Raw genomic sequence first — 53,965 nt, forward strand, 5'->3', positions numbered from 1 at the left:
AGCTCGTCGAGATGGAGATCCGCGAGCTCCTCTCGAAGTACGACTTCCCCGGCGACGACATTCCGATCACCAAGGGCTCGGCCAAGGCCGCTCTCGACAACGTCACGCCGGAAATCGGCCATGACGCGGTGATCGCGCTGATGAAGACGGTCGACGACTACATCCCGCAGCCGGAGCGCCCGATCGACCAGCCGTTCCTGATGCCGGTCGAAGACGTGTTCTCGATCTCGGGCCGCGGCACGGTGGTGACCGGCCGCGTCGAGCGCGGCATCGTCAAGGTCGGCGAGGAAATCGAGATCGTCGGCCTGAAGGACACCGTGAAGACGACGGTGACGGGCGTCGAGATGTTCCGCAAGCTGCTCGACCAGGGCCAGGCGGGCGACAACATCGGCGCGCTGCTGCGCGGCACGAAGCGTGAGGACGTCGAGCGCGGCCAGGTGCTGTGCAAGCCGGGCTCGGTGAAGCCGCACACGAAGTTCAAGGCCGAGGCCTACATCCTGACGAAGGAAGAGGGTGGCCGTCACACGCCGTTCTTCACCAACTACCGCCCGCAGTTCTACTTCCGCACGACGGACGTGACCGGCGTGGTGACGCTGCCCGAGGGCACGGAGATGGTGATGCCGGGCGACAACATCTCGATGGAGGTGACGCTGATCGCCCCGATCGCGATGGAAGAGAAGCTGCGCTTCGCCATCCGCGAAGGCGGTCGTACCGTCGGCGCCGGCGTCGTCGCCTCGATCATCGCGTAACGCGTTTTCGTGAGGGGCGAGGGCCCTTCGGGCCTTCGCCTTTTCACGTCACGGAGAACAAAGACCATGAACGGTCAGAACATTCGGATCCGCCTCAAGGCGTTCGATCACCGTGTCCTCGATGCTTCGACGCGCGAGATCGTGTCGACTGCAAAGCGGACGGGCGCCCAGGTTCGCGGGCCGATCCCGCTGCCCACGCTCATCGAGAAGTTCACGGTCAACCGCTCGCCGCACATCGACAAGAAGTCGCGCGAGCAGTTCGAGATGCGGACCCACAAGCGGGTTCTCGATATCGTCGATCCGACCCCCCAGACGGTCGACGCCCTCATGAAGCTCGATCTCGCCGCCGGCGTCGACGTCGAAATCAAGCTCTGATCCGATTAAACGGGTCCTCTGTTTCCGGTATCCCCGGATGGACATGACCCCAAGGGAAGGTATGCACCGATGCGTTCCGGTGTGATTGCACAGAAAGTCGGGATGACCCGCATCTTCACCGATGCCGGGGAGCACATTCCGGTCACCGTGCTGAAGCTCGACAACTGCCAGGTCGTCGCGCATCGCACGATCGAGAAGAACGGCTATGTCGCCGTGCAGCTCGGGTCGGGCTTGGCCAAGGTCAAGAACGTCTCGAAGGCGCAGCGCGGCCACTTTGCCGTCGCCAAGGTCGAGCCGAAGCAGAAGATCGTCGAGTTCCGCGTCAGCAATGACGCGCTGATCCCGGTCGGCGCCGAGCTGACCGCCGACCACTTCGTCGTCGGCCAGTTCGTCGACGTCTCCGGCACCACCACCGGCAAGGGCTTCGCCGGCGGCATGAAGCGCTGGAACTTCGGCGGCCTGCGCGCCACGCACGGCGTCTCGGTCTCGCATCGTTCGATCGGTTCGACCGGTGGTCGCCAGGATCCGGGCAAGACCTTCAAGAACAAGAAGATGCCGGGCCATCTCGGCGCCGAGCGTGTCACCACGCAGAACCTGCGCGTCGTCCAGACGGATGCCGAGCGCGGCCTGATCCTCGTCGAGGGCGCCGTTCCCGGCGTCGCCGGCGGCTGGATCCATGTCCGTGACGCCGTCAAGCGCGCCCTGCCGAAGGATGCGCCGCTGCCGGGCAAGTTCAAGGTTTCCGGCGAGGCCAAGGCGGAAGAGGCTCCTGCGGCCCAGGCTGAGGAGAACGCGTGATGAAACTCGATATCACCACTCTTGAGGGCAAGGCGGCCGGTTCGGTCGAGCTCTCCGACGCCGTGTTCGGCCTCGAGCCGCGCGCCGACCTGCTCGCCCGCATGGTGCGCTACCAGCTCGCCAAGCGCCGCGCTGGCACGCACAAGTCAAAGGGCCGCTCGGAAGTCGATCGCACCCGCAAGAAGATCTACAAGCAGAAGGGCACCGGCGGCGCTCGCCACGGCGCGGCTTCGGCTCCGCAGTTCCGCGGCGGCGGCAAGGCTTTCGGTCCGGTCGTGCGCGACCATGGCCACGAGCTGCCGAAGAAGGTCCGCGCGCTGGCCCTGCGCCATGCGCTCTCGGCCAAGGCGAAGGATGCCGGCATCATCGTCATCGACGATGCCACGCTCTCCGAGCCGAAGACCAAGGTGCTGCTCGGCCATTTCGGCAAGCTCGACCTGTCGAGCGCGCTGATCATCGGCGGCGCCGAAATCGATACGAACTTCGGCCTGGCCGCTCGCTCGATCCCGAATGTCGACGTGCTGCCGGTCCAGGGCATCAACGTCTATGACATCCTGCGTCGCGACAAGCTCGTCCTGACGCGCGCGGCTGTCGATGCGCTGGAGGCGCGCTTCAAATGAGCCAGTCCGGCAAGAACCTCGACCCGCGCCACTACGATGTGATCGTGGCGCCGGTCATCACCGAGAAGGCGACCATGCTCTCGGAGCACAACAAGGTCGTGTTCAAGGTCGCCAAGACCGCGACGAAGCCGCAGATCAAGGCCGCTGTCGAGAAGCTGTTCGACGTCAAGGTGAAGAGCGTCAACACGATCGTCACCGAAGGCAAGCTCAAGGTCTTCCGGGGCCGGCTCGGCCAGCGCTCGGACGTCAAGAAAGCGGTCGTGACCCTCGAAGAGGGCCACTCGATCGACGTGACCACGGGCCTGTGAGGGAAGCATCATGGCTTTGAAGAACTTCAAGCCGATCACGCCGAGCCTTCGCCAGCTCGTGATCGTCGACCGCAGCGAGCTCTACAAGGGCAAGCCGGTCAAGAAGCTGACCGAGGGCAAGTCGTCCTCGGGCGGCCGCAACAACCTCGGCCGCATCACCGTCCGCTTCCGCGGCGGTGGCCACAAGCGCACGCTGCGCCTGCTCGACTTCAAGCGTCGTGGCAAGGCCGGCATCCCGGCGACCGTGGACCGGATCGAGTACGATCCGAACCGTACGGCGTTCATCGCCCTGATCACCTATCAGGACGGCGAGCAGGCCTACATCCTGGCGCCGCAGCGCCTGGCTGTCGGCGACACGGTCGTCGCGGGTGACAATGTCGACGTGAAGCCCGGCAACGCGGCCCCGATGGGCTCGCTGCCGATCGGCACGATCGTCCACAATGTCGAGCTGAAGATCGGCAAGGGCGGCGCTCTGGCGCGGTCTGCGGGTAACTACGCCCAGATCGTCGGTCGCGACCAGGGCTATGTCATCGTCCGCCTGAACTCGGGCGAGCAGCGCCTGATCTCGGGTCTGTGCTACGCCACGGTCGGCGCGGTTTCGAACCCGGATCACATGAACCGCAACGACGGCAAGGCGGGTCGCTCGCGCTGGCTCGGCCGCCGTCCGCATAACCGCGGCGTCTCGATGAACCCGGTCGACCATCCGCATGGCGGTGGTGAAGGCCGCACCTCCGGTGGCCGTCATCCGGTCACGCCGTGGGGTCTGCCGACCAAGGGTAAGAAGACCCGCTCGAACAAGCGGACCGATACGTTCATCGTGTCGAGCCGTCACGCCCGCAAGAAGAAGAACTGAGGTCCGTCATGGCGCGTTCGCTTTGGAAAGGTCCGTTTGTCGACGGATACCTCCTGAAGAAGGCCGAGGTCGCCAGGACCTCGGCTCGTAGTGAAGTCATCAAGATCTGGAGCCGCCGCTCCACGATCCTGCCGCAGTTCGTCGGTCTGACGTTCGGCGTCTACAACGGCCAGAAGCATGTGCCGGTGTCCGTGTCCGAGGAGATGGTGGGCCACAAGTTCGGCGAGTTCTCGCCGACGCGCACCTTCCACGGCCATGCCGCCGACAAGAAGGCGAAGAGGAAGTAAGCCATGGGTAAAGCATCCGCCCCCCGTGCGCTGCCCGAGAACGAAGCGCTTGCGGTCGCCCGCAACCTGCGCGTCTCGCCGCAGAAGCTGAACCTCGTCGCTCAGCTCATCCGTGGCAAGAAGGTCGCGACGGCGCTCGCCGATCTCGAGTTCTCGCGCAAGCGCATCGCGAACGACGTTCGCAAGTGCCTGCAGAGCGCGATCGCCAACGCCGAGAACAACCATGATCTCGACGTCGACGATCTCGTCGTCGCCCAGGCGTTCGTCGGCAAGGCGCTCGTCATGAAGCGTTTCCATGCCCGCGCCCGCGGCCGTGGCGCCCGTATCATGAAGCCGTTCTCGAACATCACGATCGTGGTGCGCGAGCAGGCTGCTGCGCAGGCCTGAGGAGAGAACGATGGGTCAGAAAATCAATCCGATCGGCCTTCGCCTCGGCATCAACCGTACCTGGGACTCGCGTTGGTTCGCCAACAAGGGCGAGTACGGCAAGCTGCTGCATGAAGACATGGCCATCCGCGCCGCGCTCATGAAGCTGCTGAAGCAGGCTGCCGTCTCGAAGATCATCATCGAGCGTCCGCACAAGAAGTGCCGCGTCACCATCCACTCGGCGCGTCCGGGCGTGGTGATCGGCAAGAAGGGTGCCGACATCGAGAAGCTCCGCAAGGAGGTCTCGAAGCTCACCAAGGCCGACGTGACGATCAACATCGTCGAGGTGCGCAAGCCCGAGATCGACGCGACGCTCGTCGCCGACTCGATCGCCCAGCAGCTCGAGCGTCGTGTCGCCTTCCGTCGTGCCATGAAGCGCGCCGTGCAGTCGGCGATGCGTCTGGGCGCCGAGGGCATCCGCATCAACTGCTCGGGCCGTCTCGGCGGCGCCGAGATCGCCCGCCTCGAATGGTACCGTGAGGGCCGCGTGCCGCTGCATACGCTGCGCGCCGATGTCGATTACGGCGTCGCCACCGCCTTCACGACCTACGGGACGTGCGGCATCAAGGTCTGGATCTTCAAGGGCGAGATCCTGGAACATGACCCGATGGCCCAGGACAAGCGCCTTTCCGACGAGGGCAGCCGTTCCGGCGGCCGTGACCGCGATCACCGCGATCGCGATCGTCGCGAGCAGGCTGCGTAAGGCTGATCGAGAAGAGCCATGCTGCAACCAAAACGCACCAAGTTCCGCAAGCAGTTCAAGGGACGCATCTCCGGCGTCGCCAAGGGCGGCACGGACCTCAACTTCGGCCAGTTCGGCCTGAAGGCCCAGGAGCCCGAGCGCGTCACCGCCCGGCAGATCGAGGCGGCCCGCCGCGCGATCACCCGCGCCATGAAGCGCGTCGGCCGTGTCTGGATCCGCATCTTCCCGGACGTGCCGGTTTCCAAGAAGCCGACCGAAGTCCGCATGGGTAAGGGCAAGGGTTCGCCCGAATTCTGGGCGGCCAAGGTCAAGCCGGGCCGGATCATGTTCGAGCTCGACGGCGTGTCCGAGGAGATCGCCCGCGAGGCGCTCCGTCTCGGCGCCGCCAAGCTGCCGATCAAGACCCGCTTCATCCAGCGCATCGCCGAGTAAGGGAGGCTGACATGAAAATCACCAAGCGTCTGTCCGACCTCACGGTCATGAGCACGGACCAGCTCCAGGATGAGCTGCTCAAGCTGAAGAAGGAGCAGTTCAACCTGCGCTTCCAGAAGGCGACCGGGCAGCTCGAGAACACCGCGCGTGTCACCGAACTGCGCAAGGACATCGCCCGCATCAAGACGCTGCAGCGGTCGAAGACCGTCGCAGCGAGCGCGTGAGGAGAGAATCATGCCTAAGCGCGTACTGCAGGGCGTCGTCGTCAGCGACAAGCAGAACAAAACTGTTGTGGTGAAGGTCGAGCGGCGCTATACGCACCCGCTCCTCAAGAAGACGGTTCGCCGCACCAAGAACTATCACGCCCACAACGAGGCGGGTTCGTTCAAGATCGGCGACACGGTGTGGATCGAGGAGTCCAAGCCGATTTCCAAGCTGAAAAGCTGGGTTGTGCTCGAAGGCGCCCCCAAGGCGTGAGTCGAGCCGGCTTCGCCCGGCCCCGAATCAGGGGCAGGGCGGGGCAGGAAAGAAGCCGGACATGTTTTTCCGCAAAGGTGGAAACCACTTTTGCGGACCGTGTTTGTTTTGAGGCCAGGGGGCGATCGACCCCCGTCAGTCGTAGTCCCCGCCAGCGCTGATGCTGGCCGGGAAACCGCGCTGATACACAGATTGGAAGGATCAAGGCCATGATCCAGGTGCAGACGAATCTCGACGTCGCCGACAATTCGGGCGCCCGTCGCGTGATGTGCATCAAGGTTCTCGGCGGGTCGAAGCGGCGCTATGCCCGCATCGGCGACATCATCGTCGTCTCGATCAAGGAAGCCATTCCGCGCGGTCGCGTGAAGAAGGGCGACGTCATGAAGGCGGTCGTCGTTCGCACTGCCAAGGACGTCAAGCGCCAGGACGGTTCGGTGATCCGCTTCGACCGCAATGCGGCCGTGCTGATCAACAACCAGAAGGAGCCCGTCGGCACGCGTATCTTCGGACCGGTTCCGCGCGAGCTGCGCGCCAAGAACCACATGAAGATCATCTCGCTGGCGCCGGAGGTGCTGTGATGGCTGCGAAGATCAAGAAGGGCGACAAGGTCGTCGTGCTCGCTGGTCGTGACAAGGGCAAGACCGGCGAAGTGCTGCAGGTCATGCCGAAGGATGCTCGCGCCGTCGTGCGTGGCGTCAATCTCGTCAAGCGCCACACCAAGCAGTCGCAGACGTCCGAGGGCGGCATCATTTCGAAAGAGGCCACCATCGACCTGTCGAACATCGCTGTCGCCGATCCGAAGGACGGCAAGGCGACCCGCGTTGGTTTCAAGGTGCTCGAAGACGGCCGCAAGGTCCGTTTCGCCAAGCGTTCGGGGGATCTGATCGATGGCTGAGGCTCAGCAGGCGGCTCTCTCGCCGCGCATGAAGAAGCATTACGAGGACGTCGTCCGTCCCGCGATGATCGCCGAATTCGGCTACAAGAACGTCATGGAAGTGCCGACCATCGAGAAGGTCGTCATCAACATGGGCGTTGGTGAAGCCACGGCCGACCGCAAGAAGGTCGACAACGCTGCGGGCGATCTCGCCCTCATCGCCGGCCAGAAGCCGGTCATCACCAAGTCCCGCCTCGCCATCGCCGGCTTCAAGCTGCGCGAGAACATGGCGGTTGGCTGCAAGGTCACGCTGCGCAAGACCAAGATGTTCGAGTTCGTCGACCGGCTCGTCACCATCGCCTTGCCGCGCGTGCGCGACTTCCGGGGCCTGAACCCGAAGTCGTTCGACGGGCGCGGCAATTTCGCGCTCGGGATCAAGGAGCACATCGTGTTCCCCGAGATCAACTACGACAAGGTCGACCAGGTCTGGGGCATGGACGTGATCGTCTGCACGACTGCGAAGTCGGATGACGAGGCACGCGCTCTGCTCAAGCACTTCAACTTCCCGTTCCGGCAGTGAACTGACCGTTCAAACGCGGAAACCAGGAGAGATCGATGGCTAAGAAAAGCTCCGTCGAGAACAACGAGCGTCGCAGGAAGCTGGTGAAGAAATTCGCCGGCCGCCGGGCTCGTCTTCTCGCGATCGCCAATGACGACAACCAGCCGATGGACGAGCGCTTCCTCGCCCGCCTGAAGCTTGCCGAACTGCCGCGCAACTCGGCGAAGAACCGCATCCGCAATCGCTGCGAGGTGACGGGCCGTCCGCGCGCCTTCTATCGCAAAGTCAAGATGTCGCGTGTCGCGCTGCGTGAACTCGGCAACAAGGGGCTGGTTCCTGGCCTCGTGAAGTCGAGCTGGTGAGGAGGACAGGACAATGACAATCATTGATCCGCTCGGCGATCTGCTGACCCGCATCCGCAATGCGCAGATGCGTCGCAAGACCCGCGTGTCCACCCCCGGCTCGAAGCTGCGGGCCCGCGTTCTGGACGTGCTCCAGACCGAAGGCTACATCCGCGGCTACTCGACGACCGAGTTCGGCAACGGCCGGACCGAGTTCGACATCGAGCTGAAGTATCACGAGGGCCAGCCGGTCATCCGGTCGATCTCGCGTGTCTCGAAGCCCGGCCGCCGCGTCTATTCGTCGGTCGAGACCATGCCGCGCGTGGCCGACGGCCTCGGCGTGACGATCGTCTCGACGCCGAAGGGTGTGATGGCCGATCATGTGGCCCGCGAGCAGAACGTGGGCGGCGAAGTGCTCTGCCGGGTCTTCTGACCCGACAGGCGCCGCTCATCTTCAGGAGAGATCCAATGTCTCGTATCGGAAAGAAGCCGGTTTCGGTTCCCGCGGGCGTCACCGCCTCGGTCACCGGCCAGCTCGTCAAGGTCAAGGGCTCGAAGGGCGAGCTCTCCTTCGAGGTTCCCGAGGACGTCTCGGTTGCCATGGAGAACGGCTCGATCGCGGTTCAGCCGCGCTCGCAGTCGAAGCGCGCCCGCGCGCTCTGGGGCACCTCGCGTGCCCGCATCAACAACCTCGTGATCGGCACCACCGCCGGCTTCGAGAAGCGCCTCGAGATCAACGGCGTCGGCTACAAGGCCGCTGTCGCTGGCAAGGTGCTGAAGCTGTCGCTCGGCTACAGCCACGACATCGACTATGAAATCCCGGCCGGTGTCGCGATCACGACGCCGAAGCCGACCGAGATCGTCGTCGTCGGTATCGACAAGCAGGTCGTCGGCCAGACCGCCGCGGAAATCCGCGACTATCGCGGCCCCGAGCCCTATAAGGGCAAGGGCGTCAAGTACGCCGGCGAGTTCATCTTCCGCAAGGAAGGCAAGAAGAAGTAAGGACGCCAGCCATGAGCAAGCAGAACGATGTGACTGCGCGCCGCAAGGCCCGCGTCCGCCGCGCGATCAAGGCGGTCGCCAATGGCCGCCCGCGCCTCTCGGTGCACCGCACCGGCAAGCAGATCTACGCCCAGGTCATCGACGACGTGAAGGGGGTCACCCTCGCTTCCGCCTCGTCGATGGACAAGGACGTGCGTGCCCAGATCAAGTCCGGCGCCAATGTCGAGGCGGCTGGCCAGATCGGCAAGCTCGTCGCCGAGCGTGCGGTCAAGGCCGGCGTGACGGACGTGGTCTTCGACCGCGGTCCCTATATGTACCATGGCCGTGTCAAGGCCCTGGCCGAGGCGGCCCGCGAGGGCGGCCTCAGCTTCTGAGGATACCGGGTTTCGCCGGGACGGCGCTCGCGCGTCGTCCCGGCGGCACTCGTTTTCAGGCTTCCCGCGGCAATGAGGCTCGCGGGGATTTGCTCGAGCGAGCGGCGAGGCTTCGAGCTTTGACCGCGCAAGTAAGAGGTAGAGATGGCTAGAGAGCCGCGTGAGCGTCGGGATAGCGAAGATTCCGAATTCGTGGATAAGCTCGTCCACATCAACCGCGTCGCCAAGGTGGTGAAGGGTGGTCGTCGCTTCGGCTTCGCCGCACTCGTCGTCGTCGGTGACCAGAAGGGCCGCGTCGGCTTCGGCCACGGCAAGGCCCGTGAAGTTCCCGAGGCGATCCGCAAGGCGACGGAAGCCGCCAAGCGCGGTCTCGTCCGCATCCCGCTGCGCGAGGGCCGTACCCTCCATCACGACGTGCAGGGCCGCCACGGCGCCGGCAAGGTCGTGTTGCGCGCGGCTCCGGCCGGTACCGGCATCATCGCCGGCGGCCCGATGCGCGCCGTCTTCGAGGCGGTCGGCATGCAGGACGTCGTGTCGAAGTCGCTCGGCTCCTCCAACCCGTACAACCTCGTGCGCGCCACCTTCGACGCGCTGAAGAACGAGGACAGCCCGCGCTCGGTCGCGGCCCGTCGCTCGCTCAAGGTTTCGGCCCTGCAGACCCGTCGCCGCGATGCCGGCACGGATGCGGCCGCGGAAGCGTGAGGAGGGTTCGATGGCAAAGGCTGAGAAGACTCTCATCGTCGAGCAGATCGGTTCCCCGATCCGCCGCGACGCCACCCAGCGCCAGACCCTGATCGGTCTCGGCCTGAACAAGATCCGCCGCCGCTCGACCCTCCAGGACACCCCCGCGGTGCGTGGCATGGTCGAGAAGGTCAAGCACCTCGTGCGCGTCGTCGACGCGAATTGAGGAGGGCGACACATGAAACTCAACGAGATTCGTGACAACGAAGGCGCGGCCAAGTCGCGCATCCGCGTCGGCCGCGGCATCGGCTCCGGCAAGGGCAAGACCGGCGGGCGTGGCGTCAAGGGCCAGAAGGCTCGCGCCGGCGTGGCGGTCAAGGGCTTCGAAGGCGGCCAGATGCCGCTGTATCGTCGCCTGCCGAAGCGCGGCTTCACCAACCTCTTCGCCAAGGATCTGAACGAGGTGAACCTCGGTCGCATCCAGCAGGCTGTCGAGGCGGGCAAGCTCGACGCCAAGGGCGCGGTGACCATCGAGGCGCTCGTCGCCGCGGGCGTCATCACCCGCCAGGCCAAGGACGGCGTCAAGATCCTGGGCGTCGGCGAGCTCAAGACCAAGCTCGCTTTCGAGGTTGCCGGCGCGTCCAAGTCGGCCGTCGCCGCGATCGAGAAGGCCGGCGGTTCGATCAAGATTCTGGCCGCCGCTTCACAGGCGTGATCCGAACGACTACATGACGTTTGCGAACGGCGGCCGGGCCATGCGCCTTGGCCGCCGTTCGACTGTTTGACGCACAGTGCGCCCCTGGAAAACGCTCCGCGATTTCAGCCGACGGCGTGCTTCAATATCGACTGAGACCCAGGGATCCGGCGCATGGCATCGGCGGCTGAACAGCTAGCGGCAAACCTCAACTTCGGGGCGCTCGCCAAGGCGGACGAACTCAAGAAGCGAATCTGGTTCACGCTGGGCGCGCTGATCGTCTACCGGCTCGGCACCTATGTCCCGCTGCCCGGCATGAACCCGGATGCGGTGGCCGACCTCTTCCGGCAGCAGACCCAGTCCGGCGTGCTCGGGCTGTTCAACATGTTTTCGGGCGGCGCCGTCGGCCGGCTCGCGATCTTCGCGCTGGCGATCATGCCGTACATCTCGGCCTCGATCATCGTCCAGCTGCTCTCCAGCGTCATCCCGACCTTCGAGGCGCTGAAGAAGGAAGGCGAGCAGGGCCGCAAGATCCTCAACCAGTATACGCGCTATCTCACGCTGGTGCTGGCCGTGTTCCAGGCCTATGCGATCGGCGTGGGTCTTCAAGGTTCGGGTAACCTTGTGCTCGAACCGGGACCGTTCTTCCTGCTCTCGACCACGATCACCCTGGTCGGCGGCACGATGTTCCTGCTCTGGCTCGGCGAGCAGATTACCAGCCGCGGCATCGGCAACGGCACGTCGATGATCATCTTCTCGGGCATCATCGCCGAATTCCCGGCGCAGCTCGCCCAGACCCTCGAACTCGGCCGCCAGGGCGCGATCTCGACCGGGCTGCTGCTCGGCATCCTGGTGATGGCGATCTGCGTCATCGCCTTCTGCGTCTTCATGGAGCGCGCCCAGCGGCGCCTGCTGATCAATTATCCGAAGCGCCAGGTCGGCAACCGCATGTATGAGGGCCAGACCTCGTTCCTGCCGCTGAAGCTCAACACCTCGGGCGTCATCCCGCCGATCTTCGCCTCGTCGCTGCTGCTGCTGCCGACGACGATCGCCAGCTTCTCGCAGGCGCAGGGCGGCACCGGCTTCGTCTCGACGATCTCGACCTATCTCGCCCATGGCCGGCCGCTGTTCATGGTGCTCTATGTCGCGCTGATCATCTTCTTCTGCTTCTTCTACACCGCGATCGTGTTCAATCCGGTCGAGACGGCGGACAATCTCAAGAAGCATGGCGGCTTCATGCCGGGCATTCGGCCGGGCGAGCGCACCGCCGAGCATATCGACCGAGTGCTGACGCGCATCACGGTTCTGGGTGCGGGCTATCTGACCATTGTCTGCCTTATCCCCGAGTTCATGATCACCTATGCTCAGATCCCGATCATCCTTTTGGGCGGCACCTCGCTGCTCATCGTGGTGACGACGACGATGGATACCGTGGCGCAGATTCACGGACATCTGCTGGCCCATCAGTATGAGGGGCTGGTCAAGAAGGCCAAGTTGCGAGGAGCGAGGCGCTAAATGCGGTTGATTTTCCTGGGGCCGCCGGGGGCGGGCAAGGGCACTCAGGCGGCGCGCATCGTCGCGAAGCATGGCATTCCGCAACTCTCGACCGGCGACATGTTGCGCGCCGCGGTGGCTGCGGGAACGCCTGTCGGCCAGAAGGCCAAGGCGGTGATGGATGCCGGCGGCCTCGTTTCGGACGAGATCGTGATTGGCATCGTCGCCGACCGCATCGAGGAGCCGGATGCGAAGACGGGCTTCATCCTCGACGGCTTTCCGCGCACGCTGGCGCAGGCCGAGGCGCTCGACGAGATGCTCGCGGGCAAGGGGCTGAAGCTCGACGCCGTGCTCGAGCTCAAGGTCGACCAGACGAAGCTGGTCGATCGGATCGTCCGCCGCGCCGAGGAGGCGAGGGCGGCCGGGCAGCCGGTGCGCAAGGATGACGATCCGGAGGTCTTCAAGACCCGGCTCGAAGCCTATAACCGCGATACTGCGGTGGTCGCTCCCTATTACGAGAAGCGCGGCCAGCTCACGCCGATCGACGGCATGCAAGCCATCGACGATGTTTCGGCGGCGATCGAGAGTGCGCTCTCGGAGACGGTGCGGAGCTGAAGGCCAGGCGCGATCACCGGCGCTTGGCATGAATCTTGGTTGGCGCAGGTTGACTCTTGCGCCATGAGTCGCTAACGACCCGCCATCCGGTTTCATGAGAGCGATGCCGTTACCTTCGCGAGAAGGGGCGACGTCGCATTCTCGCGTGGAACCGTTCAACGTCCTGCATGGGCCGGCCTCCACCGGACGCGGGGCTTCTTTCACAGGCCGCGGGGCCATCGGGTTCCCGGCAGATATGGAGAAGAGACCATGGCTCGTATCGCGGGCGTTAACATTCCCACCGGCAAGCGCGTCGTCATCGGCTTGCAGTACATCCATGGCATCGGCGCCGCCAAGGCCAAGGAAATCTGCGCGAAGGTCGGCATCGCCGACGAGCGTCGCGTCAACCAGCTGACCGACGCCGAAGTGCTTCAGATCCGCGAGGCGATCGATCGCGACTACCTCGTCGAGGGCGATCTGCGCCGCGAAGTCTCGATGAACATCAAGCGCCTGATGGACCTCGGCTGCTACCGCGGCCTGCGCCATCGCCGCTCGCTGCCGGTCCGCGGCCAGCGCACGCATACCAACGCCCGCACCCGCAAGGGCAAGGCGAAGCCGATCGCCGGCAAGAAGAAGTGATGTTCGGCTGAGCCGAACGTCGTCCTCGGGCTTGCTCCGAGGATCGTGTGACGAGGGCGCCTTTTGGCGCCTTCTCCTGCCAGAGATGCCCGGATCAAATCCGGGCATGACGGCGGGAAGACCTCTCCCCAGCGCCTGGAATGACGGGCGCGCCTGAAGGATGAAAGAAAGAGAACCATGGCCAAGGAAGCCACCCGCGTCCGTCGTCGCGAACGCAAGAACATCGTCTCCGGCGTCGCGCATGTGAACGCCTCGTTCAACAACACCATGATCACCATCACCGACGCGCAGGGCAACACGATCTCGTGGTCGTCGGCCGGCACGATGGGCTTCAAGGGTTCGCGGAAGTCGACCCCCTATGCTGCGCAGGTCGCGGCCGAGGACGCCGCCCGCAAGGCTGCCGAGCATGGCATGCGCACCCTCGAGGTCGAGGTGACGGGTCCGGGTTCGGGCCGTGAGTCGGCGCTGCGCGCGCTGCAGGCCGCGGGCTTCACCGTGACCTCGATCCGCGACGTGACTCCGATCCCGCACAATGGCTGCCGGCCGCGCAAGCGCCGTCGCGTCTGACGCGAAGTCCATTGCAAGAGGCGCCCGCAGGGGCGGGCGCCTGTCCGGGGCGGCGGTGGCCGCCAGATGAATTCAGCACCAGGAGTGCGGTCGTGATCAGCAAGAACTGGCAGGATCTTTCCAAGCCGAACAAGCTCGAAGTGAAGGTCGGAGACGACCCGAAGCGTCAGGCCACCGTGATCGCGCGTCCGCTCGAGCGCGGCTTCGGCATGACGCTCGGCAATGCGCTCCGTCGCGTGCTGCTGTCGTCGCTCCAGGGCGCGGCGGTGACCGCCGTCCAGATCGACGGCGTTCTGCACGAGTTCTCTTCGATTCCGGGCGTCCGCGAGGACGTCACCGACATCGTCCTGAACATCAAGGCCATCGCCATCAAGATGCAGGGCGAGGGTCCCAAGCGCATGACCCTGCGCAAGTCGGGCCCGGGCACCGTCACCGCCGGTGACATCAACACCATCGGCGACGTCTCGATCCTCAACCCCGAGCTCGTGCTCTGCACCCTCGACGAGGGCGCCGAGATCCGCATGGAGTTCACGGTCAACACCGGCAAGGGCTATGTCCCGGCCGAGCAGAATCGCCCCGAGGACGCGCCGATCGGCCTGATCCCGGTCGACAGCCTGTACTCGCCGGTCAAGAAGGTCTCCTACCGCGTCGAGAACACCCGCGAGGGCCAGAACCTCGACAAGGATTCGCTGACGCTGGCGATCGAGACCAACGGCTCGGTCAGCCCCGAGGACGCGCTGGCGCTCGCCGCCCGCATCCTGCAGGATCAGCTCGCCGTCTTCATCACCTTCGAGGAGCCGCGCAAGGAAGAGGCCGTCTCGACCGCGCCGCAGCTGCCCTTCAACCCGGCGCTGCTCAAGAAGGTCGACGAGCTCGAGCTTTCGGTGCGTTCGGCCAACTGCCTCAAGAACGACAACATCGTCTATATCGGCGACCTCATCCAGAAGTCGGAGGGCGAGATGCTGCGCACCCCGAACTTCGGTCGCAAGTCGCTGAACGAGATCAAGGAAGTGCTGGCGACCATGGGCCTGCACCTGGGCATGGACGTCCAGGGCTGGCCGCCGGAGAACATCGAAGAGCTCGCCAAGCGCTTCGAAGAGCACTACTGAGTTTCAACCGGCGTGGGAGGCATCCCGCGCCAACCCCGCCCGGCTATTCCCAGCCGGAGCATAACGAACGGCCGTACCGTGGCACGGCGGCCGTAAGCAACGAAGGAGCCAAACAATGCGTCACGGATTTCGCGGTCGCCGTTTCAACCGCACGGCCGAGCATCGCCAGGCGATGTTCGCCAATATGGCCCAGGCCCTGATCAAGCACGAGCAGATCACCACCACCCTGCCGAAGGCGAAGGATCTGCGCCCGGTCGTCGAGAAGCTGATCACGCTCGGCAAGCGCGGCGACCTGCATGCTCGTCGTCAGGCGATCGCCCAGATCAAGGACATCGCGCTGGTCGGCAAGCTCTTCGCGGTGCTCGGCCCGCGCTACAAGGAGCGCAATGGCGGCTATCTGCGCATCATGAAGGCGGGCTTCCGCTTCGGCGACAACGCCCCGCTCGCGATCATCGAGTTCGTCGACCGCGACGTCGAGGCCAAGGGCAAGGACTCCGGTCCGGTGTTCACGGCTGAAGACGAAGCGGCCTGATCGGCCGAATCATCGATTTGAAAGGGGCGGTCTTCGGGCCGCCCTTTTTTATTCGCCGGACTTCGTTCTGATGCGCGAGTCGTGGGAGCTTGCTGCGGTCTCTGAGACAGAGAGGCTTGGAAAGCCGGCTGCCGGGGTGCTGGCTCTCAGTCCGGCCGCCGCGCCAGCTCCCCGGCGAGGTCGAGCAGCGCGTCGACAGGCTGGGTTGGCAGATCGGTTTCCGGCGTCACGCCATAGAGCCCGAAGATGAACTGCGTGGTCTCGTCATGCTCGGCCACGCCCATCGTCCAGCCGGCGAAAAGACGTTCCGCGACGGGCGCTCGAGAGAGAACCTGCAGGCCAGTATGGCGCGGGTCCGCTTCGATCCGGGCATAGGTTTCACTGAGGCGAGCAGCCTCGCCTTCCAGCACCTGCGCGAAGGCGCCGCGCGTGGCGAGCAGGAAGCCGGTGATGTCGTTTGCTTCGTTGAAGCGGCGAGCGCTCGACAGAATTCCGCCCAGTTCCTCGCGTCGGTTTGAATCGTCGAGCAGGCTGTGGCTGGCATAAACAAGCCGGATCAGGCTCATGAGTTTTCCCTGGTGGCTTGCGAAGCCGCATGAGTTGCACGACATGTCGGTGAGGAACTGCGAGCGTCGAGACGGGTATAATGAAGGATGCCCGGCTGGCCGCTGCAACTCCGATTTTGGCAGGCGGCTTTTGTTTTACGACGAGGACAGCATGATCGAACGCTTCTCAGGACATCGCAGGAGGCTGGCCGCCGCCGCGTTCGCATGTGCGCTGGGTGCCGCCGTCTCGCCCTGGCCGGCGCTCGGCCAGGCGCGGCAGGTGCCCGAGGCGCGCGAGCAGATCACGCTCTCCTTCGCGCCGCTGGTGAAGCGAACCGCCGCCTCCGTGGTCAACGTCTATGGCGCCCGCGTCGAGAAGCGGCCGCAGAACCCGTTCATGGACGATCCGTTCTTCCGCCGCTTCTTCGGCGATGGCGGCTTCGGCGTGCCGCGCGAGCAGGTGCAGCGCTCGCTCGGCTCCGGCGTCATCGTCGATGCGCAGGCCGGGCTCGTGGTGACGAACAACCACGTCATCGAGAACATGAGCGAGGTCAAGGTCGCCTTCGCCGACAAGCGCGAGGTCGAGGCCAAGATCCTGCTGCGCGACGCGCGCACCGACCTTGCCGTGCTCAAGGTCGCGGATACCAAGAACCTCGCCGCGATCGAGCTGGCCGATACCGATGAACTGCAGGTCGGCGACATCGTGCTCGCCATGGGCAATCCCTTCGGCGTCGGCCAGACCGTGACGCAAGGCATCGTCTCGGCGCTCGCGCGCACGCAGATCGGCGTCGGCGATGCCCAGTCCTTCATCCAGACCGATGCGGCGATCAATCCGGGCAATTCCGGCGGCGCGCTGATCGACATGAAGGGCCGGGTGGTCGGCATCAACACGGCGATCTATTCGCGCTCGGGCGGCAGTGTCGGCATCGGCTTCGCCATTCCTTCCGCGATGGTCCGCCTCGTCGTCGATAGCGCCAAGGCCGGTGCCACCACGGTCAAGCGCCCGTGGTTCGGCGCGCGCCTGCAGGCGCTGACGACCGATGTCGCCGACGGGCTCGGCCTCGACCGGCCGGCGGGCTCCGTCGTGGCCAGCGTGGTGGAGAAGGGGCCGGCGGACCTGGCGGGCCTGCGCCGCTCCGACGTCATTCTCTCCGTCGACGGGGCAGCGGTCGACGATCCCGAGGCGTTCGGCTACCGCTTCGCGACACGGCCGATCGGCGGCACGACCATGCTGACCGTGCTGCGCGGCGGCAACCGTATCTCGATTCCGGTCAAGCTCGTGGCGGCGCCGGAAAGCCGCCCGCGCGACGCGGTCAAGCTCACCAGCCGCTCGCCGCTGGCGGGGCTGACGGTGATGAATCTTTCGCCGGCCGTCGCGGAAGAGCTCTCGATGGAAACCGCGAATGAGGGCGTCGTCGTCGGCGAGGTCGAGGAGGGCAGCGCGGGCGCCAATATCGGCTTCCAGAAGGGCGACATCATCATGGCGCTCAACGGCGAGCGGATGGCGACCTCGCGCGATGTCGAGACCATCCTCAAGGATCGCCGGCGCGCCTGGGAGGTGACGATCTCGCGCAAGGGCCAGACGATCACCTCGGTCTTCCCCGGGTGAGCGACCTGTTCTCGGCCTCCGGCCTCGACAAGGCGGGGCCGCGCCCGCTCGCCGACCGCCTGCGGCCGACCACGCTCGCCGAGGTGGCCGGGCAGGAGCATCTGACCGGCCCTGACGGCGCGCTGACGCGGCTCGTCGCCTCCGGCACGGTCGGTAGCCTGATCTTCTGGGGGCCGCCCGGCACCGGCAAGACCACGGTGGCGCGGCTGCTCGCCGGGCTCGTCGATCTCGGCTTCGAGCAGATCAGCGCGATCTTCTCAGGGGTCGCCGACCTGAAGAGGGTGTTCGAGGCGGCACGCGGCCGGCGGCTCGGCGGCAAGGGCACGCTGCTCTTCGTCGACGAGATTCATCGCTTCAACCGCGCCCAGCTCGACGCCTTCCTGCCGGTGATGGAGGACGGAACGATCACGCTGATCGGCGCGACGACCGAGAACCCGTCCTTCGCGCTCAATGCGGCCTTGCTCTCGCGGGCGCGCGTCCTGACCTTCAAGGCGCTCGACGAGGGTTCGCTGCTCTTCCTGCTCGGCCGGGCCGAGGTGCTGGAGAACCGGGAGCTGCCGCTGACGCCGGAGGCGCGGCTGGCACTGGCCCGTTTCGCCGATGGCGACGGGCGCGCCGTGCTGACCCTGGCGGAGGAGATCTGGCGGGCGGCGAAGCCCGGCGAAATCCTCGACGAGCATGGGCTGTCGGAGGTGATCCAGCGCCGCGCGCCGATCTACGACAAGGCGCAGGACGGCCACTACAACCTGATCTCGGCCCTGCACAAGACGATCCGCGGCTCCGATCCCGACGCGGCGCTGTATTATTTCGCCCGTATGCTCGATGCCGGTGAGGATCCGCGCTTCCTGGCGCGTCGTCTGGTCCGGATGGCGGTGGAGGATATCGGGCTTGCCGATCCGCAGGCGCTCCTCCATGCGCGGGCGGCTGCCGAAACCTACGAGCAGCTCGGCACGCCGGAAGGCGAGCTCGCGCTGGCCAATTGCGTGATCTATCTCGCCACGGCGCCGAAATCGAACGCCGCCTACACCGCCTACAAGGCGGCGGTGCGGGTGGCGAAGGAGCGGGGATCGCTGATGCCGCCGAAAACCATCCTCAACGCGCCGACCCGGCTGATGCGTGAGGAGGGCTATGGCGCCGATTACGCCTATGACCACGACCAGCCGGACGCCTTCTCGGGACAGAACTACTGGCCCGACGCGCTCGGCCGCCAGCATTTCTACGACCCGCCGGAGCGCGGCTTCGAGCGCGAAATCCGCAAGCGGCTGGAATACTGGGAGAAGCGGCGTCAGGAGCGGGGCAGTTAGAGCGAGGCATCGAGGCGGCGGTCGCTTGTCTTTCACGGCCACCTGATCCAGATGAGGTCATCCGCCGCTTCTGCGGATGGCATCCGACGGATCTCGACGATGGTTCTGCTGGCACGCCTGCTGCTTTTCGTTCCCTCGGTGATCGCGGGCTGGTTCGTCTTGCGGGAGGACGTCTCCTACTGGATCATCGCCTTCGCGATCGCGCTGGTCTTCATCGTCCTGACCATTGCCTTCGAGCTCTATGCCCTGCCGCTGCTGCGGGCGCGTCTGAAGCGCTGAGGGCGCAAGGGCCCGCTTGGATACGCCCCAAGCCCTCATCCCGAGGAGCCATTCCGGAGGGAAGGGCGTCTCGGAGGATGATCCAGCAGGCTCCGGAGACATCTGAAGCATCCTTCGAGACGCGCCTGCGGCGCTCCTCAGGATGAGGGCTCACATCTCCAAACAGGCTCCAGAGAAATCAGCTCCGGCAATAGAACGGCAGGAACGTGCCGGACATGCCCCGATTCATCGCCATCAGCGTCAGCGTGTTGGCGAGAGCCACTTCCTCCTTGCTGCGCGCGCAGACCTCGGCGCGGGCCTGGCAGTTTGCTGCGAGGAAAGCATCGTGGCTGGCAAGGAAATCCGGGCTCAGCCCGGACTTGCCTTGTCGATTCAAGGCCTGCTCGTAAGCCGTTCTGTAGCGGTTGCATTTTTCGGTCGGCCAGTCCGGCGCCCGGCCTTGCTGGGCCTCTGTGGCAGAGCCGGCCATGGTGAGGGCCGATGCGAAGGCGAAGCCGAGCCACACCCGCAAAACCCCGTTCATTGCCATATCCGTCTTCCCTTTATCCGTCGGCCGACCTGCTTCGCCAAGGCGCGGAACAGAGCGGGCGATTGCGGCGGAATTTGTTTAGGCGCCGATCGTCTCTGGCGCATCTCTTGCTGGCGATCTGCGGTGACGCCACGATCATCGCGAGGGGAGAATGAGATGGACAGACGCCGGTTTCTCAAGGGTTCGGCTGCCGCGACGGCCTTGCTGCCGATGCCGCGACTGGCGCGCGCCCAAGGCGCGAAGACGCTGCGCTTCGTGCCCTATTCGGATGTCGCGATCATCGACCCGATCTGGACGACGGGCTATTCGACCCGCACCCATGCGCTGCTCGTCTGGGACACGCTCTATGGCCTTGACGAGACGCTGCAACCGCAGCCGCAGATGGTCGAGGGGCATGTCGTTGCGGAAGACGGCAAACGCTGGACGCTGACGCTGAGGCCCGGCCTCGTCTTCCATGACGGCAGCAAGGTCCTGGCGCGCGACGCGGTCGCGTCGATCAAGCGCTGGGGCGCACGCGACGCCTTCGGCCAGTCGCTGATGGCGGCGACCGACGAGATCTCGGCGCCCGACGACCGCACCATCGTGTTTCGGCTGAACAGGCCATTCCCGAACCTGCCTGCGGCATTGGCACGGCCGAGTGCTCTTGTCGCCGCGATCATGCCCGAATATCTGGCGCAAACCGATCCGTTCAAGCAGATCCCCGAGGCGGTCGGCTCCGGGCCGTTCCGCTATGTGAAGGAAGAGCGCGTGCCCGGTGCCCGGCACGTCTATGCGCGCCACGAGGGCTATGTGCCCCACGCGGACGGCAAGCCGAGCTTCACCGCCGGGCCGCGCATCGCCTATCTCGACCGCGTCGAGTTCGTCGTCATGCCCGATCCCGCGACGGCGATCAGCGCCCTGCAGGCCGGCGAGATCGACTGGGTTGAGCAGCCCTTGATCGATATGCTGCCGATCCTGCGCAAGGACCCGAACATCGTCGTCGAGGTCAAGGACCCGACGGGCATGGCCGGGCAGATCCGGCTCAACCATCTCCAGCCGCCTTTCAACAACCCTGCCATCCGGCGAGTGATCCTGAAGGCGCTGGATCAGGAAGCCTGCATGGATGCCGTCTGCGGCGGCGATCCTGCGGTGAAGCGCGCGACGATGGGCTTCTTTCCCTCGGGCTCGCCGATGGCGTCCGACGCCGGCATCGGCGCGCTGGCGGCGGCGAAGGACCATGCGGCGCTGAAGCGCGAGCTTTCCGAAGCGGGCTACAAGGGCGAGCGCATCGTCTTCCTGTCCGGGCAGGACGTGCCGCGCATCTCGCAGGTGGCGGAAGTCGCCGCCGACATGCTGCGGCGGATCGGCGCCAATGTCGATTTCGTCGCGGCCGATTGGGGCACCGTCCTGCAGCGCATCACCAAGCGCGATCCCGTCGAGGCGGGCGGCTGGAGTTGCTACGTCACCTATTGGTCGGGGCTCGATCTCGGCTCGCCCGCGACCAACTCGCCGCTGCGCGGCAACGGCGTCAAGGCAGGCCCCGGCTGGCCCACCAGCCCCGAGATCGAAGCCTTGCGCGCGCAATGGCTCGAGACGCCCGATCTCGCCGGGCAGAAGGCGATCGCGGAGAAAATTCAGCTCCAGGCGATGCAGGACGTGCCTTACGTTCCGGCCGGGCAATATTTCCAGCCGGTTGCCTATCGAAAGGGCATTACGGGCATGCTGAACGGCGTGCCGGTTTTCACCAATATCAGGAAGGGGTGAGCCGCCGGGACCGCCGAGCCCCTGTCCGCTCCGGAATTTGTTTGTGCCGGCTCGTGGCGCTGGCTATTGCTCACCCATGCAACAGCACATTCTTCAAAGCCGCGGCCGGTGCCGCTCCGGAGGCCGTTCATGAAATCCGGTGGCAAGGGAGCCGGCGGCGGCAGGGGCGGCAGGCCCGGCGCTGGTTCCGCGAAAGGCAAGCGCCCCAGTCATGACGCGCGTCGCCGCGCCGCTGCCCGACCGAAGGCGGAGGGCGGCGAGCCCATGGCGCGGGCATCGCGCCCGGCTGCGAAACCCGAGGCGCCGAAGCGCACGCGCGCCGAGGTGAAGGCCGAGACGGCCCAGGTTCTCTCCACCGGCGTCCAGCAACTCGTGGTGACGCCGGACGAGAACGAGATGCGGATCGACCGCTTCCTCGAGACGCGCTTCCCGCAACTCTCCTTCAGCCATATTCAGCGCATCGTCCGCAAGGGCGAGCTGCGCGTCGACGGCAAGCGCGCCGACAGCAAGGACCGGCTCAGCGAAGGCCAGACCGTGCGGATTCCGCCGCTCAAGCTGGAGCAGCAGGCGGAGCGCCCGCGCTCGGCCAAGGCCGATGCCGACACGATCGGCTTCCTGCATTCGATCACGCTCTATGAGGACGACGACGTCATGGTCCTCAACAAGCCGGCGGGGCTCGCCGTGCAGGGCGGCTCGGGCACGACGCGGCATGTCGACGGCATGCTCGCCGCCCTGACCGACAAGGACGGCCAGAAGCCACGCCTCGTCCATCGGCTCGACAAGGACACGGCCGGCTGCCTCGTCATCGCCAAGTCGCGCTTCGCCGCCGCGACGCTCGCCAAGACCTTCCGGTCACGCTCGGCCCGCAAGGTCTACTGGGCGCTCGTGGCGGGCGTGCCACGCGTCAAGCAGGGCCGCATCTCGACCTATCTGGCCCGCGAGGAGGCCTATGACGGCGACCAGCGGATGGCTGTCGCCAAGCATGGCGAGGACGGCGCGATGCATGCCGTGACCTATTACGCCATCGTCGAGACGGCGGCGCAGAAGCTCGGCTGGCTTTCGCTGAAGCCGGTGACCGGCCGCACCCACCAGCTGCGCGCCCATGCCGCCCATATCGGCCATCCCATCGTCGGCGATCCGAAATATTTCAACATCCAGAACTGGGAGCTGCCTGGCGGCATCCAGAACAAGCTGCATCTGCTGGCGCGGCGGATCGTGTTGCCGCATCCGCGCGGCAAGGGCACGATCGACGTCAGCGCGCCGCTGCCGCCGCATATGCGACAGAGCTGGAATCTGCTCGGCTTCGACGATGCGCCCTACGATCCGATCGTCGAGGCCCCGGACGAATAGGGCACTCCTTTCCCGGAAAGGGAGGAGAACAGTTGCGGAACGGATCGATTTCTGTTCTAACTATGTTCTCTTTTGGGGAAGGGGGCTTGTCCATGCGTTTGATCGTGATCGTTTCCGCTATGGTTCTGGGGCTTTCGGCTGCCGCGCAGGCCCAGACCGCGCCGATGAAACCTGCGGCGCCGGCTGTCGCGGCATCTTCAGACGAGCCCGTGCCACGGGCCGAGCGCGCCAAGGCGCGGCAGGATTGCGTTGCCGAGAACGTCGCGCTGTCGGGAGATGATCTGCGCGCGGCGATGCGGCTGTGCATGCAGGGCAAGTTTCCGGGCGTGCAGCTCTATGCGCAGGACGGCGTGACGCGGGACGGCAAGCCGACCGCGGTCGCGGCCCGAGCCGCCTGCAAGGACGAGGTCGATGCGCGCAAGCTGGCAGGTTCGGAGCGGATCGCGGCGCTGACCGCCTGCTTCAACGCCAAGCGCCCCGACCTCGCGCAGCGGGCCGAATGCCGCAAGGAGGCGCGCGCCAAGGGGCTCGACGGGGCCGATCTGCGCAAGGCGATTGACGCCTGCGCCCGCGAGGCCAGGGGTTGAGAGGCTACCGGCGGGATGGCGGCTATGACCGACGGGTCATAGCCTGGCATCTCGATACGCGTTAAAGCGCCCGCATGGATCTCATCATCTTCGATCTCGACGGCACGCTGATCAATTCCGAGGCGATTCTTCTCGGCGCGCAATACGAGACCTTCAAGCGCTGCGGCCGGGTGCATCCCGGCCGTGAAGCCGGGCTCGGCATCGTCGGATTGACGCTGGACATCGCGCTGGCGCGCCTCGCAGGGATCGACAGGCCGGACGACTTGCTGACGCAGACCTATCGCGAGGTCTTCGGCGCCATGCGCCTGCAGGCGCAGACCGATCCGTCGCTGGACGAGCCGCTCTTTCCCGGCGTCGCGGAAACGCTGGCGCGACTCAAGGCCGTGCCGGGCCTCAAGCTCGGCATCGCCACGGGCAAGTCGCGCAAAGGTGCCGAATTCATCGTTGCGCGTCATGGCTGGCAGGGGTTGTTCGATACCGTTCAGTCGGCCGACGATGCGCCCTCGAAGCCCCATCCCGGCATGATCCTGAACGCCATGGCCGAGACGAGCGCCGCGGCCGGGCGCACCGCGATGGTCGGCGACAGCTCCTTCGATATCGAGATGGCGGTGGCGGCCGGCGTCGTTCCCGTCGCCGTCTCATGGGGGTTCCAGCCGGTCGAGAGCCTCATTGCGCTTGGGGCGAGACATGCCTTGCGCGAGATCACCGAACTGCCCGCTGCGCTGGGCCTGGCGCAGGCCGCCGTCGCGTAAGAGAGGCGAGCTTGAGAGCGGTGCTCCCTCACCGGGGCTGAAAGTGCCCCGGCTCGAACGACGTGCGTTTCGGCCGGCGGGATGGTCCGCTGGTCGCTATGTCAGCGGCCGCTGGTAACATCCTCGCAACCACATCGACTCAGCCTCGTTTAACCTGAATAATCGTTCAGATTTGCGCGTTAACCACCTGCTTCCCGACCCCGGCGCATGGTGTTCCCACAGCAGGAACGTACCGGCACAAAACAACGCCGGACAGGGGTTCAGACATGATCGGACATGAGCTTCGTGAATTCGTCGATCGCGCGATGGATCGTCGCGCGATCAACGATCAAGACGTCAAGATGCTTCAGCGCGAAATCTTGATCGACATCGTCCTGACGCGCGACATCATAGATGTCCTGGTCGCTCTCGACCGGGCGGTGGCGAAGAGCTGCGCGGCCTTTGCAGATTATCTGGTCGCGCTCACCGTCGACTTCGCCGTCTGGGAAAACCGCCCGACCGGCGTCATCGACCGCGACAAGGCACATTGGCTGGCAACGACGCTCTCGGCCGGCGAGGGGCCGACCGCGACCGCCCAGCGCATCGCCTTCGAGATCGTCCGCGAGGCGGAGCATTGCGACGAGCTGCTTTTGTCCTTCGCCTTCGCCAAGGGGGCCGCCAAGAACATGGCCAAGAGCACCGGCGCGGCCCATCGGGTCGTGCTGGCGAGCTGACTGCGCATCTTCGCACATCGGGTTTGTATCGATCGCCCCCGCATCCGGCCGGATACGGGGGCGATCGATTTTCCGGCTATGGTATCGGTTCAATGCCATAGCCGACTTTCGCATCGGTGGACGCCGGTTGCGGCGTCCCATACACCCCGGCTATTGCAGGTACGTCTGAAGCCGGGAGTGGCCACGCATGTTCACGAAGATCCTGATCGCGAACCGTGGCGAGATCGCCTGTCGTGTGATCAAGACGGCGCGACGCATGGGCATCAAGACGGTGGCCGTCTATTCCGATGCGGATCGCGATGCGCTGCATGTCGAGATGGCCGATGAGGCCGTGCATATCGGCGCGGCGCCCGCTGCCCAGTCCTATCTGCTGATCGACAAGATCATCGATGCCTGCAAGCAGACGGGCGCGCAGGCCGTGCATCCCGGTTACGGCTTCCTGTCCGAGCGCGAAGCCTTCGCCCAGGCGCTGAAGGATAACGGCATCGTCTTCATCGGGCCCAATCCCGGGGCGATCGCCGCGATGGGCGACAAGATCGAATCGAAGAAGGCGGCGGCTGCCGCGAAGGTCTCCACCGTTCCAGGCTTCCTCGGCATCATCGAGAGCCCCGAGCATGCGGTGACCATCGCCGACGAGATCGGCTATCCCGTGATGATCAAGGCCTCGGCCGGCGGTGGCGGCAAGGGCATGCGCATCGCCCATTCCTCGGGCGAGGTGGCGGAGGGCTTCGCCCGCGCCAAGTCGGAAGCCGCGTCCTCCTTCGGCGACGACCGCGTCTTCGTCGAGAAGTTCATCGTCGATCCCCGCCATATCGAGATCCAGGTGCTCGGCGACAAGCATGGCAACGTCATCTATCTCGGCGAGCGCGAATGCTCGATCCAGCGCCGCAACCAGAAGGTGCTGGAGGAGGCGCCGTCGCCGCTGCTCGACGAAGCCACCCGCAAGAAGATGGGCGAGCAGGCGGTCGCGCTGGCCAAGGCGGTGAACTACGACTCGGCCGGCACGGTCGAGTTCGTCGCCGGGCAGGACAAGTCCTTCTACTTCCTCGAGATGAACACCCGCCTTCAGGTCGAACATCCCGTCACCGAGATGGTCACCGGCATCGACCTCGTCGAGCAGATGATCCGCGTCGCTTATGGTGAGAAGCTCGCGATCGCGCAGGCGGATGTGAAGCTCGACGGCTGGGCGGTCGAATCCAGAGTCTATGCCGAGGATCCGACCCGCAACTTCCTGCCCTCGACCGGCCGGCTCGTGACCTATCGGCCGCCGAGCGAAGGGCCGGACGGCGAGGCGACGGTCCGGAACGACACCGGCGTCTTCGAGGGCGGCGAGATCTCGATCTATTACGATCCGATGATCGCGAAGCTGGTGACGCATGCGCCGACGCGCGAGGCGGCGATCAAGGCTCAAGGCCGCGCGCTCGATGCCTTCGCCATCGACGGCATCCGCCACAACATCCCCTTCGTCGCGGCGGTGATGCAGCATCCGCGCTGGATCGCCGGCAACCTCTCGACCGGCTTCATCGCCGAGGAGTTTCCGGAAGGCTTCTCGCTGCCGGCGCCGAAGGGAGAGACGGCTTTGCGCATGGCGGCGATCGCGATCGCCTGCGACCACAAGCTCAACCAGCGCAAGCGAAACGTCTCGGCGCAGATGGAAGGCTGGCGCAAGGTCGCCTTCGACCGGCAGCGCATCGTCCAGCTCGGGGCTGAGCGCTTCGAGGGCGAGGTGATCGAGCAGGGTGAGGCGGTGGTCATCGCCTTCCCGGGCCGCAGCGTCAGCGTCGTCAGTGGCTGGGTGCCGGGCGAGCCGGTCTGGCACGGCACGCTCGACGGGGTGAAGGTCGCGGCGCAGATCCGGCCGATCCTCAACGGCGTCGCGCTCGGCCATGCCGGCGCCTATGCCGACGCTCATGTCTATACGCCGCGCGAGGCGGAGCTCGCCGCGCTGATGCCGGAAAAGGTCGCGGCCGATACGGGCAAGGTCCTGCTCTGCCCGATGCCGGGGCTGGTCAAGTCGATCGCGGTGACGGTCGGGCAGGAGGTCAAGGCGGGCGAGCCGCTCGCCATGGTCGAGGCGATGAAGATGGAGAACGTGCTGCGCGCCGAAAAGGACGCCACCATCGCCAAGATCCTGGCGAAGGAGGGAGATTCGCTCGCCGTCGATGCCGTCATCATGGAATTCGCCTGAGAGGGCCGGGCATGCTGAAGATCTGGGGGCGTTTGAGTTCGATAAACGTCCAGAAGGTCGTCTGGGCGGCCGGGGAGGTCGGGCAGGCTTTCGAGCGCGTCGATGTCGGCGGGCCCTTCGGCGGGCTCGATACGCCGGAATTTCGCGCGATGAACCCGAACAAGCAGATTCCCGTGCTGGAGGATGGCGCCTTTCGTCTGTGGGAGTCGAACAGCATCGTGCGCTATCTGGCAGCACGCTATGGCGCCTCCACCTTGTGGGAGGAGGAGCCGGCGCGGCGGGCCGAAGCCGAACGCTGGATGGACTGGATGCTCTCCGAGTTGCAGCCGGCGCTGGCGCCGGTGCTTTGGGGCGTGGTGCGCAAGGTGCCGGGCTATACCGAGCCCAAGGTGATTACCGAGGGCATGAAGCGGGCCGAGGCGCTGATGGCGATCATCGAGGACCAGTTGGCGGAGCGGCCTTTCCTGGCGGGCGAGCGCATCAGTGTGGCGGACATCACTGTCGGCTGTGGCGCACATCGCTGGCTCAACATACCGGTCGAGCGCGTGGAGCGGCCGGCGGTGCGGCGCTGGTACGAGACGATTTTCGCGCGGCCGGCGGCCAAGGCCGCGTTGCCGTTGCCGATTGCGTGAGGACGCGCCTGGCGGCTTGATCGCAAGGCGGCGGCTGGCATGATGCGGGGATGATCCGTTCCTTCGCCGCGCTTTGCATCCTGACTTCCCTCTCCGTGCCGGCGCTGGCGCAGGATTCGACGCCGGCACCGGCCGCTCCTGCGGATCGGACCCAGCTCGCCGCATGCCTGCGGGACAATGGCGCATCGCCGGCAGCCTGCATCGGCGCTGTCGCGGTGCCTTGCGTCCGTGCCGCCAGCAGCGACTCACGTGGGGCGGAGGCCGGATGCGCTCGTCGCGAGGAGGTGGCCTGGCGCGAGCGGCTGGGCCTCGCTTTGCAGATGGCGTCGCGTCCGCTCGATGCCGGCCAGCGCAGCCGGCTCGCGGCGTTGCAACTGACCTGGGAAAGCTATGTCGCGCAGAAATGCGCGCTCTACGGCGCTGGCCAGCGCGACGGCCTCCAGCCCGGCCGGCAGGCCGGCTGCGAATTACGTGAGGTGGCCGAGCGCGCGATCGAGGTGGCGAAGTCGCTGCCTCGGACGCCGTCGCGGCGCCCGCAGAGTCCCCCGCAGATCATTCGCTGAAGAGAGCAGCTTTAGAAAGCTGTCAGCATTCGGCGGCTATAGCGGGTGAGCGATCTTCCTCTCGATCCGGGCCAGCGATGTTCTTCGTCCTTTCCAAGATTGTCTGGTTCCTGTTCTCGCCGGTCAATTTCGTCATCCTGCTGGCCGGACTTGCGGCGCTCCTCGCTTTCACCCGCTTCGCGCGGCCCGCGCGCTGGCTCGGGCTGTTTGCGGTGATCATGCTCGGGCTGATGGCGTTCAGCCCGCTGCCGCGTGCGGTCATCCGCCCGCTGGAGGACCGGTTTCCGCAGCAGGACGCGGCGAAGGGGCCGGTGACCGGCATCGTCGTGCTCGGCGGGGCGATCGGGTTGGCGCGCGGCGACGTGGTGCTCAATGCTTCGGCCTCGCGGATGACGAAGGCGGTGGAGCTGGCGCGCCTGCACCCGCAGGCCAAGATCGTCTTCGCGGGCGGCGCCGCCAATCTGATCTCGGAGGCGACGGTGACCGAGGCTGATGGCGCCAAGCGTTTGATGGAGGGGCTCGGACTGGAACCGGGCCGGCTCATCCTGGAGGACAAATCGCGCAACACCCTCGAAAACGCGGTCTTCACGCGCCGCCTCGTCGATCCCAAGCCCGGCGAGCGCTGGCTGCTGGTGACCTCGGCCTGGCACATGCCGCGCGCGATGGGCGTCTTCCGCAAGGCAGGCTTCGCGGTCGAGGCCTTCCCGGTCGACTACTGGTCGCGCGGCAAGCCGGATGATTTCACCCAGCCCTATAGCCGCGCGCCGCGCGCGCTCGAGATCGCCGATAACGGCTTCAAGGAATGGGTCGGCCTCGTCGCCTATCGTCTCGCCGGCTATACGGACACGCTGTTTCCCGGCCCCTGAATCGTCAGGGCGTGTCGGGCAAGGAGAGCCGGTAGACGCCGCGGAAATCGTCGGGATCGACCGGGCGGCCCTTGCGGGTGATGACGAGCCGGCCTTCCTTCATCAGCTTCACCGCGGCGCGGCGCAGAGGCTGCATCAGCGGGCCCCAGCCATCGGGATGGTCGCCGCCGATCGCGCGGGCGACATCCATCGGCGCGAGCGTGCGGCCGGGCTCCTGCCGCGCCAGCAGATCGAGGATCGTCGTTTCGAGCGTCGCCTGGTCGGCCATCAAGGATCCTCGGGGTAGCGGAAGACGCGGGCGGCGTCGGAAGCGTATTGGCGCCGGTACATTGCCACCAGCACGGAGCCGGTGAAGATGAGGAAGGTGATCGGCCCGAGGAACCAGCCGAGATAGGCCAGCGCGAAGAAGAAGGCGCGTTGGCCGCGATTGAAATGACGCCCGGCCGCGACGTTCATCTCGATCGTCTCGTGCACGGCGTTGCGGGCCTCCTTCTCGTCGTGATTGCGCGCGGAGGGCAGCGCGCCGACGAGGATCACGCAATAGTTGAACAGCCGATAGGCCCAGGCGAACTTGAAGAAGGCGTAGCCGAAGATGATGGCGAGCCCGATCACCTTCAGCTCCCAGGCCGCACGCTGGGTCATCGGGACGAAGGGCAGGTCGCCGAAGATCGCGACGACACGGTCGGTCGATTGCAGCAAGGCGAGCGTGCCGCCGATCGCGATCAGCGAGGTCGAGGCGAAGAAGGCCGTGCCGTTCTGCAGGCCGTTCATGACCTGGGTGTCGACGATCCGGTTGTCGCGCATCATCGCCTCGCGCACCCAGCGGGCGCGGCGCTGGTTCATGCGCATGTTCAGGCTCTTGGGCGCATGCGGGCCGAGCTCGACGGCATAATGGTAGCCGATCCAGGACGCGGCGTAGAAGGCCAGCGCGAACAGATCGAAGGGGGTGAAACCGAACATGGCGCCGCTCTGCCATTTCTCTTGCTGCCGAGGCAAGCAGCTTGCTTCGCGGCGCCGGTGGCAGCAAGAGAGGGCGATGTCATTGATGCTGCGCGGGCTGTCGTCACGCCGCGCCCGCAGACCCTAAGAGACGAGGCCATGCCGCAGGTGATCACGAAGGGCTACAAGGCGCTGCTCGCCGAGGCCGGGCAGGCGGTCGAGACGCTCTCCGTCGAAGAGGCGCGGGCGCTGCACGGCCGGGACGATGTCGTCTTCGTCGACCTGCGCGATCCGCGCGAGCTCGAGCGGGAAGGGCGTATGCCCGGAGCCTTCCACTGCCCGCGCGGCATGCTGGAATTCTGGATCGATCCGGAAAGCCCCTATGCCAAGCCGGTGTTCCAGGAGGACAAGCGTTTCGTCTTCTTCTGCGCCGGCGGCTGGCGCTCGGCGCTCGCGGCGAGGACGGCGCAGGAGATGGGGCTGAAGCCGGTCGCGCATATCGATGGCGGTTTCGGGGCCTGGAAGAAGGCCGGCGCAGCCGTCGAAGCCGCCCCAGCGGCCAAGGCTTGAGACCGACGCCTTGTCCCATATCGTCATCGTCCTGCTGGTTGCCGCCTTCATCTTCCGCAAGCCGCTCGGGCGACTGCTCGCCCGGCAGTTTCCGAATCGCGCCAAGCGCCAGCAGGTGCTGGCCACGATCATCGCCGCCTTCGTGCTGGTGATCGCGCTGCGAGTGCTGGCGCTGTTCTGGTAGCGGTCTATCCCGATTTGAAATGGCGGAGGGCGACCTGTGCGACCGGCGCATGGGAGGGTGGCTTGCGTTCTGCCCACGGATCAGGCATTTTGGTTCTCCGGCTCCAACACGAACAAGGGAGGACTGAATGAAATTCATGATCATCGTCGCTCCCGAGCGACCAAACCGGCACTAGGTCGGTCTCGCACGAGGCCCGCCTGCCGCGGCCTCCCAGAGCCTTTTTCAAACCTTTTCCCTTTTTCTGGAGACTGGCGTCCCGTCGTCGTCTCCACCTTGATTCGGAGTCGGCTGCCGTCCTGGCGCCGAATGACGCTATGTCTCTCGATACTCAAACCGGGCGGCGGGAGCCGTTCCGGGCCGTTCTCGGCTTCACTTTCAGTCACTGGGCACGCCTGCCCGGCCAGGTCGCCTGGGTTGCGGGCGTCACCATCGTGTCCACGCTCGCGGAGCTGTTCACGCCGGTCTATGCCGGTCGGCTCGTCGATGCGGTCGCCAGCGGCGTCGGCAGCGCGGATGCGGCGCTATGGGCGCTGGGCGCGATGATGGCGCTCGCCGCGATCACCGTGCTCGGGCGGCATTTCGCCTTTACCGGGATCACGATCATGACCCTGCGCACGATGAGCAACGTGGCGCAGGAAGCGTTCGCGCGGCTGCAGCGCTTCTCCACCGACTGGCATGCGAACAACTTCGCCGGCTCGACGGTGCGCAAGATCACGCGCGGCATGTGGGCGCTCGACCTGATGACCGACACGATCCTGATCGCGTTGCTGCCTTCGCTCGTCATCCTGCTCGGCATGACGGCGCTGCTGGCCTGGCACTGGCCGGTGATGGGCCTCGTCGTGGCGCTGGGTGCGCTCGCCTATATCGGGCTGACGCTGGTGCTGTCGCTACGCTTCGTCGCGCCGGCGGCGCGGCTTGGCAATGCCTGGGACACCCGCCTCGGCGGCTCCCTGGCCGATGCCATCACCTGCAACCCGGTGGTGAAGGCCTATGGCGCGGAGGCGCGCGAGGATCTGCGGCTCGCGACCGTCGTGGCGAAGTGGAGCCTGAGGACGCGGCGCGCCTGGCTGCGTGGCACCTGGGCCGGCACCGGCCAGCTGGTGGTGCTGCTCTTCCTGCGGGCGGCGGTGATCGGCCTCGTGATCTGGCTGTGGCTGAACGGGCAGGCGAGCACGGGCGATGTCGCCTTCGTTCTCACGGCCTATGCAGTGGTGCACGGCTATCTGCGCGATGTCGGCCAGCACATCCACAACCTCCAGCGCTCGGTCAACGACATGGAGGAGCTCGTCTGGATGCACGACCTTCCTTATGGCGTGCCGGACCGGAAGGGGGCGGTGGCGATGGGGGTGACGGCGGGCGAGATCGCCTTCGAGGACGTGACCTTCCACTATGGCGGCCATCACGACCCGCTCTACCGCGACTTCTCGCTGACCATCCGTGGCGGCGAGAAGGTCGGTCTCGTCGGCCGCTCGGGCTCCGGCAAGACGACCTTCGTCAAGCTGGTGCAGCGGCTCTACGACGTCACGGCGGGCCGCATCGCGATCGACGGGCAGGACATCGCGAGCGTCACGCAGGAGAGCCTGCGCCGGCAGATCGCGATCGTGCAGCAGGAGCCGGTGCTGTTCCACCGTTCGCTGGCCGAGAACATCGCCTATGGCCGGCCCGGCGCCTCGCAGGCCCAGATCGAGCAGGCGGCGCAGCTTGCCAACGCGCATGACTTCATCATGCGCCTGCCCAAGGGCTACGCCACGCTGGTCGGCGAGCGCGGCATCAAGCTTTCGGGCGGCGAGCGCCAGCGCGTCGCGCTGGCCCGCGCCTTCCTGGCCGATGCGCCGATCCTGATCCTGGACGAGGCGACCTCGAGCCTCGATTCGGAATCGGAGGCGCTGATCCAGCAGGCGATCGAACGCCTGATGGAGGGCCGCACCACGATCGTGATCGCGCATCGTCTCTCGACGGTCAGGGCGATGGACCGCATCCTGGTCTTCGATCGCGGCCAGGTGGTCGAGGAGGGGCCGCACGAGGCCCTGCTGACTCGCGAGGACGGCGCCTATCGCGCGCTGTTCGAGAAGCAGGTCAGCGAACTGGCCAAGGGGCTGGCGGCGTAAGCCGTCAGCCTGCTCCGAGACTGAAAGGGCCGCGCGAGCGGCCCTTTCGTTTTGCCGACGGGCTTATCTGGGGTCTCGCGCGATGCTGTGCGGGGAGCTGCAGGCGGGTGCCGAGCTTCGATCGGGCTAGGGTGCCAGAGTCTTCCGCAACGTTGCGACATCCTTCGCCTCGACGGGCGCTGCAGCATTGCCCCAGCTGTTTCGGACATAGGTGAGAACCGCCGCAATCTCCTGGTCGCCGAGATTCCAGGCGAAGGAGGGCATCGCGGGACCTGTCGGAACGGCCTCTGTGGCGCCGGCCCGGCTTCCCGCGAGCACGACGCGTATGAGCGAGGTCGGATCGCCCGCATTGACGAGCGGCGCCTCTGCCAGACGCGGAAAGAGCTTCGGCACGCCGGCTCCGTTCGACAGATGGCAGCCCATGCAGCGGTCTGCGAAGATTGCCTGCCCGGCTATCATCAGCTTGTCGCCGGCGGGCAGCGGTGAAGGCGCCTTCGCCTCGCCATTGCGGCCAGCCTTGAGATAGACCGCCACGGCCTTCAGATCCGCGTCCGTCCAGTGCTGCGACGATTTCTCGACCAGCTCGGCCATGGGGCCCGACGCGATGTCGAAGCGGTTGGCGCCCGTCTTCAGATACTGGACGATCTCGTCCTCGCTCCAGGCGCCGATGCCCTTATGCGGGTCGGCGGTGATGTTGGGCGCGAACCAGCCCTGCAGCGTCGCGCCTTCGAGGAACTGGCTGTTCTTGTCGCCGCCGATCAGGTTCTTGGGCGTATGGCAGGTGCCGCAATGGCCCAGCCCCTCGACGATATAGGCGCCGCGGTTCCAGTCGGGCGACTTCGCCGGATCGGCCTTGAACTCGCCTTGGGTGAAGTTGAGCAGGTTCCAGCCGATCAGGCTGGCGCGGATGTTGAACGGAAACGGCAGCTGGTTCGGCTCGACCTTGTTCTTCACCGGCTCCAGCGTCTGCAGATAGGCCCAGATCGCCGCGTTATCCTGCGCGGTCACCTTGGTGTAGGCGGTGAAGGGCATGGCGCCATAAAGGTGATAGCCGCCCTTGCCGATGCCCCTCGACATCACGCTCTGGAAATCCTGGAGCGACATGCGCCCGACACCGGTCTCGGGATCGGGCGTGATGTTGGGGGCGACGAGATCGCCGAAGGGCGTCTGCAGCACGACCCCGCCGGCGAAAGGCGGCAAGCCCGGTGCGGTATGGCAAGCCGCGCAGTCTCCCAGGACTGCGAGGTAGCGCCCCTTCTCGACCTGCGAGAAGGCGGCGTCGCCGGTGACCTGCGCGCCGACCGGAATGGCGGCGGTCATGAAGGCGGCGAAGGCGGCCCTGCCGAGCCGTTTGGAAAGGAGCATCCTCATGCGCTCACCAACGGGCCGGGGTTCTTGAGATAGAGCCGGCGGATGGCGTCGGCCGCCTTGAAGGCGAGCGCGCCGACGGTTCCCGTCGGGTTGTAGCCGGGGTTCTGCGGGAAGGCCGAGGCGCCGACCACGAAGAGGTTGGGCACATCCCAGCTCTGCAGGTATTTGTTGACCGCGCTCGTCTTGGGGTCCGCGCCCATGACGAAGCCGCCGACCACATGCGAGGATTGATAGGGGCCGGTGTTCCAGTGCCCGGTCATTGGATGGGGCACGAACTGGCGCGGGTTCATCGCCTTGGCGATGCCGGCGACCTTCTCGGTGCAGTATTGTGACATCTTCAGGTCGTTCTGCGCGAAATCGAAGGTGATGCGCAGCAGCGGCCGCCCGAGCCGGTCGGTATAGGTCGGGTCGAGCGAGAGGTAGTTGGTGCGCGTCGCATAGCTCGACGCCTCGCAGCCGATCGACATGGAACTGAGGTAGTTCTTGACCGTCTGGCGCTTCCACTCCGAGCCCCAGAGCGGTGTGCCGGGCGGTGTCGGCCGGTAGCCGATCGGGGCCGCGCCGATCGGCGTGACGCGGATGCTGCCACCGCCGAAGAAGCCCAGGCCGGAATGGTCGAAATTGTCGTTGTTGAAATCGTCGATCCCCATGCCGAGCGCGCCGGCGCCGATGAAGGGGTTGAAGTTCTTGTCGTCGAAGAAGAGCTGGACGCTGTTGGCGGTCTGATAGGCGTAGTTGCGCCCGGTCGTGCCCGTCTGGGTTTCGGGGTCATAGGGCGTGCCCACGCCCGAGAGCAGCATCAGCCGCACATTCTCGAAGGTGAAGGCGGTGACGATGACGAGGTCGGCCGGCTGTTCCCATTCCTTGCCCGAGGTGTCGATATAGACGACGCCGGTGGCGCGCTTGCCGGTGGCGTCGAGCGTGACCCTCAGCACCTCGGAATTGGTCTGCGCCCGGAAATTGGACTTTCGCACCAGCACCGGCAGGACGGTGGTGATCGCGCTTGCCTTGGAGTAGTTGGCGCAGCCGTAATTCGTGCAGAAGCCGCAGAAGGTGCAGGGCCCCATCGTGACGCCGAGCGGGTTCGTATAGGCCTCGGAGATCAGCGCCGAGGGAACAGGGAAGGGCTTGTAGCCGAGCTCCTTCGCGGCCTGCGCGAACAGGGTCGGCCCATAGGGCTGGCGCATCGGGCCGGTCGGGTATTCTTCCGAGCGTGGCCCCTCGAACGGGTTGCCGCCCTCGCGGATCTGCCCCTTGAGGTTGCCGGCCCGGCCGGAGAGCCCGGCAAGCCGGTCGAACGCCGTGTAGAACGGCTCCATCTCGCTCCAATCCGTGCCCCAGTCCTGCAAGGTGAGCTCGGCCGGGATGGCGCCTGCGCCATATTTCTCGGTGAGATGGGATTTGAGCCGGAACTCCTCCGGCTGGAAGCGGAAGGTGATGCCGGCCCAGTGGTTGCCGGCGCCGCCCGTGCCGTTGCCGGGATGGAACGAGCCCCAGCTGCGCATCGGCAGCGCCGTCTGGGACGGGTTGTTGCGGGCCGTGACGGTGTTCTGCGCGGTCTGGAGCATCAGCTCCTGGCGCTGGCTATAGCGCAGCTCGTCAGGGGCGGAGGCGATGTTGAAGTCGCGTGCCGTCTCGCGCCAGGGGCCGCGCTCGAAGGCGACGACCGAGAGCCCCTGGTCCGTCAGTTCATTGGCGATGATCGATCCCGCCCAGCCGAGGCCGACCACCACCACATCCGTCGCGGGCAGTTTCGTGGCCATGGCTCAATCCTTCACGCGCCATTCGGACCGCCCGGCGATGCTAAGCGGGGGCAAATCGAGCTTCTGGTTATGCTTGTCGATGTAGTCGCGGTAATCGTAGCGCGCGCCGGGAAAGCCGAGCATCCGCCACGACACCATCTCCTTGTTGCCGCCATAGATCGGGTCGGCGAAAAAGCCTTCCATGGTGTTCTGCAGGAGGAGCGCGAAGAAGGCCTTGGCGTCGACATCTTTCAGCGTGATCGCGCCGGTCTGAAGCTGGGTCAGGACCTGGTCGCGCTGCTCGGGCGGCAGATCGGCGAAGGCCTTCTGATAGGTTTCGCGGCAATGTGCCTGAAGGCCCGCGAGCCCCAGCCGGTAGCGCTGACGCGGGTCGAGCGGGAACTGGTCGCCCTGTTCGGGCGTGCCGGGCTGGAACGGCCCCTTCATGTAGAGCCGCTCGGAGGAGCCATAGCTGCCGGCGAGCTGCCGGTCGATGAACTCGACGCAACCGGCATCCTTGCCGCTGATGCTCAATTCGTCAGCCGGGATCAGGCGCTCGGTGATCGCGCCGACCATGCGGACTTCATCGAGGGTCAGGAAATACCAGGTGCCTGAGCCCAGCGTCTGCGGCGGGCTTGCGTCGAAGGGCTTCCAGGCTGGGCTGCCCGCGATTGTCTCGCCAAGGCCTCGCCCGGTCGAGCAGAGAAACAGGGCGATCGCCGTCGAAGAGAGGAACTGCCGGCGGTTGGGCCGCGTGGTTTTGGTGGAGAGCATCGCCTACCAACCGTTCTCTTGCGGGCTCAGCTTTCGTAGCGAGCCGCCCAGCCAACCTATACTGCGACAAATTCGAATAAGAGCCCCGTTTACAGCATCAGCCATGCGCTGGCCGCATGACGCCGGCCTCAACCTCTTCGCGGAGATCGGCCGTGTGAGCGCTTGCCGATGGTCTGTTGGCGGTTCTAAGCCGGTATGATCTGCTCGGTGAAGGTCTCGGGCTGCGCCGTCGAAATACGCCAGTCGAGCTCTTCGCCAAAAAGTTCTGCGGCGAGGCTGCAATCGAGGGCGCTGTAATGTGGACGGGGGGCGCCGCCACCGAATTCTGCCATGGGCACCCGCAGCAATTTTGGCGTTTTCCTTCCCGCTTGCCGAAGAGATTCGAACGCCGAGGCGACCCAATCGGCGCGCGACACCGGCGGCGATCCGGCCAGATGGAGCATCTGCGGAATGACTTCGCCTGCGTTCATGCGCTCAGACAGCGCCAATAGTCTCTTGGCAAGCTGGCGGATCGGGGTCGGGGAACCTGTCTGGTCATGCGCCACTTTCACCGTGTCGGCATCGGCCCGAAGCAGGTTCGCGATGAAGTCTTTGCCGTCTCCGAAGAGCCACGCGACGCGCGCGATACAAACCCTGCTGCCGACGGCTAGAACATTGCGCTCGCCTTCCGCTTTCAGGCGGCCATAGCTGTTGAGGGGCGAGACCGGATCCGACTCGCGCCACGGTCGGAGGGTTTCGGCCCCGAACACATAGTCGGTCGAGATATGGATCAAAGGCGTTCCCAGCCGGGCGCAGGCCTGGGCGATATACCCCGGCGCGGTGGCATTGACGGAACGCGCGCGCTCCGGGGCGGTATCGGAGGCCTCCACGCTGCTGAGCGCTGCAGCATTGATCACAACATCTGGACGCAATCGATCAAGTGTGGACCGGATGGAAGCGGCATTGGTGATGTCGAGTTCCGCGCTCGAAAGCGTGCGAACGTTTGAGCCGCCCGTTCGCGCCAACGCGCGTGCCAGTCGCCCATTACCGCCAGTGACAAGCACTCTGATGCGCACAAGTCGCTCCCGCTTCCGGTTCTCCGCTGCGCAAATTCTACACGACCGTCAGCAGGTGTCCGCACCTCACCCGAGCGCGCCGTTGGCCGAATGGCGAAGCCGCAACGTGGTTCGAGGATGATCGGCACGGGATCAGGCGGTTAAGCCTTTGAGATCGTGACACGAACCTTCAAGCAAAGAAGCATTTGCCACCGTCGGTTCACGTAAAACTATTCCAGATCGTCATAACAACGCATTCCAAATGCATTGGCCAGCGATGGTTCGGGCGTGCCATCCTCCGGTCGCATGGGGAGCGTCGCGGCGCTCCCGTGCAGCGGAGTCCGATGTGCCTGACGACGAGAGCGCTCTCTATCCCGTGGTCGAGCCTTACCGCTCGCTGCGTCTCCCGGTCGGTGACGGCCACGCGTTGCAGGTCGAATTGAGCGGCAATCCCGAGGGAATTCCCGTCGTCTTCCTGCATGGCGGCCCCGGCGCGGGCACCAAGCCGGCCCAGCGCCAGACCTTCGATCCGGCGGCCTTCCACCTCGTGACCTTCGACCAGCGCGGGGCAGGGCGCTCCAGCCCTTCGGCGGAACTCGCAGGCAATACCACGCAGGCGCTGATCGCCGATCTCGAACGAATCCGGGAGCATCTCGGCATCGAGCGCTGGCTCGTCACGGGCGGATCCTGGGGCAGTTGCCTCGGTCTCGCCTATGGACAGGCCCACCCCGAGCGCTGCCTCGGCTTCCGCCTGCACGGCATCTTCATGGCCGAGCGCGCCGAGATCGACTGGTGGTTTCATGGCTCGCGCACGATCTTCCCGGACCATTGGGAGACCTTCGCCAATTTCGTGCCGGAGGCGGAGCGCGGCGACCTGCTCGGCGCCTATTACCGCCGGCTCACCGGGCCTGATCGCGAGCAGCAACTGGCGGCGGCTGTCGCCTTGCGCACCTTCTCGGGCAAGACGCAGACCTTCCTGCCCGATGCCGAGCATGTCGCGGCCCTGACCGAGCCGGATGCCGCGCTCGCGCTCGCCCGCATCTTCACGCATTACTGCGTCAACGGCGCCTTCCTCCAGCCGGGACAGTTGGTGCGCGACGTCTCGCGCATCCGGCATCTGCCGGCCGAGATCGTGCAGGGGCGCTACGATATCGTGACGCCGATGTGCACGGCCTGGCGCCTGAAGACGGCCTGGCCCGAGGCGCGCTTTACCATCGTGACCGAGGCCAACCACGCGGCGACGCCGAGCGCCCCGGCCCTGTCGCTGGCTTTGCGTGATGCGACCGATCGCCTACGCGACTCCATGCCGGCCCTCGCGGCCTGAAGGAACGACCATGTACGAAGCCGCCAGCCAGATCCGCCTGGGTATCGAGCCTTATCTCGAAATCCGCAGCGCCAAGAGCCCGGCCGTCGCGCCGGATGGCGAGCTTCTCGCCTATCTCAGCGACGAGAGCGGCACGCACCAGATCTGGCTCCGGCCGCTTGCCGGCGGGGCGCCCTGGCGCCTGACCGACATGCCGGAGCCGGTCGGTTCGATCGCCTTCAACCCGAAGAGCCGCGACCTGCTCTTCACCATGGATTGCGGCGGCGACGAGCGGCACCAGCTCTGGCTCATACCGGACGCCTCCGGCGTGCCGCAGTCGCTGACCGACGATCCGACGGTGGTGCATGTCTGGGGTTGCTGGGCGCCGGACGGGCAGCGCATCGCCTTCGCCTCGAACGCGCGCGACCGCGAGCATATGGACATCTATGTGATGGACATGGCGACGCGGGCGGCGCGGCGTGTCTTCGAGGGCAGCGGCTATCGCGAGGCCGTCGCCTTCTTCCCGGATGGGCGCTCGCTTCTGGTGGCCGACGCCACCCATGCGATGAACGATCAAGACCTCTACCGGCTCGATCTCGAAAGCGGCGCGCGCGAGGCGCTGCTGCTGCATGAGGGCCGCGCCCGCTATGCCGCCAGCCGGATGAAGAAGGACGGCAGCGGCTTCTTCACGATCACCGACCAGGGCCGGGAATTTCTTAGCGTCGCCTTCCGTTCGGCGGCCGATGGCGCGCTGAACTGGATCGTCGAGCGCGACGGGCAGGATATCGAGGCGGTGGCGCTTGCGCCGGATCAGAACCGTCTGGCCTATGTCGCGAATGATCGCGGCTGGAACCGCATCTTCGTGCGCGATATCGCTGATGGGGTCGAGTTCGAGGTCGAGGGATTTCCTGCCGGTTCGATCGGCTCCGTCGCCTGGCTGCCGGATGGCTCGGGGCTAGTTTTTCCCCTCGACGGATCGACCTCGTCGCCGGATATCTGGCGCTTCGATAGTGCGACCAAGCAGGTCAAGCGCCTGACGGATGCCTCGAAGGCGGGGATCGATCCGGCCGGTTTCGTCGAGCCGACGGTCGCGACTACGAAAAGCTTCGACGGGCTCGAAGTGCCGTTCTTCGTCTACCGGCCGCGCGGCAAGGCGCCCGAGGGCGGCTATCCTGCCGTCGTCGTGGTCCATGGCGGGCCGGAGGCGCAGTGGACCCCGATCTTCCGGGCCGACCTGCAGTTCTTCCTGAGCCAGGGCATCATGGTGATCGCGCCGAACGTGCGCGGCTCGACCGGCTATGGCCGCAGCTACCACCATCTCGACGACAAGCATCTGCGCATGGACAGCGTCGCCGACCTCAAGGCGGTCCGGCTCTGGCTGCGCGAGCAATCCGACGTGAACGATGACCGCGTGGCGGTCTATGGCCGCTCCTATGGCGGCTTCATGGTGCTGGCGGCGCTGACCGAGCAGCCCGAACTCTGGAAGGTCGGCATCGAGTTCTACGGCATCGCCAATTTCCTGACGCTGCTGCAGACGACCGGGCCGTGGCGGCGATATCTGCGCGCCGTCGAATATGGCGATCCGGTCGCCGACCGCGAGAACCTGATCCGCTTTTCGCCGATCCATAAGCTCGATCGCATCCGCGTGCCGCTGTTCATCGCGCAGGGCTTCGACGACCCCCGCGTGCCGCCGGGCGAAAGCGAGATGGTCTATTCGGTGCTGCGCGGTCTCGGCCGGCGAGTCGAGTATCTGCGCATCCCGCATGAGGGCCATGGCTTCGCCCGGATCGAGAACCGGCGCACCGTCTTCGGCGGGGTGGCCCGTTTCCTGCGAGAGCATCTGTAGAAAGGATACCAGCCATGCAGAATTCCGAAATCATCTGGGAGCTGGTCGATGCCAAGCGGCAGCCTTTCGAGGCACTGAGCGACCGCGTCTGGGGCATGCCCGAGATCGCCTATACCGAGTACCGCTCGGTCGGCGAGCATATCGCGATGCTCAAGGAGCAGGGTTTTCGCATCACCGAAAACGTCGCGGGCATTCCGACCGCGGTGATGGGCGAGGCGGGCGAGGGCGGCCCGGTCATCGCGATCCTCGGCGAATACGACGCGCTGCCCGGCCTGAGCCAGGAGGCCAATATCGCCGAGCCGAAGCCGGTCGAGGCCGGCGGCCATGGTCATGGCTGCGGCCATAACATGCTGGGCTCGGCTGCGCTGCTGGCGGCGACCGCGGTGAAGGACTGGCTCGCCAGGACCGGCCGGCCGGGGCGCGTGCGCTATTTCGGCTGCCCGGCGGAAGAGGGCGGCGCGGCCAAGGCCTTCATGGTGCGTGCGGGTGCCTTCGACGATGTCGATGTCGCGATATCCTGGCACCCGGCCTCGATGACCAAGGTCGACGATGCCTTGTCGCTCGCCAACACCCGGATGGATTTCCAGTTCACCGGCCGCGCCTCGCATGCGGCGGCCGCGCCGCATCTCGGCCGCTCGGCGCTCGATGCGGTCGAGTTGATGAATGTCGGCGTCAACTACATGCGCGAGCATATGCCGTCCGATGCCCGCATCCACTATGCCTATCTCGATGCCGGCGGCATTGCGCCCAACGTCGTGCAGGCCTCGGCCAAGGTGCGCTACGCCATCCGCGCGCGTGATCTCGCCGGCATGCTGGAACTCAACGAGCGCGTGAAGAAGATCGCCGAGGGCGCGGCGCTGATGACCGAGACTACGGTCTCGATCTCGATCATGAGCGCGGTCTCCAACATGCTCGGCAATACGCCGCTGGAAGACGCGATGTTCAAGAACATCGACCGGCTCGGCCCAGTGCCCTTCGACGCGGCGGACAAGGCCTATGCGGCCAAGATCCAGGCGACGCTAGGGCCGGCCGACATCCTCAACGATTATCGCAAGACCGGGATCGCGCCGCGCGAGAACACGCCGCTCTGCGATTTCGTCGTGCCGCAGGGCACGCGCGGCGTGCCGATGATCGGCTCGACCGATGTCGCCGATGTCAGCTGGAAGGTGCCGACCATCCAGGCGCGGGTTGCGACGCATGCGATCGGCACGCCCGGCCATTCCTGGCAGATCACGGCGCAGGGCAAGGCGCCGGCGGCGCACAAGGGCATGGTCCATGCCGCCAAGATCATGGCGGCGACCGCGGTCGACGTGATCAGCGACGAGACGCTGCTGGCGCGCGCCAAGAAGGACCATCAGGAGCGGGTGACGCGGACGCCCTATGTCTGCCCGATCCCGGCCGATGTGAAGCCGCCGATCAAGCCGCGGCCTGCTGCTGCCGCCTGAGTCGGCGCTACCTCGGGAGCAACCGCAAGGCTGCTCCCGGACGACATATGCGTTTCCAATCAAACAATAATCAAAGAGCGGGATCGAGATCATGACCAACCGAAACGACGAGATCGTAATCAAGCGACGCCTCGCCGGACGCGAGCTGCTTTCCGCCGCGGCAGTCGCCGCCCTTTGCGCCGGCGCGGGAGTGGCCGTTGCTGCGACGCCGAAGAACGCGCTGGTGATGGCGTGGAACGTCGACGCGATCAGCACATTCGACCCCGCCCAGGTTGGCGAGGTCGTCACCAACGAGATCCTGCAGAACACCTGCGATACGCTGGCCGATTTCGACCCGGCCGACGAGCGCAAGGTCGTGCCGAGCTTCGCCTCGCGCTGGGACGTCTCGCCGGACCGCAAGGAGATCACCTTCCACCTGCAGAAGGGCGCGAAATTCCCCTCCGGCAACCCCGTCACGGCCGAGGATGTGGCCTGGTCGCTGCACCGCGTCGTCAAGCTCAATTTCGGCAACGCGGCGACGCTGACCGAGTTCGGCTTCACCAAGGACAATGTCGAGCAGACCATCGTCGCGGGCCCGAACGACACGCTCGTCTTCAAGCTCGACAAGCCCTATCCGACGACGCTTGTGCTGCAGTCGATCGCGGCCAACCGGGTGTCCATGGTGATGGACAAGAAGACCCTGATGGCGAACGAACAGGGCGGCGATCTCGGCAACAAATATCTGGCGACGCGCACGGCCTGCGTCGGCCCCTACAAGCTGACGCGCTGGAATGCCGGCGAGTCGATCGTGCTCGAAGCCAATGATGGCTATTGGGGCAAGGCGCCTGCACTCAAGCGCGTGCTGATCCGCCATGTCGCGGAGCCCGGCACCCAGCGCCTGCTGCTGAGCCAGGGCGATGTCGACGTGGCGCGCGACCTGACCCCGGAGGACCTGAAGGACCTCGAAGGCTCCAAGGACGTCTCCATCGTCAAGGTACTGAAGCCGCAGCTCTTCTTCTGGACCTTCAACGTCGCCGACGGGCCTTTCTCCAAGGAGAAGGTGCGCCTCGCGATGCGATACCTGATCGATTATGACGGCCTCGGCAAGACGATCATGACCTATCTGGGCGTGCCGCGCGCCAGCTTCGCTCAGCTCGGCGCCGTCGGTGCGCTCGACGCGAAGGAAGGCCAGCCCTTCAAGCTTGACCTCGACAAGGCCAAGCAGTTGCTCACGGAGGCGGGCTATCCGACTGGGTTCGAGGCGAGCCTGATCTTCGGAACGTTGCCGCATTCGGCGCCGCTGGCGCAGAGTGTCCAGCAGAATGCCGCCAAGATCGGGGTCAAACTCTCGCTCGAGCGCATGGCCAATGCCCAGCTCTTCAGTAAGGTACGCGGGCGGGAGTTCCAGTCGGCGATGATGGCATGGCAGACTGGCGTTCCGGATGCGCATGGCAACGCATCCCGCCTCGTCTACAATCCCGACAACAGGGCCGAGGCGAAACAGACGCAGTATCCGAGCTGGCGCGCTTCGTTCCAGGACAAGGAGCTAAATGCCAAGGTCGATGCGGCGCTGCTTGAAGGCGATCCGATCAAGCGCGACGCGCTCTACGCCGAGATCCAGAAGGAGACGATGGCCAAAGGACCGATGGCCATCATGTTCCAGATGAACAACGTCGCCGGCGTCCGCAAGGATCTCAAATCCTGGACCTGGAACGGCTTCAGAACCTATTACGAGCTGGCGACCAAGTAAGGCCGCCGCGATGTCCCGGACCGCCATCGCGGCGTCCGGCCCGAGCTCTGAGCCGGTGCGGATTCTTCCGTCCTGGCTCAAGATCTCCGGCCGGATCCTCGCATCCTTCACTGTTACCCTGCTCGGGCTGGCGGCGCTGACCTTCTTCATCGGCCGCCTGCTGCCGCTCGATCCCGTCGTCGCCGTGCTCGGCGACAACGTGACCCAGGAAGCCTATCAGGCGATGTACAAGCAGCTCGGTCTCGACCAGCCGCTTTATGTCCAGTTCGGCCGCTATATCTGGGGCGTGCTGCATCTCGATTTCGGGATGGCGCTGACGACCGGCAAGCCGGTGATGGCCGATATCGCCCGCGTCTTCCCGGCGACGATCGAGCTCGCCAGCGTCGCGATCGTCATCGGAACCAGCCTGGGCATCCCGCTCGGCGTGCTCTCGGCGATGTATCGTGGATCGTGGCTCGACCAGATCGTCCGAGTCGTCGGGCTGATCGGCTATTCCGCGCCGAATTTCTGGCTCGGCCTGATGGGGCTGGTGCTGTTCTACGCGACGCTGGGCTGGGTCGGCGGCCCCGGTCGCATCGACTTCACCTACGAGTTCGACCTCGAGCCGGTCACCGGCTTCCTGCTGATCGACAGCCTGCTTGCCGGCAACTGGGAGATGTTCGGCAATGCCGTCTCGCACATCATCCTGCCGGCCTCGATCCTGGCCTTCAGCTCGCTCGCCTATATCAGCCGCATGACCCGCAGCTTCATGATGGAGCAGCTCAGTCAGGAATACGTCGTGACGGCGCGCGTGAAAGGCCTGTCCTGGGCACGCACGGTCTGGGGCCACGCCTTCCGCAACATCGCCGTGCAGGTGGTGACGGTGGTGGCGCTGTCCTACGCCTTCCTGCTCGAAGGCGCGGTGCTGACCGAGACGGTCTTCGCCTGGCCGGGCTTCGGCCGCTACCTGACCAATGCGCTGCTCGCCGGCGACATGAACGCGGTCGTCGGCTGCACGCTCCTGGTCGGCGTCATCTTCGTCACGCTCAACCTGTTGTGCGACCTGCTCTACCGGGTCTTCGACCCGCGGACCCGCTGAGGCATGGCCATGACACCACAATCCATCGACCAGGCCGGCGGGCGGGGCCTCAAGGCCTGGCTCGCGGCGCCCGTTCCGTCCTCGCCCTTCCAGGCGCGGATGCAGCAATTGTCGCTGAAATGGTGGCGGCTCAGGGCCAACCCTGCCGCTATGTTCGGCCTCGCTGTCATCGTTCTGATTGTGCTGGTGGCGCTGTTCGCGCCCCTCGTCGCGACCCACGACATCTACGCGCAGGACCTGACCAAGCGCCTGCAACGGCCTTCGGTTGCGCATTGGTTCGGCACCGACGAGCTCGGCCGCGACATCTTCAGCCGGTTGGTCTTCGGCGCGCGGATCACGCTCTACATCGCCCTGCTGACGGCTGTGATCGCCGCGCCGCTCGGGCTGATCGTCGGCACCACCTCCGGCTATCTCGGGGGCTGGGTCGATACCGTGCTGATGCGCATCGTCGACATCTTCCTGGCCTTCCCGAGCCTGGTGCTGGCGCTGGCCTTCGTCGCGGCGCTCGGGCCCGGCATCGACCATGCGATCATCGCGATCGCACTCGCCGCCTGGCCGCCGATCGCGCGATTGGCACGGGCCGAGACACTGTCGATCCGCAAATCCGACTATATCGCGGCGGTGCGGCTCCAGGGCGCCTCGCCGCTCCGGATCATCCTCGGCCATGTCGTGCCGATGTGCATTCCCTCCGTCGTGGTGCGCATCACGCTGAGCATGGCGTCGATCATCCTGACGGCGGCCGGCCTCGGCTTCCTCGGACTGGGTGCGCAGCCGCCGAGCCCGGAATGGGGTGCGATGCTCGCGTCGGGCCGCGAGTTCATCCTGACCAATGGCTGGATCGCCGGCATCCCCGGCCTCGCCATCCTCGTCACCAGCCTGGCCTTCAACCTGTTCGGAGACGGCCTGCGCGACATCCTGGATCCGCGTCATGGATAAGCCGCTGCTCGAGGTCGAGGACCTCTCCGTCACCTTCAAGGGCGCGCATCGCTCGGTGCAGGCGGTGCGCGGCATCTCCTTCAGTGTCGGCCGCGAGAAGGTCGGCATCGTCGGCGAATCCGGCTCCGGCAAGTCGCTGACCGGGCGCACGATCCTGAAGCTGACGCCGAAGGCAGCGACCATCTCCGCCAGGAAGCTCTCCTTCGACGGGATCGACCTGCTCGCGGCCAGCGAACGCCAGATGCGGACGATCCGCGGCAACCGCATCTCGATGATCCTGCAGGACCCGAAATTCTCACTCAATCCGCTGATGCGGGTCGGCGAGCAGATCACCGAGGCCTACCGGCTGCACCACAAGGTCGGCGGCAAGGAGGCGGAAGCCAAAGCGCTCGCCATGCTGGAGGCGGTGAAGATCCGCGACCCCGCCCGCGTCTTCAAGCTCTTCCCGCACGAGGTCTCGGGCGGCATGGGCCAGCGCATCATGATCGCGATGATGCTGATCCCGGAACCGGACCTGATCATCGCGGACGAGCCGACCTCGGCGCTCGACGTCACGATCCGGCGGCAGGTTCTGAGCATCCTCGACGAGCTGGTGACGCGGCGCGGCGCCGGGCTGATCTTCATCAGCCACGACCTCAATCTGGTGGCGGATTTCTGCGACCGCGTGCTGGTGATGTATGCCGGCCGGATCATGGAGGACATCCCGGCGCGGGAACTGCGCAATGCCCGCCATCCCTATACGCGCGCGCTGCTCGACAGCCTGCCGCGCCTCGACCGGCAGGCCGACATGCTGCAGGTGCCGAGCCGCGACCCGGCCTGGCTGGACGGGCCGACCTTGCAGAGCGGGAGCCGGGCATGAGCGCTGTCGACACGACTCCGGCGGCTAACCGCCCGGCTGCGCTGACGGTCAACCATCTCTCGGTCCTCTTCGGCCGTGGGACCTCGGCTCTGAAGGCCGTGGACGATGTCTCCTTCACGCTCGGCCATGGCGAAGCCTTCGGGCTGATCGGCGAATCCGGCTGCGGCAAGTCGACCGTGCTGCGCGCGCTCGCCGGGCTCAACAGCGAGTATGGCGGCACGATCAGCTTCCAGGATCGCGAGGTGCCGCATAAGCGCGACAAGGCTTTCTTCCGGCGCGTGCAGATGGTGTTCCAGGATCCCTATTCCTCGCTGCATCCGCGCAAGATGGTGCAGAACGTGCTGGCCGAGCCGCTGAAGATCCATGGCTTCGACCGGCCTCAGGAGCGCATCGACGAGATCCTGACCGCCGTCGGCCTCGGGCCGTCCTTCCGCTACCGCTTCCCGCACGAGCTCTCGGGTGGGCAGCGCCAGCGCGTGGCGATCGCGCGTGCGCTCATCATCGAGCCGGAGCTGCTGCTGCTGGACGAGCCGACCTCGGCGCTGGACGTCTCCGTGCAGGCCGAAATCCTCAACCTGCTGAAGCAGCTCCGCCGGGACCGCGACCTGACCTATCTGATGGTCAGCCACGATCTCGCGGTGGTGACGCATCTCTGCGAGCGGGTCGCGATGATGAGCGAGGGGCGCATCCTCGAGGAGATGAGCGCGGGGGATGTCAGGGCCGGCCGGGCGCATGAGCCCTATACGCGCGAGTTCCTCGAAGCGAGCGTCGGCTATCGCCCGATCGCGTGAGCGGCCGGGCTGCGGAGGATCAGATGATGGACGAGACAGTGATGAGGGGCGAAGCCTTGCGTGCGGAGCATTGGCCGGTGAACGGTTGGGAGAGCGTCGCGCCCTAAGCAGCCGCCTGGTCGCGCGAGGGGCTCGACCAGGCCTGGCGCTTCGCCGACACCATCTCGACGGCGACGCTGATGATCGTGCAGGGCGGGCGCGTGGTGGCGAGCCGCGGCGATCTCGCCCATCGCTACCAGTGCCATTCCGTCCGCAAGAGCTTCCTCAGCGCCCTGATCGGCATCCATGAGGAAGAAGGCCGGATCGACCTGTCGCGCACGCTCGCCGATCTCGGCATCGACGACAAGGAAGGCCTCAGCGAGCGCGAGAAGGCGGCGACGATCTATGATCTGCTGACGGCGCGCTCGGGCATCTTCCACCCCGCCGGCTATGAATCGCCCTGGATGAAGTCGATCAAGCCGGCCCGCCATTCGCAGCCGCCGGGTGCCTTCTGGCTGTACAACAACTGGGATTTCAACGCGCTCGGCACGATCTTCACGGCGCTGACCGGCGCCGGCATCCATGACGATTTCCTGGCGCGGATCGGCCGCCCGCTCGGCATGGAGGATTTCCGCCTCGACGGCGAGCGGCGCGACGGCTGGCTGGAGCCGGACGACTGCTCCGTTCACCCCGCCTATCCGTTCCGGATGTCGACGCGCGATCTCGCCCGCTTCGGCCTGATGTTCCTGCGGCAGGGTCGCTGGCAGAGCGAACAGGTCGTCCCGGCCAACTGGGTCGCGACCAGCGTGCTGCCGCTCTCCGATGCCGGGCCGCGCGGCGGCTATGGCTATATGTGGTGGACCGAGCGCTCCGGCGCAGGCTTCCCGGGAGTCGTGCTGCCGGCAGGCAGCTACAGCGCGCAGGGCGTCGGCGGGCAGACCTGCCTCGTCATTCCCTCGCTCGACCTCGTGATCACCCACCGCGTCAACACCGACATCAAGGGCACGGAGGTGAGCCGCTTCGCCTTCGGCCGCCTGCTGCGCCTGATCCTCGAAGCGCGCCGGCAGGATTGAGCAGCGTTTGCCATCGCAAGACCGACCGGGAGTGATCATGCCGAGCGCCATCGAACGTATCGCGGAGTGGAGCCGCACCGAACCGGCCTTCTCGCCGCTGGCCCGGCTACGAGCGCATCACGCCATCGCCGATACCGTGGGTTGCATGCTAGCCGGGGTCGGCGATCAGGCGACGCAGGCCGTGCGTCAGGCCTTCGCTTCCGGGATCGGCCCGCGGGGCGCTGCGGCGGTTGCGGGCGGTGGCAGGGTGACCGAGGCGATCGCCGCGCTGGTCAACGGCACGGCGGCGCATGCGCTCGATTATGACGATAATTTCAGGCCGGGTATCACCCATGCCTCGGCGGTGCTGGTGCCGGCGCTGCTCGCGGTGGCGCAGGGGCGCGGGGCGAGCGGGCGGGTCTTCGTCGACGCCTATCTCGTCGGGCTGGAGGCGCAGGCCGCCGTCGGGCGCGGCATCAACCCGGCGCATTACACCATCGGCTGGCACGCGACCTCGACGGTCGGCGCGATCGGGACGGCGGCGGGCACGGCCTGGCTGATGGGGCTCGACGGGGCGGGCATCGCCCGCGCGATGAGCGTTGCCGCCAGCATGGCAGCCGGCCCGAAGGGACAGTTCGGTACGCCGGCAAAACCGCTGCATGCCGGGCTCGCGGCGCGCAATGCCGTCGATGCTGCTGCGCTCGCGGCAGCGGGGATGACCGGGCGCCTCGACATCCTGGAATGCCCGATGGGCTTTGCCGAATTGTTCGGCGACGACAGCGCCGCCGGCTGGGACAAGATGGTTCTGGCGTCGCCGCATGTCATCGAAAGCGATGGACTGACCCCGAAGCGCCATCCCTGCTGCGGCTCGACGCATCTTGCGGTCGATGCGATCCTCGACCTCAAGGCAAAAAACGGCTTCTCCGCCGCGGATGTCGAGGCGGTGGACACGCTGGTCGGCATCGCCAATGCGCGCAATCTCGCCTATCCCGATCCGCAGGACGAGATGCAGGGCCGCTTCTCGATGCATTACTGCGTCGCGCTCGCGCTCTTGCAGGACCGGCTTTCGTTGGCCGATTTCACGCCGGAAGCGGTCGCGCGCCCGGAGGTCCGGCGGCTGTTGCCGCTGACGGTGATGCGATCCTACGACAAGAGCGAGGAGGCGGCGGGGCGCCAGCCGCATCGCGTCACCATCAGCCTCAAGGACGGGCGCGTGCTCAAGGCCGATCGGCTGGAGGCGAAGGGTTCGATCGCCGATCCGTTCGACGATGCCGACCGGGAAGCGAAGTTCCGGGATTGTTGCGCCGGGATGCCGGGCGCCGCCGCGCTTTACGCCCGGCTCGCCGATATCGACGCCATGGCCGATCTCGACAGCTTGCTGTCGGAACCCGCGGAAGCCGGGCGCGCATAGCCGCGTCGACTGACGGCAGGGCGGGGCGGATCGTCCGGGCGTGCTGGCTGGCCGTCATCTGCGATGGCGGCCCAGAACTGTTCGACGGGAAGGCGGCTCCGCTGCCTTGCCCGATAGAGCCGGATTTCGGCCGAGATGTACCATGAGGGGTCGGCCGCCGGCACGAGCTGGCCGCTGCGCAATTCCTCGACGACAAGGCTCTCGGGCACCCAGGCGACGCCATGTCCGGCCAGGACCATGGCCTTGAGGCCAACCGACATCGGATTCTCGTAGACGGTGACCAGCGGCGTCGGCCGCTCGGCGAAGAGCAAGGCGAGCCGGCGCGCGAAGAAGGAGGCGTTGCCATAGCTCAGCAGGCGCACCGGCGCATCGCCGCAGCGGAAAGCGTGGAGCGGCTCGCCGGCGCTATCGGGGATCGAGACGGGGATCGCTCGTTCGGCGCCGAGGTGGCGGTAGACGAAGTGTTCGGCGTCCAGTTCGGGCGGCACGGCCGGATGGGCATAGGTCAGCAGGAAATCGCATTCGCCATGATTGAGCAGTGCGACATTGCCGTCGAAGGATGAGCGTTGATCGCAGAATCGCGTCTTCAGCGGACCGAGCTTGTCTTCGATGCGGCGCATCAGGCTGGGGAAATAGGTCAGGGACAGGGTGTTGAGCGTGGCGAAGGTCAGCGTCTCCGACTCGTCTTCGTGCAGCCGGCGGACCTCCCGACGCGCGTCCTGCACCTGCCTGAGGATGTCCTGGGCACGCGGGAGGAAGGTCCGGCCGGCTTCGGTGAGGCGGATCGGATAACTGCTGCGGTCGAACAGCGGCAGGCCGAGCCATTCCTCCAGCTGTTTGACCCGGCGGCTCAGGGCGGATTGCGTGATGTTCCGCTCAACGGCGGAACGCGAGAAGCTCAGCGTCGTCGACAGGCTCAGGATGTCTTCCAGCCACTTCAACTCCATTGCCATGTCCTCCGCCGCTGCGGGCAGGATGGCATGGCTGCTCCAGCCACACCAGAAGTGGACAAGGCAAGGGAAGGGGGGCGTTGACGACGAACTCGCCCTGCCGTTGAACTTCGATGCGTCCGCTCGCGGCCATGCTCCCTCTATGGGCGGGAGCTGCCGTTTGAGCGGCTGCGCAACCCCAGGCTAACTGCCTGATCCCGGCCGAATGTCGGGATTCTTCATGCCCCGAACCGCATCTCCGGCAGGCCGCGAATGCCGAGATCGTAGATCGCGAAGAGGCTGCCGCGCAGCACGCCGTCGCCAGGGAAGCGCGGCAGCGGGGGCTTGGCCATCGAGGTCACGAAGAGGATGTCGAGCTTCGGGCCGCCGAACATCACGCTCGTCACCTTCTTGACCGGCATGTCGATGATGCGATCGACGCTGCCGTCCGGCGCATAGCGCACCAGCCGCCCGTCATAGACCAGCGCGTTCCAGAGATAGCCCTCGGCATCGACGGTCGAGCCGTCCGCCGCGCCACCCTTCGAGGTGTCGACCTTGGCGAAGACCCGCCGGTTGGTGGCGGCGCCGCTGTCGAGGTCGTAGTCATAGGCCCAGATCTCGCCGGACCAGGTATCCTGGAAATAGAAGGTCCTGCCGTCCGGGCTCCAGCACGGACCGTTCGAGCAGACGATGCCGGTGTCGAGCTTCGTCACCTTGAAGTCGGTCGAGAGGCTGTAGAGCGCACCGTTGGCGCCTTCCTCCTGCGTGTCCATCGAGCCGGCGACGAAGCGGCCGCGCTTGTCGACCTTGCCGTCGTTCAGGCGGTTGGCGGGCTGATCTGGCTCCGGGTCATGAATGAGCGTGACTTCGCCGGATTTGAAATCCAACGCGTGGAAGCCACGCTGCAGCGAGACGACCGCGCCTTGCCCATCCTTGCGCAGCGCCATCGAGCCGATCTTCTGCGGCACGTCCCAGGCCCGGATCTCGCGTCCGTCCACGGTCGCGCGGAAGACCCGGCCGTCGAAGGAATCGATCCAATAGAGCCGCTCCTGCTCCACGTCCCAGAGCGGGCCTTCGCCGAGCGTCGTCTTGACGTCGACCAGCACCTCGATGCGCATGTTCGTCTCCTGCTCCGTGATGGTTCAGAACGCGACCTTGTCGCCGCCCTTGAGCGACAGCATTTCGCGGGCCTCGTCGGGTGTGGCGATCTCCAGCCCCAGCCCTTCCAGGATCAGCCGCACGCGGCGAACCTGATCGGCATTCGTCTCGGCGAGGCGCCCCGGCCCGAGCCAGAGGCTGTCCTCCAGCCCGACGCGGACATGCCCGCCCTGGGCCGCGGCGATGGCGGCGACATTCATCTGATTGCGACCCGCTCCGAGCACGGACCAGCGATACTGGTCTCCGAAGAGCCGGTCGGCTGTGCGCTTCATATGCGCGATGTCGTCGGGGTGGTTGCCGATGCCGCCCTGCAGCCCGAACACCGTCTGGATGAAGAGCGGCCCCTGCACCAGCCCGCGGTCGAGGAAGTATTTGAGATTGTAGAGATGGGCGGTGTCGTAGCACTCGAACTCGAAGCGCGTGCCGCTGCCGGCGCAGGTCGTCAGGATGTGCTCGATCTGCCCGAAGGTGTTGCGGAAAATGATCTCCTTGTTGGCGAGATAGGTCCGCTCCCAGTCGTGCTTCAGGTCCTTGAAGCGGTCGAGCATGCCGAAGAGGCCGAAATTCATCGAGCCGAGATTGAGCGAGGCCAGCTCCGGCTTGAAGGTCGCGACCGGCTTCACGCGCTCCTCGATCGTCATGGTCGGGGCGCCGCCGGTGGTGATGTTGACGACGCAATCGCTGCGCTGGCGGATGATCGGCAGGAAGCGGGCGAAGGCCTCCGGAGTCTGGTCCGGCGCGCCGGTCTGCGGATCGCGGGCGTGAAGATGGACGATCGCAGCGCCGGCCTCGGCCGCGCCGATCGCCGCGTCCGCGATCTCCTCCGGCGTCACCGGCAGGTAGGGCGACATCGAGGGCGTATGGATCGCGCCGGTGACGGCGCAGGAGATGATGACCTTGCGGGCTTTCGCCATGATGGACTCCTATTCTCCGATGTCGCGCGCCGCGGCGCGCTTATGGGCGGCGAGCGCCATCAGGCGCCGGTCCCGCCAGATCTGGCGCTGGGCGAGGTCGTCGCGGGAGAGGCGCGCAGCGCGCTGGCCTTCGACCTCGTCCATCAGCGGCCCGCTCCAGTCGGCGCGGCGGCCGGCGAGCTCGGCGGCGATGCCGCTATAGATGTGCTGGTAGCGCTGGGCGTAGTCACGCACGCCGCCGGGCGCATTGAGGTCGATCGTCTCGAACGGGCCGATGAAGGACCAGCGCAGCGCGAGCCCCTCGCGGATGCCGATATCGACATCCTCGACATCGGCGATGCCGTCGGCGACGAGCCGGAAGGCCTCGTCGAGCAGCGCGCCCTGCATCCGGTTCATGATGAAGCCGTCGATCTCGCGCTTCATCACCAGCGGCTGCTGTCCGCAGCCGCGCATGAAGGCGGCGGCCTTCTCGACCGTTTCCGGGGCCGTCCAGGGCGAGGGGCAGACCTCGACCGCCGGCACGAGATAGGGCGGGTTGATCGGGTGGCAGACGAGGCAGCGGCCGCGGCCCGCGACATGGTCCATGAAGCGTGAGGGCAGGATCGCGGAAGTCGAGCTGGCGATGACGGCCTGCGGCGGCGCCAGCCGGTCGAGATCGGTAAAGA

The 53,965-nt window shown here is 66.2% G+C and carries 65 protein-coding genes (1 of these 65 cut by a window edge); 53 read left to right on the plus strand and 12 right to left on the minus strand.

What is annotated here, in order from left to right; translation table 11 throughout:
* The 28 genes from GY40_RS18500 to rplQ all read left to right on the plus strand — a co-directional run.
* The coding region (locus GY40_RS18500) for an EF-Tu C-terminal domain-related protein (protein ID WP_038365382.1) at positions 1-749 on the plus strand (749 nt) is incomplete at its 5' end.
* A 66-nt stretch (positions 750-815) separates the two neighbouring features.
* Positions 816-1,124: a 30S ribosomal protein S10 gene (gene rpsJ / locus GY40_RS18505; RefSeq protein WP_038365384.1), complete on the plus strand. Its 309-nt coding sequence runs from the start codon at positions 816-818 to the stop codon at positions 1,122-1,124.
* A gap of 69 nt (positions 1,125-1,193) precedes the next feature.
* Positions 1,194-1,922: a 50S ribosomal protein L3 gene (gene rplC, locus GY40_RS18510; RefSeq protein WP_038365386.1), complete on the plus strand. Its 729-nt coding sequence runs from the start codon at positions 1,194-1,196 to the stop codon at positions 1,920-1,922.
* Positions 1,922-2,542: a 50S ribosomal protein L4 gene (gene rplD / locus GY40_RS18515; protein ID WP_038365389.1), complete on the plus strand. Its 621-nt coding sequence runs from the start codon at positions 1,922-1,924 to the stop codon at positions 2,540-2,542. The genes rplC and rplD overlap by 1 nt, the downstream gene beginning before the upstream one ends.
* The gene (locus GY40_RS18520) at positions 2,539-2,850 is read left to right on the plus strand and encodes a 50S ribosomal protein L23 (RefSeq protein ID WP_038365392.1); all 312 of its coding nucleotides are present in this window, start codon (positions 2,539-2,541) and stop codon (positions 2,848-2,850) included. Before rplD ends, GY40_RS18520 begins: the two co-directional genes overlap by 4 nt.
* 10 nt (positions 2,851-2,860) lie before the next feature.
* Positions 2,861-3,703, plus strand: a complete 843-nt coding sequence (gene rplB, locus GY40_RS18525) for a 50S ribosomal protein L2 (RefSeq protein WP_038365394.1) — start codon at positions 2,861-2,863, stop codon at positions 3,701-3,703.
* Positions 3,704-3,711: 8 nt separating this feature from the next.
* On the plus strand, positions 3,712-3,990 hold the full coding sequence (gene rpsS / locus GY40_RS18530) for a 30S ribosomal protein S19 (RefSeq protein WP_038365397.1): 279 nt from the start codon (positions 3,712-3,714) through the stop codon (positions 3,988-3,990).
* Between the two features lie 3 nt (positions 3,991-3,993).
* Positions 3,994-4,377: a 50S ribosomal protein L22 gene (gene rplV, locus GY40_RS18535; RefSeq protein WP_038365400.1), complete on the plus strand. Its 384-nt coding sequence runs from the start codon at positions 3,994-3,996 to the stop codon at positions 4,375-4,377.
* Positions 4,378-4,387: 10 nt separating this feature from the next.
* Positions 4,388-5,119: a 30S ribosomal protein S3 gene (gene rpsC, locus GY40_RS18540; RefSeq protein ID WP_038365402.1), complete on the plus strand. Its 732-nt coding sequence runs from the start codon at positions 4,388-4,390 to the stop codon at positions 5,117-5,119.
* An 18-nt stretch (positions 5,120-5,137) separates the two neighbouring features.
* Positions 5,138-5,551, plus strand: a complete 414-nt coding sequence (gene rplP, locus GY40_RS18545; RefSeq protein ID WP_038365403.1) for a 50S ribosomal protein L16 — start codon at positions 5,138-5,140, stop codon at positions 5,549-5,551.
* Between the two features lie 11 nt (positions 5,552-5,562).
* Positions 5,563-5,775 (plus strand): 50S ribosomal protein L29, encoded by a 213-nt coding sequence (rpmC, locus tag GY40_RS18550; RefSeq protein ID WP_038365404.1) that lies wholly within the window; start codon positions 5,563-5,565, stop codon positions 5,773-5,775.
* Between the two features lie 10 nt (positions 5,776-5,785).
* Positions 5,786-6,028 carry a 30S ribosomal protein S17 gene (gene rpsQ / locus GY40_RS18555; protein WP_038365405.1) on the plus strand — a complete coding sequence of 81 codons (243 nt, stop codon included), beginning with the start codon at positions 5,786-5,788 and terminating at the stop codon, positions 6,026-6,028.
* Positions 6,029-6,237: 209 nt separating this feature from the next.
* Entirely contained in the window at positions 6,238-6,606 is a 369-nt protein-coding gene (gene rplN, locus GY40_RS18560) for a 50S ribosomal protein L14 (RefSeq protein ID WP_038365406.1), read from the plus strand.
* Positions 6,606-6,923 carry a 50S ribosomal protein L24 gene (gene rplX / locus GY40_RS18565; protein WP_038365407.1) on the plus strand — a complete coding sequence of 106 codons (318 nt, stop codon included), beginning with the start codon at positions 6,606-6,608 and terminating at the stop codon, positions 6,921-6,923. Before rplN ends, rplX begins: the two co-directional genes overlap by 1 nt.
* Positions 6,916-7,482: a 50S ribosomal protein L5 gene (gene rplE, locus GY40_RS18570; protein ID WP_038365408.1), complete on the plus strand. Its 567-nt coding sequence runs from the start codon at positions 6,916-6,918 to the stop codon at positions 7,480-7,482. The genes rplX and rplE overlap by 8 nt, the downstream gene beginning before the upstream one ends.
* Positions 7,483-7,517: 35 nt before the next feature.
* Positions 7,518-7,823: a 30S ribosomal protein S14 gene (rpsN, locus tag GY40_RS18575; RefSeq protein WP_038365410.1), complete on the plus strand. Its 306-nt coding sequence runs from the start codon at positions 7,518-7,520 to the stop codon at positions 7,821-7,823.
* Positions 7,824-7,836: 13 nt separating this feature from the next.
* Positions 7,837-8,235, plus strand: a complete 399-nt coding sequence (gene rpsH / locus GY40_RS18580; protein ID WP_038365412.1) for a 30S ribosomal protein S8 — start codon at positions 7,837-7,839, stop codon at positions 8,233-8,235.
* Between the two features lie 35 nt (positions 8,236-8,270).
* Positions 8,271-8,804 (plus strand): 50S ribosomal protein L6, encoded by a 534-nt coding sequence (gene rplF / locus GY40_RS18585; protein ID WP_038365414.1) that lies wholly within the window; start codon positions 8,271-8,273, stop codon positions 8,802-8,804.
* Between the two features lie 11 nt (positions 8,805-8,815).
* Positions 8,816-9,178: a 50S ribosomal protein L18 gene (gene rplR / locus GY40_RS18590; RefSeq protein ID WP_038365416.1), complete on the plus strand. Its 363-nt coding sequence runs from the start codon at positions 8,816-8,818 to the stop codon at positions 9,176-9,178.
* Positions 9,179-9,322: 144 nt separating this feature from the next.
* Positions 9,323-9,880: a 30S ribosomal protein S5 gene (gene rpsE, locus GY40_RS18595; RefSeq protein WP_038365418.1), complete on the plus strand. Its 558-nt coding sequence runs from the start codon at positions 9,323-9,325 to the stop codon at positions 9,878-9,880.
* A 10-nt stretch (positions 9,881-9,890) separates the two neighbouring features.
* Positions 9,891-10,085: a 50S ribosomal protein L30 gene (gene rpmD / locus GY40_RS18600; RefSeq protein WP_038365420.1), complete on the plus strand. Its 195-nt coding sequence runs from the start codon at positions 9,891-9,893 to the stop codon at positions 10,083-10,085.
* 12 nt (positions 10,086-10,097) lie between these two features.
* On the plus strand, positions 10,098-10,574 hold the full coding sequence (rplO, locus tag GY40_RS18605; RefSeq protein WP_038365422.1) for a 50S ribosomal protein L15: 477 nt from the start codon (positions 10,098-10,100) through the stop codon (positions 10,572-10,574).
* 153 nt (positions 10,575-10,727) lie between these two features.
* Complete coding sequence (gene secY, locus GY40_RS18610) at positions 10,728-12,068, plus strand: preprotein translocase subunit SecY (RefSeq protein WP_038365424.1); 1,341 nt, start codon at positions 10,728-10,730, stop codon at positions 12,066-12,068.
* Positions 12,069-12,662 (plus strand): adenylate kinase, encoded by a 594-nt coding sequence (locus GY40_RS18615; protein ID WP_038365426.1) that lies wholly within the window; start codon positions 12,069-12,071, stop codon positions 12,660-12,662.
* Between the two features lie 249 nt (positions 12,663-12,911).
* A complete protein-coding gene (gene rpsM, locus GY40_RS18620; protein ID WP_038365428.1) occupies positions 12,912-13,280 on the plus strand; it encodes a 30S ribosomal protein S13 in 369 nt (122 codons plus the stop codon).
* 177 nt (positions 13,281-13,457) lie between these two features.
* Positions 13,458-13,847, plus strand: a complete 390-nt coding sequence (rpsK, locus tag GY40_RS18625; RefSeq protein ID WP_038365430.1) for a 30S ribosomal protein S11 — start codon at positions 13,458-13,460, stop codon at positions 13,845-13,847.
* A 92-nt stretch (positions 13,848-13,939) separates the two neighbouring features.
* Positions 13,940-14,956 (plus strand): DNA-directed RNA polymerase subunit alpha, encoded by a 1,017-nt coding sequence (locus GY40_RS18630; RefSeq protein WP_038365432.1) that lies wholly within the window; start codon positions 13,940-13,942, stop codon positions 14,954-14,956.
* A 115-nt stretch (positions 14,957-15,071) separates the two neighbouring features.
* A complete protein-coding gene (gene rplQ / locus GY40_RS18635; protein ID WP_038365434.1) occupies positions 15,072-15,488 on the plus strand; it encodes a 50S ribosomal protein L17 in 417 nt (138 codons plus the stop codon).
* A 146-nt stretch (positions 15,489-15,634) separates the two neighbouring features.
* Here rplQ and GY40_RS18640 read toward each other — a convergent pair whose 3' ends face one another.
* Positions 15,635-16,054, minus strand: a complete 420-nt coding sequence (locus GY40_RS18640) for a BLUF domain-containing protein (RefSeq protein ID WP_051988274.1) — start codon at positions 16,052-16,054, stop codon at positions 15,635-15,637.
* Positions 16,055-16,205: 151 nt separating this feature from the next.
* Here GY40_RS18640 and GY40_RS18645 point away from each other — a divergent pair, with 151 nt between their 5' ends.
* The 3 genes from GY40_RS18645 (at position 16,206) to GY40_RS18655 (ending at position 19,225) form a co-directional block, all read left to right on the plus strand.
* Positions 16,206-17,642 carry a Do family serine endopeptidase gene (locus GY40_RS18645; protein WP_038365435.1) on the plus strand — a complete coding sequence of 479 codons (1,437 nt, stop codon included), beginning with the start codon at positions 16,206-16,208 and terminating at the stop codon, positions 17,640-17,642.
* Positions 17,639-18,946 carry a replication-associated recombination protein A gene (locus GY40_RS18650; RefSeq protein WP_038365437.1) on the plus strand — a complete coding sequence of 436 codons (1,308 nt, stop codon included), beginning with the start codon at positions 17,639-17,641 and terminating at the stop codon, positions 18,944-18,946. Before GY40_RS18645 ends, GY40_RS18650 begins: the two co-directional genes overlap by 4 nt.
* A gap of 99 nt (positions 18,947-19,045) precedes the next feature.
* Positions 19,046-19,225 carry a hypothetical protein gene (locus tag GY40_RS18655; RefSeq protein WP_038365439.1) on the plus strand — a complete coding sequence of 60 codons (180 nt, stop codon included), beginning with the start codon at positions 19,046-19,048 and terminating at the stop codon, positions 19,223-19,225.
* Between the two features lie 178 nt (positions 19,226-19,403).
* On the opposite strand, the gene GY40_RS18660 is transcribed toward GY40_RS18655, so the two are convergent.
* Complete coding sequence (locus tag GY40_RS18660) at positions 19,404-19,748, minus strand: hypothetical protein (protein ID WP_038365442.1); 345 nt, start codon at positions 19,746-19,748, stop codon at positions 19,404-19,406.
* 162 nt (positions 19,749-19,910) lie between these two features.
* Between GY40_RS18660 and GY40_RS18665 the strand changes: the two genes are divergently transcribed.
* The 9 genes from GY40_RS18665 to GY40_RS18705 all read left to right on the plus strand — a co-directional run bounded on the left by GY40_RS18665 (position 19,911) and on the right by GY40_RS18705 (position 29,148).
* A complete protein-coding gene (locus GY40_RS18665) occupies positions 19,911-21,497 on the plus strand; it encodes an ABC transporter substrate-binding protein (RefSeq protein ID WP_038365445.1) in 1,587 nt (528 codons plus the stop codon).
* A 129-nt stretch (positions 21,498-21,626) separates the two neighbouring features.
* Positions 21,627-22,847 (plus strand): RluA family pseudouridine synthase, encoded by a 1,221-nt coding sequence (locus GY40_RS18670; RefSeq protein WP_038365448.1) that lies wholly within the window; start codon positions 21,627-21,629, stop codon positions 22,845-22,847.
* A gap of 92 nt (positions 22,848-22,939) precedes the next feature.
* Complete coding sequence (locus GY40_RS18675; RefSeq protein ID WP_038365450.1) at positions 22,940-23,434, plus strand: hypothetical protein; 495 nt, start codon at positions 22,940-22,942, stop codon at positions 23,432-23,434.
* Between the two features lie 74 nt (positions 23,435-23,508).
* Positions 23,509-24,186 carry an HAD-IA family hydrolase gene (locus GY40_RS18680; RefSeq protein WP_038365452.1) on the plus strand — a complete coding sequence of 226 codons (678 nt, stop codon included), beginning with the start codon at positions 23,509-23,511 and terminating at the stop codon, positions 24,184-24,186.
* A 266-nt stretch (positions 24,187-24,452) separates the two neighbouring features.
* The gene (locus GY40_RS18685) at positions 24,453-24,899 is read left to right on the plus strand and encodes a hypothetical protein (RefSeq protein WP_038365454.1); all 447 of its coding nucleotides are present in this window, start codon (positions 24,453-24,455) and stop codon (positions 24,897-24,899) included.
* A gap of 187 nt (positions 24,900-25,086) precedes the next feature.
* Positions 25,087-27,087, plus strand: a complete 2,001-nt coding sequence (locus tag GY40_RS18690; RefSeq protein ID WP_038365457.1) for an acetyl-CoA carboxylase biotin carboxylase subunit — start codon at positions 25,087-25,089, stop codon at positions 27,085-27,087.
* A gap of 11 nt (positions 27,088-27,098) precedes the next feature.
* On the plus strand, positions 27,099-27,719 hold the full coding sequence (locus GY40_RS18695; protein ID WP_038365459.1) for a glutathione S-transferase family protein: 621 nt from the start codon (positions 27,099-27,101) through the stop codon (positions 27,717-27,719).
* 50 nt (positions 27,720-27,769) lie between these two features.
* Positions 27,770-28,282, plus strand: a complete 513-nt coding sequence (locus GY40_RS18700; RefSeq protein ID WP_038365462.1) for a lysozyme inhibitor LprI family protein — start codon at positions 27,770-27,772, stop codon at positions 28,280-28,282.
* Between the two features lie 77 nt (positions 28,283-28,359).
* Positions 28,360-29,148, plus strand: coding sequence for a YdcF family protein (locus GY40_RS18705; RefSeq protein WP_038365464.1), 789 nt, complete (start codon positions 28,360-28,362; stop codon positions 29,146-29,148).
* Positions 29,149-29,152: 4 nt separating this feature from the next.
* On the opposite strand, the gene GY40_RS18710 is transcribed toward GY40_RS18705, so the two are convergent.
* Positions 29,153-29,416, minus strand: a complete 264-nt coding sequence (locus tag GY40_RS18710; RefSeq protein ID WP_038365466.1) for a DUF3253 domain-containing protein — start codon at positions 29,414-29,416, stop codon at positions 29,153-29,155.
* Positions 29,416-30,108, minus strand: coding sequence for a DUF599 domain-containing protein (locus tag GY40_RS18715; RefSeq protein ID WP_038365468.1), 693 nt, complete (start codon positions 30,106-30,108; stop codon positions 29,416-29,418). Before GY40_RS18715 ends, GY40_RS18710 begins: the two co-directional genes overlap by 1 nt.
* A 138-nt stretch (positions 30,109-30,246) precedes the next feature.
* On the opposite strand from GY40_RS18715, the gene GY40_RS18720 reads away from it, so the two are divergent.
* The 3 genes from GY40_RS18720 (at position 30,247) to GY40_RS18725 (ending at position 32,949) form a co-directional block, all read left to right on the plus strand.
* On the plus strand, positions 30,247-30,657 hold the full coding sequence (locus tag GY40_RS18720; protein WP_038365471.1) for a rhodanese-like domain-containing protein: 411 nt from the start codon (positions 30,247-30,249) through the stop codon (positions 30,655-30,657).
* A 10-nt stretch (positions 30,658-30,667) separates the two neighbouring features.
* Entirely contained in the window at positions 30,668-30,841 is a 174-nt protein-coding gene (locus GY40_RS27660) for a hypothetical protein (RefSeq protein WP_156116002.1), read from the plus strand.
* A gap of 314 nt (positions 30,842-31,155) precedes the next feature.
* Positions 31,156-32,949: an ABC transporter ATP-binding protein gene (locus GY40_RS18725; protein ID WP_038365473.1), complete on the plus strand. Its 1,794-nt coding sequence runs from the start codon at positions 31,156-31,158 to the stop codon at positions 32,947-32,949.
* A gap of 126 nt (positions 32,950-33,075) precedes the next feature.
* Here the strand turns inward: GY40_RS18725 and GY40_RS18730 are convergent, their stop codons facing one another.
* From GY40_RS18730 to GY40_RS18745, 4 genes are all read right to left on the minus strand, one after another.
* Positions 33,076-34,314 (minus strand): c-type cytochrome, encoded by a 1,239-nt coding sequence (locus tag GY40_RS18730; RefSeq protein WP_248311213.1) that lies wholly within the window; start codon positions 34,312-34,314, stop codon positions 33,076-33,078.
* Positions 34,315-34,316: 2 nt separating this feature from the next.
* Positions 34,317-36,083 carry a GMC family oxidoreductase gene (locus GY40_RS18735; protein ID WP_038365476.1) on the minus strand — a complete coding sequence of 589 codons (1,767 nt, stop codon included), beginning with the start codon at positions 36,081-36,083 and terminating at the stop codon, positions 34,317-34,319.
* 3 nt (positions 36,084-36,086) lie between these two features.
* Positions 36,087-36,836, minus strand: coding sequence for a gluconate 2-dehydrogenase subunit 3 family protein (locus GY40_RS18740; protein WP_038365479.1), 750 nt, complete (start codon positions 36,834-36,836; stop codon positions 36,087-36,089).
* Positions 36,837-37,021: 185 nt separating this feature from the next.
* A complete protein-coding gene (locus tag GY40_RS18745; RefSeq protein ID WP_197062777.1) occupies positions 37,022-37,891 on the minus strand; it encodes an SDR family oxidoreductase in 870 nt (289 codons plus the stop codon).
* A gap of 325 nt (positions 37,892-38,216) precedes the next feature.
* On the opposite strand from GY40_RS18745, the gene pip reads away from it, so the two are divergent.
* From pip to GY40_RS18795, 10 genes are all read left to right on the plus strand, one after another.
* On the plus strand, positions 38,217-39,194 hold the full coding sequence (gene pip / locus GY40_RS18750; protein ID WP_038365485.1) for a prolyl aminopeptidase: 978 nt from the start codon (positions 38,217-38,219) through the stop codon (positions 39,192-39,194).
* A 10-nt stretch (positions 39,195-39,204) separates the two neighbouring features.
* On the plus strand, positions 39,205-41,019 hold the full coding sequence (locus tag GY40_RS18755; RefSeq protein WP_038365487.1) for a S9 family peptidase: 1,815 nt from the start codon (positions 39,205-39,207) through the stop codon (positions 41,017-41,019).
* Between the two features lie 14 nt (positions 41,020-41,033).
* The gene (locus GY40_RS18760; RefSeq protein WP_038365490.1) at positions 41,034-42,464 is read left to right on the plus strand and encodes a M20 family metallopeptidase; all 1,431 of its coding nucleotides are present in this window, start codon (positions 41,034-41,036) and stop codon (positions 42,462-42,464) included.
* A gap of 91 nt (positions 42,465-42,555) precedes the next feature.
* On the plus strand, positions 42,556-44,193 hold the full coding sequence (locus GY40_RS18765) for an ABC transporter substrate-binding protein (RefSeq protein WP_081925521.1): 1,638 nt from the start codon (positions 42,556-42,558) through the stop codon (positions 44,191-44,193).
* Positions 44,194-44,203: 10 nt separating this feature from the next.
* Complete coding sequence (locus GY40_RS18770; protein WP_038365492.1) at positions 44,204-45,271, plus strand: ABC transporter permease; 1,068 nt, start codon at positions 44,204-44,206, stop codon at positions 45,269-45,271.
* A 9-nt stretch (positions 45,272-45,280) separates the two neighbouring features.
* Positions 45,281-46,207: an ABC transporter permease gene (locus GY40_RS18775; RefSeq protein WP_038365865.1), complete on the plus strand. Its 927-nt coding sequence runs from the start codon at positions 45,281-45,283 to the stop codon at positions 46,205-46,207.
* Complete coding sequence (locus tag GY40_RS18780) at positions 46,200-47,066, plus strand: ABC transporter ATP-binding protein (RefSeq protein ID WP_038365494.1); 867 nt, start codon at positions 46,200-46,202, stop codon at positions 47,064-47,066. Before GY40_RS18775 ends, GY40_RS18780 begins: the two co-directional genes overlap by 8 nt.
* A complete protein-coding gene (locus GY40_RS18785; protein WP_038365496.1) occupies positions 47,063-47,857 on the plus strand; it encodes an ABC transporter ATP-binding protein in 795 nt (264 codons plus the stop codon). The genes GY40_RS18780 and GY40_RS18785 overlap by 4 nt, the downstream gene beginning before the upstream one ends.
* A gap of 161 nt (positions 47,858-48,018) precedes the next feature.
* The gene (locus tag GY40_RS18790; RefSeq protein ID WP_282568292.1) at positions 48,019-48,909 is read left to right on the plus strand and encodes a serine hydrolase domain-containing protein; all 891 of its coding nucleotides are present in this window, start codon (positions 48,019-48,021) and stop codon (positions 48,907-48,909) included.
* A 37-nt stretch (positions 48,910-48,946) separates the two neighbouring features.
* A complete protein-coding gene (locus GY40_RS18795) occupies positions 48,947-50,299 on the plus strand; it encodes an MmgE/PrpD family protein (RefSeq protein ID WP_038365868.1) in 1,353 nt (450 codons plus the stop codon).
* Here the strand turns inward: GY40_RS18795 and GY40_RS18800 are convergent.
* The 4 genes from GY40_RS18800 to GY40_RS18815 all read right to left on the minus strand — a co-directional run.
* A complete protein-coding gene (locus GY40_RS18800; protein ID WP_081925522.1) occupies positions 50,218-51,246 on the minus strand; it encodes a LysR family transcriptional regulator in 1,029 nt (342 codons plus the stop codon). The two genes, GY40_RS18795 and GY40_RS18800, sit on opposite strands and share 82 nt — an antisense overlap.
* A 221-nt stretch (positions 51,247-51,467) precedes the next feature.
* Positions 51,468-52,346, minus strand: coding sequence for an SMP-30/gluconolactonase/LRE family protein (locus GY40_RS18805; RefSeq protein WP_038365498.1), 879 nt, complete (start codon positions 52,344-52,346; stop codon positions 51,468-51,470).
* 24 nt (positions 52,347-52,370) lie between these two features.
* Positions 52,371-53,300, minus strand: coding sequence for a 3,5-dioxohexanoate:acetyl-CoA acetone transferase (locus GY40_RS18810; RefSeq protein WP_038365500.1), 930 nt, complete (start codon positions 53,298-53,300; stop codon positions 52,371-52,373).
* 9 nt (positions 53,301-53,309) lie between these two features.
* Positions 53,310-53,965, minus strand: partial view of a 3-hydroxyacyl-CoA dehydrogenase gene (locus GY40_RS18815; RefSeq protein WP_038365502.1) — the 3' portion only. Its footprint extends 292 nt past the window's final position; only the last 656 of its 948 coding nucleotides appear in the window; its start codon lies off the right edge, out of view; the stop codon is at positions 53,310-53,312.

It is taken from the genome of Allobosea sp. UNC402CLCol, assembly GCF_000745475.1.
GTDB lineage: Bacteria > Pseudomonadota > Alphaproteobacteria > Rhizobiales > Beijerinckiaceae > Allobosea > Allobosea spartocytisi.

Coding starts and splice junctions, on each gene's coding strand:
- rpsJ (WP_038365384.1), top strand. CDS start 816: ATGAACGGTCAGAACATTCGGATCCGCCTCAAGGCGTTCGATCACCGT.
- rplC (WP_038365386.1), top strand. CDS start 1,194: ATGCGTTCCGGTGTGATTGCACAGAAAGTCGGGATGACCCGCATCTTC.
- rplD (WP_038365389.1), top strand. CDS start 1,922: ATGAAACTCGATATCACCACTCTTGAGGGCAAGGCGGCCGGTTCGGTC.
- GY40_RS18520 (WP_038365392.1), top strand. CDS start 2,539: ATGAGCCAGTCCGGCAAGAACCTCGACCCGCGCCACTACGATGTGATC.
- rplB (WP_038365394.1), top strand. CDS start 2,861: ATGGCTTTGAAGAACTTCAAGCCGATCACGCCGAGCCTTCGCCAGCTC.
- rpsS (WP_038365397.1), top strand. CDS start 3,712: ATGGCGCGTTCGCTTTGGAAAGGTCCGTTTGTCGACGGATACCTCCTG.
- rplV (WP_038365400.1), top strand. CDS start 3,994: ATGGGTAAAGCATCCGCCCCCCGTGCGCTGCCCGAGAACGAAGCGCTT.
- rpsC (WP_038365402.1), top strand. CDS start 4,388: ATGGGTCAGAAAATCAATCCGATCGGCCTTCGCCTCGGCATCAACCGT.
- rplP (WP_038365403.1), top strand. CDS start 5,138: ATGCTGCAACCAAAACGCACCAAGTTCCGCAAGCAGTTCAAGGGACGC.
- rpmC (WP_038365404.1), top strand. CDS start 5,563: ATGAAAATCACCAAGCGTCTGTCCGACCTCACGGTCATGAGCACGGAC.
- rpsQ (WP_038365405.1), top strand. CDS start 5,786: ATGCCTAAGCGCGTACTGCAGGGCGTCGTCGTCAGCGACAAGCAGAAC.
- rplN (WP_038365406.1), top strand. CDS start 6,238: ATGATCCAGGTGCAGACGAATCTCGACGTCGCCGACAATTCGGGCGCC.
- rplX (WP_038365407.1), top strand. CDS start 6,606: ATGGCTGCGAAGATCAAGAAGGGCGACAAGGTCGTCGTGCTCGCTGGT.
- rplE (WP_038365408.1), top strand. CDS start 6,916: ATGGCTGAGGCTCAGCAGGCGGCTCTCTCGCCGCGCATGAAGAAGCAT.
- rpsN (WP_038365410.1), top strand. CDS start 7,518: ATGGCTAAGAAAAGCTCCGTCGAGAACAACGAGCGTCGCAGGAAGCTG.
- rpsH (WP_038365412.1), top strand. CDS start 7,837: ATGACAATCATTGATCCGCTCGGCGATCTGCTGACCCGCATCCGCAAT.
- rplF (WP_038365414.1), top strand. CDS start 8,271: ATGTCTCGTATCGGAAAGAAGCCGGTTTCGGTTCCCGCGGGCGTCACC.
- rplR (WP_038365416.1), top strand. CDS start 8,816: ATGAGCAAGCAGAACGATGTGACTGCGCGCCGCAAGGCCCGCGTCCGC.
- rpsE (WP_038365418.1), top strand. CDS start 9,323: ATGGCTAGAGAGCCGCGTGAGCGTCGGGATAGCGAAGATTCCGAATTC.
- rpmD (WP_038365420.1), top strand. CDS start 9,891: ATGGCAAAGGCTGAGAAGACTCTCATCGTCGAGCAGATCGGTTCCCCG.
- rplO (WP_038365422.1), top strand. CDS start 10,098: ATGAAACTCAACGAGATTCGTGACAACGAAGGCGCGGCCAAGTCGCGC.
- secY (WP_038365424.1), top strand. CDS start 10,728: ATGGCATCGGCGGCTGAACAGCTAGCGGCAAACCTCAACTTCGGGGCG.
- GY40_RS18615 (WP_038365426.1), top strand. CDS start 12,069: ATGCGGTTGATTTTCCTGGGGCCGCCGGGGGCGGGCAAGGGCACTCAG.
- rpsM (WP_038365428.1), top strand. CDS start 12,912: ATGGCTCGTATCGCGGGCGTTAACATTCCCACCGGCAAGCGCGTCGTC.
- rpsK (WP_038365430.1), top strand. CDS start 13,458: ATGGCCAAGGAAGCCACCCGCGTCCGTCGTCGCGAACGCAAGAACATC.
- rplQ (WP_038365434.1), top strand. CDS start 15,072: ATGCGTCACGGATTTCGCGGTCGCCGTTTCAACCGCACGGCCGAGCAT.
- GY40_RS18640 (WP_051988274.1), bottom strand. CDS start 16,054: ATGAGCCTGATCCGGCTTGTTTATGCCAGCCACAGCCTGCTCGACGAT.
- GY40_RS18645 (WP_038365435.1), top strand. CDS start 16,206: ATGATCGAACGCTTCTCAGGACATCGCAGGAGGCTGGCCGCCGCCGCG.
- GY40_RS18655 (WP_038365439.1), top strand. CDS start 19,046: ATGGTTCTGCTGGCACGCCTGCTGCTTTTCGTTCCCTCGGTGATCGCG.
- GY40_RS18660 (WP_038365442.1), bottom strand. CDS start 19,748: ATGAACGGGGTTTTGCGGGTGTGGCTCGGCTTCGCCTTCGCATCGGCC.
- GY40_RS18665 (WP_038365445.1), top strand. CDS start 19,911: ATGGACAGACGCCGGTTTCTCAAGGGTTCGGCTGCCGCGACGGCCTTG.
- GY40_RS18670 (WP_038365448.1), top strand. CDS start 21,627: ATGAAATCCGGTGGCAAGGGAGCCGGCGGCGGCAGGGGCGGCAGGCCC.
- GY40_RS18675 (WP_038365450.1), top strand. CDS start 22,940: ATGCGTTTGATCGTGATCGTTTCCGCTATGGTTCTGGGGCTTTCGGCT.
- GY40_RS18680 (WP_038365452.1), top strand. CDS start 23,509: ATGGATCTCATCATCTTCGATCTCGACGGCACGCTGATCAATTCCGAG.
- GY40_RS18685 (WP_038365454.1), top strand. CDS start 24,453: ATGATCGGACATGAGCTTCGTGAATTCGTCGATCGCGCGATGGATCGT.
- GY40_RS18690 (WP_038365457.1), top strand. CDS start 25,087: ATGTTCACGAAGATCCTGATCGCGAACCGTGGCGAGATCGCCTGTCGT.
- GY40_RS18695 (WP_038365459.1), top strand. CDS start 27,099: ATGCTGAAGATCTGGGGGCGTTTGAGTTCGATAAACGTCCAGAAGGTC.
- GY40_RS18700 (WP_038365462.1), top strand. CDS start 27,770: ATGATCCGTTCCTTCGCCGCGCTTTGCATCCTGACTTCCCTCTCCGTG.
- GY40_RS18705 (WP_038365464.1), top strand. CDS start 28,360: ATGTTCTTCGTCCTTTCCAAGATTGTCTGGTTCCTGTTCTCGCCGGTC.
- GY40_RS18710 (WP_038365466.1), bottom strand. CDS start 29,416: ATGGCCGACCAGGCGACGCTCGAAACGACGATCCTCGATCTGCTGGCG.
- GY40_RS18715 (WP_038365468.1), bottom strand. CDS start 30,108: ATGTTCGGTTTCACCCCCTTCGATCTGTTCGCGCTGGCCTTCTACGCC.
- GY40_RS18720 (WP_038365471.1), top strand. CDS start 30,247: ATGCCGCAGGTGATCACGAAGGGCTACAAGGCGCTGCTCGCCGAGGCC.
- GY40_RS18725 (WP_038365473.1), top strand. CDS start 31,156: ATGTCTCTCGATACTCAAACCGGGCGGCGGGAGCCGTTCCGGGCCGTT.
- GY40_RS18730 (WP_248311213.1), bottom strand. CDS start 34,314: ATGCTCCTTTCCAAACGGCTCGGCAGGGCCGCCTTCGCCGCCTTCATG.
- GY40_RS18735 (WP_038365476.1), bottom strand. CDS start 36,083: ATGGCCACGAAACTGCCCGCGACGGATGTGGTGGTGGTCGGCCTCGGC.
- GY40_RS18740 (WP_038365479.1), bottom strand. CDS start 36,836: ATGCTCTCCACCAAAACCACGCGGCCCAACCGCCGGCAGTTCCTCTCT.
- GY40_RS18755 (WP_038365487.1), top strand. CDS start 39,205: ATGTACGAAGCCGCCAGCCAGATCCGCCTGGGTATCGAGCCTTATCTC.
- GY40_RS18760 (WP_038365490.1), top strand. CDS start 41,034: ATGCAGAATTCCGAAATCATCTGGGAGCTGGTCGATGCCAAGCGGCAG.
- GY40_RS18765 (WP_081925521.1), top strand. CDS start 42,556: ATGACCAACCGAAACGACGAGATCGTAATCAAGCGACGCCTCGCCGGA.
- GY40_RS18770 (WP_038365492.1), top strand. CDS start 44,204: ATGTCCCGGACCGCCATCGCGGCGTCCGGCCCGAGCTCTGAGCCGGTG.
- GY40_RS18775 (WP_038365865.1), top strand. CDS start 45,281: ATGACACCACAATCCATCGACCAGGCCGGCGGGCGGGGCCTCAAGGCC.
- GY40_RS18780 (WP_038365494.1), top strand. CDS start 46,200: ATGGATAAGCCGCTGCTCGAGGTCGAGGACCTCTCCGTCACCTTCAAG.
- GY40_RS18785 (WP_038365496.1), top strand. CDS start 47,063: ATGAGCGCTGTCGACACGACTCCGGCGGCTAACCGCCCGGCTGCGCTG.
- GY40_RS18795 (WP_038365868.1), top strand. CDS start 48,947: ATGCCGAGCGCCATCGAACGTATCGCGGAGTGGAGCCGCACCGAACCG.
- GY40_RS18800 (WP_081925522.1), bottom strand. CDS start 51,246: ATGGAGTTGAAGTGGCTGGAAGACATCCTGAGCCTGTCGACGACGCTG.
- GY40_RS18805 (WP_038365498.1), bottom strand. CDS start 52,346: ATGCGCATCGAGGTGCTGGTCGACGTCAAGACGACGCTCGGCGAAGGC.
- GY40_RS18810 (WP_038365500.1), bottom strand. CDS start 53,300: ATGGCGAAAGCCCGCAAGGTCATCATCTCCTGCGCCGTCACCGGCGCG.